This is a genomic window from Parasphingorhabdus sp. (assembly GCF_048269865.1).
GTDB lineage: Bacteria > Pseudomonadota > Alphaproteobacteria > Sphingomonadales > Sphingomonadaceae > Parasphingorhabdus.
Genome location: NZ_JBLWUA010000003.1, coordinates 1 through 55,631 on the forward strand (window position 1 = coordinate 1; position 55,631 = coordinate 55,631).

Annotated in this window: 57 protein-coding genes, 1 tRNA gene and 1 riboswitch (1 of these 59 running past the window's edge); of the genes, 34 read left to right on the forward strand and 24 right to left on the reverse strand. The window is 57.7% G+C overall.

From position 1 onward, the window contains the following. Positions 1-372: 372 nt before the first annotated feature. Positions 373-448 (reverse strand) — tRNA-Lys (locus tag ACN0WW_RS04335). A gap of 46 nt (positions 449-494) precedes the next feature. Continuing rightward, positions 495-1,025 carry a 2-amino-4-hydroxy-6-hydroxymethyldihydropteridine diphosphokinase gene (gene folK, locus ACN0WW_RS04340; protein WP_417609781.1) on the reverse strand — a complete coding sequence of 177 codons (531 nt, stop codon included), beginning with the start codon at positions 1,023-1,025 and terminating at the stop codon, positions 495-497. 117 nt (positions 1,026-1,142) lie between these two features. Here folK and ACN0WW_RS04345 point away from each other — a divergent pair, with 117 nt between their 5' ends. The 4 genes from ACN0WW_RS04345 to ACN0WW_RS04360 all read left to right on the forward strand — a co-directional run bounded on the left by ACN0WW_RS04345 (position 1,143) and on the right by ACN0WW_RS04360 (position 4,026). After that, positions 1,143-1,694, forward strand: a complete 552-nt coding sequence (locus ACN0WW_RS04345) for a superoxide dismutase family protein (protein WP_417609783.1) — start codon at positions 1,143-1,145, stop codon at positions 1,692-1,694. A gap of 40 nt (positions 1,695-1,734) precedes the next feature. Next, complete coding sequence (locus ACN0WW_RS04350; protein WP_417609785.1) at positions 1,735-2,199, forward strand: low molecular weight protein-tyrosine-phosphatase; 465 nt, start codon at positions 1,735-1,737, stop codon at positions 2,197-2,199. A 213-nt stretch (positions 2,200-2,412) separates the two neighbouring features. Then, positions 2,413-3,156, forward strand: a complete 744-nt coding sequence (locus ACN0WW_RS04355; RefSeq protein WP_417609787.1) for a Bax inhibitor-1/YccA family protein — start codon at positions 2,413-2,415, stop codon at positions 3,154-3,156. Between the two features lie 147 nt (positions 3,157-3,303). Continuing rightward, entirely contained in the window at positions 3,304-4,026 is a 723-nt protein-coding gene (locus ACN0WW_RS04360) for a hypothetical protein (RefSeq protein WP_417609789.1), read from the forward strand. Between the two features lie 71 nt (positions 4,027-4,097). Here the strand turns inward: ACN0WW_RS04360 and ACN0WW_RS04365 are convergent, their stop codons facing one another. The 3 genes from ACN0WW_RS04365 to ACN0WW_RS04375 are packed head-to-tail and all read right to left on the reverse strand — an operon-like array spanning position 4,098 to position 5,810. Beyond that, on the reverse strand, positions 4,098-4,715 hold the full coding sequence (locus tag ACN0WW_RS04365; protein WP_417609791.1) for a glutathione S-transferase family protein: 618 nt from the start codon (positions 4,713-4,715) through the stop codon (positions 4,098-4,100). Positions 4,716-4,728: 13 nt separating this feature from the next. Continuing rightward, positions 4,729-5,436: a helix-turn-helix transcriptional regulator gene (locus ACN0WW_RS04370; protein WP_417609793.1), complete on the reverse strand. Its 708-nt coding sequence runs from the start codon at positions 5,434-5,436 to the stop codon at positions 4,729-4,731. Beyond that, a complete protein-coding gene (locus ACN0WW_RS04375; RefSeq protein ID WP_417609795.1) occupies positions 5,436-5,810 on the reverse strand; it encodes a VOC family protein in 375 nt (124 codons plus the stop codon). The genes ACN0WW_RS04370 and ACN0WW_RS04375 overlap by 1 nt, the downstream gene beginning before the upstream one ends. 210 nt (positions 5,811-6,020) lie before the next feature. Between ACN0WW_RS04375 and ACN0WW_RS04380 the strand changes: the two genes are divergently transcribed. Continuing rightward, complete coding sequence (locus tag ACN0WW_RS04380) at positions 6,021-6,365, forward strand: EthD domain-containing protein (RefSeq protein WP_417609797.1); 345 nt, start codon at positions 6,021-6,023, stop codon at positions 6,363-6,365. A gap of 82 nt (positions 6,366-6,447) precedes the next feature. Here the strand turns inward: ACN0WW_RS04380 and clpA are convergent, their stop codons facing one another. Beyond that, positions 6,448-8,766, reverse strand: coding sequence for an ATP-dependent Clp protease ATP-binding subunit ClpA (gene clpA, locus ACN0WW_RS04385; RefSeq protein WP_417609799.1), 2,319 nt, complete (start codon positions 8,764-8,766; stop codon positions 6,448-6,450). Between the two features lie 267 nt (positions 8,767-9,033). Further along, entirely contained in the window at positions 9,034-9,231 is a 198-nt protein-coding gene (locus ACN0WW_RS04390) for a DUF1192 domain-containing protein (protein WP_417609801.1), read from the reverse strand. 100 nt (positions 9,232-9,331) lie between these two features. On the opposite strand from ACN0WW_RS04390, the gene ACN0WW_RS04395 reads away from it, so the two are divergent. The 6 genes from ACN0WW_RS04395 (at position 9,332) to ACN0WW_RS04420 (ending at position 15,053) form a co-directional block, all read left to right on the forward strand. Next, the gene (locus ACN0WW_RS04395) at positions 9,332-10,342 is read left to right on the forward strand and encodes an NAD(P)H-quinone oxidoreductase (protein ID WP_417609803.1); all 1,011 of its coding nucleotides are present in this window, start codon (positions 9,332-9,334) and stop codon (positions 10,340-10,342) included. 5 nt (positions 10,343-10,347) lie between these two features. Further along, complete coding sequence (locus tag ACN0WW_RS04400) at positions 10,348-10,785, forward strand: NUDIX hydrolase (protein WP_417609805.1); 438 nt, start codon at positions 10,348-10,350, stop codon at positions 10,783-10,785. A gap of 106 nt (positions 10,786-10,891) precedes the next feature. Continuing rightward, positions 10,892-11,806: a UDP-2,3-diacylglucosamine diphosphatase gene (locus ACN0WW_RS04405; RefSeq protein WP_417609807.1), complete on the forward strand. Its 915-nt coding sequence runs from the start codon at positions 10,892-10,894 to the stop codon at positions 11,804-11,806. Continuing rightward, complete coding sequence (locus ACN0WW_RS04410) at positions 11,803-12,867, forward strand: glycosyltransferase family 4 protein (RefSeq protein WP_417609809.1); 1,065 nt, start codon at positions 11,803-11,805, stop codon at positions 12,865-12,867. The genes ACN0WW_RS04405 and ACN0WW_RS04410 overlap by 4 nt, the downstream gene beginning before the upstream one ends. A 153-nt stretch (positions 12,868-13,020) precedes the next feature. Continuing rightward, positions 13,021-13,704: a cell cycle transcriptional regulator TrcR gene (locus ACN0WW_RS04415; protein WP_417610486.1), complete on the forward strand. Its 684-nt coding sequence runs from the start codon at positions 13,021-13,023 to the stop codon at positions 13,702-13,704. Between the two features lie 230 nt (positions 13,705-13,934). Continuing rightward, positions 13,935-15,053: an MBL fold metallo-hydrolase gene (locus tag ACN0WW_RS04420; RefSeq protein ID WP_417609811.1), complete on the forward strand. Its 1,119-nt coding sequence runs from the start codon at positions 13,935-13,937 to the stop codon at positions 15,051-15,053. A gap of 9 nt (positions 15,054-15,062) precedes the next feature. Here the strand turns inward: ACN0WW_RS04420 and ACN0WW_RS04425 are convergent, their stop codons facing one another. Further along, positions 15,063-16,385, reverse strand: a complete 1,323-nt coding sequence (locus ACN0WW_RS04425) for a TCR/Tet family MFS transporter (RefSeq protein ID WP_417609813.1) — start codon at positions 16,383-16,385, stop codon at positions 15,063-15,065. Between the two features lie 66 nt (positions 16,386-16,451). Here ACN0WW_RS04425 and ACN0WW_RS04430 point away from each other — a divergent pair, with 66 nt between their 5' ends. Beyond that, complete coding sequence (locus tag ACN0WW_RS04430) at positions 16,452-18,140, forward strand: long-chain-fatty-acid--CoA ligase (protein WP_417609815.1); 1,689 nt, start codon at positions 16,452-16,454, stop codon at positions 18,138-18,140. Between the two features lie 12 nt (positions 18,141-18,152). Here the strand turns inward: ACN0WW_RS04430 and ACN0WW_RS04435 are convergent, their stop codons facing one another. Beyond that, a complete protein-coding gene (locus tag ACN0WW_RS04435) occupies positions 18,153-19,235 on the reverse strand; it encodes a GGDEF domain-containing protein (protein ID WP_417609817.1) in 1,083 nt (360 codons plus the stop codon). Between the two features lie 243 nt (positions 19,236-19,478). Between ACN0WW_RS04435 and ACN0WW_RS04440 the strand changes: the two genes are divergently transcribed. Then, the gene (locus ACN0WW_RS04440; protein ID WP_417609819.1) at positions 19,479-21,458 is read left to right on the forward strand and encodes a lipoxygenase family protein; all 1,980 of its coding nucleotides are present in this window, start codon (positions 19,479-19,481) and stop codon (positions 21,456-21,458) included. Positions 21,459-21,464: 6 nt separating this feature from the next. Here ACN0WW_RS04440 and ACN0WW_RS04445 read toward each other — a convergent pair whose 3' ends face one another. After that, entirely contained in the window at positions 21,465-22,757 is a 1,293-nt protein-coding gene (locus tag ACN0WW_RS04445; protein ID WP_417609821.1) for an NADH:flavin oxidoreductase/NADH oxidase family protein, read from the reverse strand. A gap of 208 nt (positions 22,758-22,965) precedes the next feature. Here ACN0WW_RS04445 and ACN0WW_RS04450 point away from each other — a divergent pair, with 208 nt between their 5' ends. From ACN0WW_RS04450 to ACN0WW_RS04460, 3 genes are all read left to right on the forward strand, one after another. Continuing rightward, on the forward strand, positions 22,966-23,358 hold the full coding sequence (locus ACN0WW_RS04450; RefSeq protein ID WP_417609823.1) for a hypothetical protein: 393 nt from the start codon (positions 22,966-22,968) through the stop codon (positions 23,356-23,358). A gap of 87 nt (positions 23,359-23,445) precedes the next feature. After that, positions 23,446-24,792, forward strand: coding sequence for a TldD/PmbA family protein (locus tag ACN0WW_RS04455; protein ID WP_417609825.1), 1,347 nt, complete (start codon positions 23,446-23,448; stop codon positions 24,790-24,792). Positions 24,793-24,878: 86 nt separating this feature from the next. Next, a complete protein-coding gene (locus ACN0WW_RS04460; protein WP_417609827.1) occupies positions 24,879-25,667 on the forward strand; it encodes an inositol monophosphatase family protein in 789 nt (262 codons plus the stop codon). A gap of 4 nt (positions 25,668-25,671) precedes the next feature. On the opposite strand, the gene ACN0WW_RS04465 is transcribed toward ACN0WW_RS04460, so the two are convergent. From ACN0WW_RS04465 to crtY, 3 genes are read right to left on the reverse strand one after another with little or no spacing between them, the layout of a single operon-like run. Then, complete coding sequence (locus ACN0WW_RS04465) at positions 25,672-26,598, reverse strand: phytoene/squalene synthase family protein (RefSeq protein WP_417609829.1); 927 nt, start codon at positions 26,596-26,598, stop codon at positions 25,672-25,674. 6 nt (positions 26,599-26,604) lie between these two features. Further along, positions 26,605-28,116, reverse strand: a complete 1,512-nt coding sequence (locus ACN0WW_RS04470; protein ID WP_417609831.1) for a phytoene desaturase — start codon at positions 28,114-28,116, stop codon at positions 26,605-26,607. Between the two features lie 13 nt (positions 28,117-28,129). After that, entirely contained in the window at positions 28,130-29,302 is a 1,173-nt protein-coding gene (gene crtY, locus ACN0WW_RS04475) for a lycopene beta-cyclase CrtY (protein ID WP_417609833.1), read from the reverse strand. A 110-nt stretch (positions 29,303-29,412) separates the two neighbouring features. Between crtY and ACN0WW_RS04480 the strand changes: the two genes are divergently transcribed. From ACN0WW_RS04480 to ACN0WW_RS04490, 3 genes are all read left to right on the forward strand, one after another. Then, a complete protein-coding gene (locus ACN0WW_RS04480) occupies positions 29,413-30,171 on the forward strand; it encodes a sterol desaturase family protein (RefSeq protein WP_417610488.1) in 759 nt (252 codons plus the stop codon). Between the two features lie 61 nt (positions 30,172-30,232). Further along, positions 30,233-30,574 carry a DUF2141 domain-containing protein gene (locus tag ACN0WW_RS04485; RefSeq protein ID WP_417609835.1) on the forward strand — a complete coding sequence of 114 codons (342 nt, stop codon included), beginning with the start codon at positions 30,233-30,235 and terminating at the stop codon, positions 30,572-30,574. Between the two features lie 276 nt (positions 30,575-30,850). Beyond that, positions 30,851-31,717, forward strand: coding sequence for a MipA/OmpV family protein (locus tag ACN0WW_RS04490; RefSeq protein WP_417609837.1), 867 nt, complete (start codon positions 30,851-30,853; stop codon positions 31,715-31,717). On the opposite strand, the gene ACN0WW_RS04495 is transcribed toward ACN0WW_RS04490, so the two are convergent. After that, positions 31,705-32,082, reverse strand: a complete 378-nt coding sequence (locus tag ACN0WW_RS04495; protein WP_417609839.1) for a LysR family transcriptional regulator — start codon at positions 32,080-32,082, stop codon at positions 31,705-31,707. The two genes, ACN0WW_RS04490 and ACN0WW_RS04495, sit on opposite strands and share 13 nt — an antisense overlap. A gap of 172 nt (positions 32,083-32,254) precedes the next feature. Between ACN0WW_RS04495 and ACN0WW_RS04500 the strand changes: the two genes are divergently transcribed. Continuing rightward, on the forward strand, positions 32,255-32,896 hold the full coding sequence (locus tag ACN0WW_RS04500) for a pyridoxamine 5'-phosphate oxidase family protein (protein WP_417609841.1): 642 nt from the start codon (positions 32,255-32,257) through the stop codon (positions 32,894-32,896). Between the two features lie 290 nt (positions 32,897-33,186). Then, entirely contained in the window at positions 33,187-33,630 is a 444-nt protein-coding gene (locus tag ACN0WW_RS04505; RefSeq protein ID WP_417609843.1) for a hypothetical protein, read from the forward strand. 25 nt (positions 33,631-33,655) lie between these two features. On the opposite strand, the gene ACN0WW_RS04510 is transcribed toward ACN0WW_RS04505, so the two are convergent. Next, the gene (locus ACN0WW_RS04510; RefSeq protein ID WP_417609845.1) at positions 33,656-36,238 is read right to left on the reverse strand and encodes a flavin-containing monooxygenase; all 2,583 of its coding nucleotides are present in this window, start codon (positions 36,236-36,238) and stop codon (positions 33,656-33,658) included. A 151-nt stretch (positions 36,239-36,389) separates the two neighbouring features. Further along, a riboswitch (TPP riboswitch) is annotated at positions 36,390-36,508 on the forward strand. 39 nt (positions 36,509-36,547) lie between these two features. On the opposite strand from ACN0WW_RS04510, the gene thiC reads away from it, so the two are divergent. The 7 genes from thiC (at position 36,548) to ACN0WW_RS04545 (ending at position 43,558) form a co-directional block, all read left to right on the forward strand. Beyond that, on the forward strand, positions 36,548-38,446 hold the full coding sequence (gene thiC / locus ACN0WW_RS04515) for a phosphomethylpyrimidine synthase ThiC (protein WP_417609847.1): 1,899 nt from the start codon (positions 36,548-36,550) through the stop codon (positions 38,444-38,446). 70 nt (positions 38,447-38,516) lie between these two features. Further along, positions 38,517-39,002, forward strand: coding sequence for a Rid family hydrolase (locus tag ACN0WW_RS04520; protein ID WP_417609849.1), 486 nt, complete (start codon positions 38,517-38,519; stop codon positions 39,000-39,002). A 110-nt stretch (positions 39,003-39,112) separates the two neighbouring features. Further along, complete coding sequence (locus ACN0WW_RS04525) at positions 39,113-39,565, forward strand: hypothetical protein (protein WP_417609851.1); 453 nt, start codon at positions 39,113-39,115, stop codon at positions 39,563-39,565. Between the two features lie 210 nt (positions 39,566-39,775). Continuing rightward, on the forward strand, positions 39,776-41,059 hold the full coding sequence (locus ACN0WW_RS04530; RefSeq protein WP_417609853.1) for a glycosyl hydrolase family 8: 1,284 nt from the start codon (positions 39,776-39,778) through the stop codon (positions 41,057-41,059). Positions 41,060-41,370: 311 nt separating this feature from the next. Then, on the forward strand, positions 41,371-42,276 hold the full coding sequence (locus tag ACN0WW_RS04535; protein WP_417609855.1) for a hypothetical protein: 906 nt from the start codon (positions 41,371-41,373) through the stop codon (positions 42,274-42,276). A 152-nt stretch (positions 42,277-42,428) separates the two neighbouring features. Then, positions 42,429-42,839, forward strand: coding sequence for a nuclear transport factor 2 family protein (locus ACN0WW_RS04540; protein ID WP_417609857.1), 411 nt, complete (start codon positions 42,429-42,431; stop codon positions 42,837-42,839). A 101-nt stretch (positions 42,840-42,940) separates the two neighbouring features. After that, positions 42,941-43,558 (forward strand): hypothetical protein, encoded by a 618-nt coding sequence (locus tag ACN0WW_RS04545; RefSeq protein WP_417609859.1) that lies wholly within the window; start codon positions 42,941-42,943, stop codon positions 43,556-43,558. A gap of 296 nt (positions 43,559-43,854) precedes the next feature. Here the strand turns inward: ACN0WW_RS04545 and ACN0WW_RS04550 are convergent, their stop codons facing one another. Then, a complete protein-coding gene (locus ACN0WW_RS04550) occupies positions 43,855-44,025 on the reverse strand; it encodes a CsbD family protein (protein WP_417609861.1) in 171 nt (56 codons plus the stop codon). Positions 44,026-44,280: 255 nt separating this feature from the next. Here ACN0WW_RS04550 and ACN0WW_RS04555 point away from each other — a divergent pair, with 255 nt between their 5' ends. Next, positions 44,281-44,607, forward strand: a complete 327-nt coding sequence (locus ACN0WW_RS04555) for a DUF2834 domain-containing protein (RefSeq protein WP_417609863.1) — start codon at positions 44,281-44,283, stop codon at positions 44,605-44,607. Positions 44,608-44,622: 15 nt separating this feature from the next. On the opposite strand, the gene ACN0WW_RS04560 is transcribed toward ACN0WW_RS04555, so the two are convergent. The 3 genes from ACN0WW_RS04560 to ACN0WW_RS04570 form a co-directional block, all read right to left on the reverse strand. Further along, positions 44,623-45,072, reverse strand: a complete 450-nt coding sequence (locus ACN0WW_RS04560) for a GFA family protein (RefSeq protein WP_417609865.1) — start codon at positions 45,070-45,072, stop codon at positions 44,623-44,625. Positions 45,073-45,151: 79 nt separating this feature from the next. After that, positions 45,152-46,918, reverse strand: a complete 1,767-nt coding sequence (locus ACN0WW_RS04565) for an AIPR family protein (protein ID WP_417609867.1) — start codon at positions 46,916-46,918, stop codon at positions 45,152-45,154. 251 nt (positions 46,919-47,169) lie between these two features. Then, complete coding sequence (locus ACN0WW_RS04570) at positions 47,170-47,601, reverse strand: nuclear transport factor 2 family protein (RefSeq protein ID WP_417609869.1); 432 nt, start codon at positions 47,599-47,601, stop codon at positions 47,170-47,172. Positions 47,602-47,944: 343 nt separating this feature from the next. Here ACN0WW_RS04570 and ACN0WW_RS04575 point away from each other — a divergent pair, with 343 nt between their 5' ends. The 3 genes from ACN0WW_RS04575 to ACN0WW_RS04585 all read left to right on the forward strand — a co-directional run bounded on the left by ACN0WW_RS04575 (position 47,945) and on the right by ACN0WW_RS04585 (position 49,621). Beyond that, positions 47,945-48,430 carry a hypothetical protein gene (locus ACN0WW_RS04575; RefSeq protein WP_417609870.1) on the forward strand — a complete coding sequence of 162 codons (486 nt, stop codon included), beginning with the start codon at positions 47,945-47,947 and terminating at the stop codon, positions 48,428-48,430. A 175-nt stretch (positions 48,431-48,605) separates the two neighbouring features. Next, a complete protein-coding gene (locus tag ACN0WW_RS04580) occupies positions 48,606-49,088 on the forward strand; it encodes a DUF1772 domain-containing protein (RefSeq protein WP_417609871.1) in 483 nt (160 codons plus the stop codon). Positions 49,089-49,108: 20 nt separating this feature from the next. Continuing rightward, on the forward strand, positions 49,109-49,621 hold the full coding sequence (locus ACN0WW_RS04585; protein WP_417609873.1) for a GNAT family N-acetyltransferase: 513 nt from the start codon (positions 49,109-49,111) through the stop codon (positions 49,619-49,621). A gap of 23 nt (positions 49,622-49,644) precedes the next feature. Here the strand turns inward: ACN0WW_RS04585 and ACN0WW_RS04590 are convergent, their stop codons facing one another. The 5 genes from ACN0WW_RS04590 to ACN0WW_RS04610 form a co-directional block, all read right to left on the reverse strand. Further along, positions 49,645-50,073, reverse strand: coding sequence for a cupin domain-containing protein (locus tag ACN0WW_RS04590; protein ID WP_417609875.1), 429 nt, complete (start codon positions 50,071-50,073; stop codon positions 49,645-49,647). Then, positions 50,070-50,501, reverse strand: coding sequence for a hypothetical protein (locus ACN0WW_RS04595; RefSeq protein WP_417609877.1), 432 nt, complete (start codon positions 50,499-50,501; stop codon positions 50,070-50,072). The genes ACN0WW_RS04590 and ACN0WW_RS04595 overlap by 4 nt, the downstream gene beginning before the upstream one ends. Before the next feature lie 66 nt (positions 50,502-50,567). Next, positions 50,568-50,813, reverse strand: a complete 246-nt coding sequence (locus ACN0WW_RS04600) for a hypothetical protein (RefSeq protein WP_417609879.1) — start codon at positions 50,811-50,813, stop codon at positions 50,568-50,570. A 128-nt stretch (positions 50,814-50,941) separates the two neighbouring features. Next, on the reverse strand, positions 50,942-52,435 hold the full coding sequence (locus ACN0WW_RS04605) for a S41 family peptidase (protein ID WP_417609881.1): 1,494 nt from the start codon (positions 52,433-52,435) through the stop codon (positions 50,942-50,944). 197 nt (positions 52,436-52,632) lie between these two features. After that, complete coding sequence (locus ACN0WW_RS04610) at positions 52,633-54,225, reverse strand: isocitrate lyase (RefSeq protein ID WP_417609883.1); 1,593 nt, start codon at positions 54,223-54,225, stop codon at positions 52,633-52,635. A gap of 391 nt (positions 54,226-54,616) precedes the next feature. Between ACN0WW_RS04610 and ACN0WW_RS04615 the strand changes: the two genes are divergently transcribed. Both ACN0WW_RS04615 and ACN0WW_RS04620 read left to right on the forward strand, forming a co-directional pair. Continuing rightward, positions 54,617-54,952, forward strand: coding sequence for a hypothetical protein (locus tag ACN0WW_RS04615; protein WP_417609885.1), 336 nt, complete (start codon positions 54,617-54,619; stop codon positions 54,950-54,952). A 218-nt stretch (positions 54,953-55,170) separates the two neighbouring features. Continuing rightward, positions 55,171-55,631, forward strand: partial view of a potassium transporter Kup gene (locus ACN0WW_RS04620; protein WP_417609887.1) — the start only. The gene runs 1,420 nt beyond the window's last position; only the first 461 of its 1,881 coding nucleotides appear in the window; it begins with the start codon at positions 55,171-55,173; the stop codon falls past the right edge of the window.

Consider the following 55,631-nt stretch of genomic DNA (forward strand, 5'->3'; position numbering starts at 1 on the left):
TGGACCGCCTTTCCGGCGATCAGCGACTTGATGGTCTAGAGCGCCTTGGAGCATATCGTGAGTTCAATCAATTGGCGAAAGATCTTGACGCGACCGCAGTCGAGTTTACTCGCGACGAGAAATGGTAGCAGGCACCGCTACCAGAAATCGTTTTAACATTTATCACTGTTTTGTATCACTGTTTTGGGTTGGATGGTTCGTTGGTTTAGCAATCAACGCTGTTGTATTCCCTACCTTTGAAAGAACTGGTCCATCATCAGTTCTTTGAATATTGGAATTTCTTCCATTTGCTACCCAAAATGCTACCCAAGTTGCAAATATTGCAACTTCGAATATCATTCTGTCAGAAAATCGTTTATTTTCAACGTATTATGGTGAGCCCTGCTGGGTTCGAACCAGCGACCTACTGATTAAAAGTCAGTTGCTCTACCGACTGAGCTAAGGGCCCCCTGTGCGAGCTGGTGCAGTGCACTCAGCCTTCGGGAAGCGCTTCCCTAGGGGCGCTTTGGGGCAGGGTCAAGCGGCTTTGGCGCTTTTTCCGGTCGTTTTTTCGGTCGCCTGTTGCGGGCGTGCAATTGGGCGATTGTCCGGCCGGTGAGCGGATCGCGCCAATCACCGGCAATTTCTGCGGCGGGCCCCAGAACAAAGGCGCGCTCGCGCATCAGCGGATGAGGAATAGTGAGGGCAGGGTCGGTGCTGACAAAGGCACCGCCGCCCCACAGGATGATGTCGAGATCGAGTACGCGGCGGGACCATCGCTGGCCCCTGCGGCGACCGAAATCCGACTCGATCTGTTTGAGCAGGTTGAGCAGCGCCGCTGGCGACAGGGATGTTTCGATGATCGCGACGGCATTGGCATAGCGGCGCTGGGACGGTCCGACCGGCCGCGATGCGATGATTGCGGATGTTTTTGCCACCACCACCGCTGCCTGGCTCAATTGCTCCCAGCCCGCAGCAATGACCGCAGGGGGCAGGCCCAGACGCTGGTGGCGCTGGTTGGAACCAGCCGCGATCAGGTAACGCATAGGCGGCACTCGTGCTCCTCTGGGGGCCGAAGCGGAAAGCAATGGAACAATTGGTTCCAAGCGGGCGGATCGCCTGCTATCATGCAAGCAATGATTAGGAAATCAAGGAGAAGCTTCGTGCGTCATCATCATTTCACTCTAGCGGGCGTTGCCCTGTTGTCCCTGCTGTCCGCCGGTTGCGCCCCGGAAGGCGAATCCCCTGGCGAGGTTAGCGGCAATGTCGCCCGCGCCGCTCTGGAGGGCGCCGACAAGACGCAATATGGTGAAGTTATTGTCGCGCAGGGCGATGATGGCCTGATCGTCAACATTAAAGCAACGGGCATGTCTCCGGGGCCGCACGGCGTGCATATTCATGAGACCGGCAAATGCGAAGGCCCCGACTTCAAGTCGGCAGGCGGTCACTGGAATCCGCAATCAAAAGAACATGGCTTTGACAACCCGAACGGCGCGCATGCGGGCGACTTTTTCAACCTTGATGTTGGTGCCGATGGTACGGGTGCGCTGGAGGCGAAAATTGCCGGCGCGTCTTTGAGCGAAGGCGACAACGCTCTGCTTGATGCCGATGGAGCGGCTTTCGTCGTACATGAAGGTGCCGACGATCTGAAAACCGATCCATCCGGAGAAAGCGGCGGACGGCTGGCCTGCGGCGTGTTTGTGCAAGGTCGCTGATTGTAAAACACCTGTTGGATTGTTGGTATAGAGTAGCGTTATGGACCAGTCGGTGTTGTTTGTGTGTCTCGGCAATATCTGCCGTTCGCCGCTGGCAGAAGCGGCCTTGCGACGGGAATGCGTGAGCGCTGACCTCAATGTCGTGGTCGATTCTGCCGGCACTGGCGACTGGCATGTCGGCCAGCCGCCGGACGAGCGGGCACAGGCGGCGGCCAGCCGCAACGGCGTTGATATCGGGCACTTGCGTGCACGGCAGGTGAACGGGGCCGATTTTTATGATTTCGATCATATCATCGCGCTGGATAGCCAGAATTTGCGTGATCTGGAGGCGATGCGTCCTGCCAAGGGTCGCGCGCAATTGTCGCTGCTGCTCGACCATGTCGAGGGCAGGGCGGGGCAGGATGTGGCTGATCCCTATTATGGGGACGAGGATGACTTCGACCAGACCTGGGCGGAGGTAACCGCAGCCGCGAAGACCCTTCGCAGCCGGCTGGGGGCCGGCTAGGGCGATTGCGCCCCGTAATAATTCGCGATCCTGGAGCTGATCGCCAAAATACGCAAAAAATCCGCCTGGTTTTTCACAGGCGCAATAGATGCTATCTATTGAATCCATCAGTAATATTTAGGCAAACAACCTCGGTTTCCCTTGAAAAACCTACGCTGGTGCCCGATATTGTGAACCATAGGGCTGGTTTGTCGGCCCGTTAATTTGAGGAGTATGGATATTATGGCTTGGCAAGATCCAAGAACAACCTTCGGGCAGCCCCCAGTGGGTGCCGCATCGCAGACGCAGGTTGCGTTTGACGAAGGCCTGCGCACCTACATGCTCAAAGTGTATAATTATATGGCCAGCGGTGTGTTGCTGACCGGTATCGTTGCAATGCTGTTTGCCAGTTCCGGGCTCGCACAGGATATCATGTTCGGCGGCGGACCGCTGAAATGGCTGATCATGCTTTCGCCACTCGCGATCGTATTCGCCATGAGCTTTGGCCAGAACAAGTTCTCCACAACGACATTGCAGGCGATGTTCTGGGGCTTTGCGGCGCTGATGGGCATGTCGATGTCGACTATCTTCCTGGTCTATACGGGCACGTCGATTGCGCAGACGTTCTTTGCGACCGCAGCCGCGTTTCTGGGTCTCAGCCTTTATGGTTACACGACCAAGAAGGACCTGTCCGGCATGGGCAGCTTCCTGATCATGGGCGTGGTTGGCTTGCTGGTTGCGATGGTGATTAACATCTTCCTGCAATCCACGATGATGCAGCTGGTTATCAGTGCGATCGGTGTTCTGGTTTTTGCCGGACTGACCGCGTATGACACGCAGCGGATCAAGAGCATGTATGCTTATGTGGCTGGCACCGACATGGTTGGCAAGACGGTGGTTTTGAGCGCTCTCAGCCTCTATCTTGACTTTATCAACATGTTCCAGTTCCTGCTCTATTTCATGGGCAACCAAGAATAGGTCAGATTGTCTTGAATTGACGGAAAAGCCCGGCAGGAAACTGTCGGGCTTTTTTGTTTGGCGGCTCGTCGGGATTTGGTCGCAATTGCTGGACAAGTGTTTGAGTGAATCATAAAGCAGCGGCTGTTGTTTTAGGAGAGTGTTACGATGCCGCGTTTGAAGGATTTGCGTCTACTATTGCTAGCGGGTGGACTGGCCACTCTGGCGGCCTGTCAAACGGCACCGCCACCGCCACCACCGCCCGCTCCCGTCGTCCAGCCGCAATATACGCCGCGCGCGCCGACACCGCCATTTGGTGCGAGTAGTTATACAGTCGTGCCGATGTTACGGGCCGACGGTCTGCGCGACACGATCAACCGCGACCTCGGTCCGCTCGAGACCTTGTGGCATGTGCGCGCGGCTTTAAACGTGGCCGCGCTGAGCTGCTCCGGGCCGCTTTATGAGCGTCTTGTCGATGATTATAACGCCTTCATCAACAACAACAGCGCGTCACTGCGCAACGCAAATAATGCGATTATCCGCAAATTTCAGCGGGAAGTCGGCGCGGGATACAAAGCCGAGCACGATATTCACCAGACCCAGCTTTACAATTTTTGGTCCTTCTCGCCACTGCGGCGACCGTTTTGTGATCAGGCCGTGCAAATCAGCCAGCGTGCGATCGTCACCAAATCGGCCGATCTCAACGCCTTCGCCGCACAAGCCTTGCCTGAGCTGGAGAAGCCGTTCAACGAATTCTATATCGCTTATGAAGAATATCAGCGCGATCTGGAAGCGTGGCGAGTCCAATATGGCGAGCCTGAAGTGGAACAGCCGACTGCGGCCACTGAAACGCCGACTTTGGATTATGAGCAGCCAGCCCCCGGCGAATAAGTCACTATAAAATTAGCAGAAAACGGAGCCGGATGGGATAACCATCCGGCTTCCTGTCATTCGTGGCGACCTTACTGGCTTGCCTCTGCGATGAGCCCATCGTCGATCGCTTTTGCAGCCAGATAGGCGCTGCGGTCCGTCACCCGCTTGGCGTAAGCGAGAAAGGAATCCCGGTCGGGCAGGGTTCCGAATTGCGTTCCCCAGACTATCTGGGCTCCGACATAGACGTCGGCCATAGTAAAGCGCTCGCCGCAGGCATATTGATCCGCCTGAAACTTGGCATCCAGAACGTCGACCACCCGGTCATAATTGCCATAGCCGGCCATCCTTTCCTGATCTGCGGTTACCGCGAAGCCCAGCGACCGATTGATTATCGCCTGCTCGACCGGCCCGGAGGTAAAAAACAGCCAGCGAAAATAATCTGCCTGTTCGGACGCCGTGGGGGCGAGTTCGGCATCCGGGAAAACTTCCGCGAGATAGGCGCAGATCGCCGCACATTCGGTGATGATCTTGCCGTCATGGTCAATCGCCGGAACCTTACCCATTGGATTGATCTTCAGATAGTCATCCGCCTTCATCGTTGTGCCATATTCGAGCAGAACCTGATCATAGTCCGCCGCAACTTCGTGCAGCGCCCAGCGGACGATCTGGGCCCGTGACATCGGGTTGGTGTAGAATTTCAGAGTCATCTTATTTTCCTTCCTATTTCGAATGGTCTTTCTGGGACCGGTAATTTTCTCGCTGCAGCCGGGAAAATTCCTCCAGTGAGCGTGCGGGATCGGGCTGGAAGAAGGTGCCGGTGCCGACAAGCGCAGAGATGCGGTCGAGCCGGAATGTCCGGAAGTCGTCGCGAAACTGGCACCACGCGACCAACGTCCACACTTTTCCCCAGAACCAGAGGCCCAGGGGCTGCACCATCCGGTTGGTCGAACTGCCATCTTCGGCGACATAATCCAGAACCAGGATTTCCCTCGCATCGACAGCCTGTTCGCAGCGGTCAATCAACATGCTGGCCTCGCCGCCCAATCCGATACGGGGCGAGAATATCTTGATATCATTGATCCTGCTGCGCTCCGCTTCCGGCAACACAGCCTCGACCTTGATCAGCGCTTCTTCCGCCGCAGCCCTCATCGCGTCGCCGCCCCAGGCGCGGACCATCCGTGCGCCGGTGACCAGGGCAACAATTTCGTCGCGCGTAAACATCAGCGGCGGCAAGTCGAAGCCGCTGCGCATGATATAGCCGATACCCGCTTCGCCATCGATCGGGACGCCGGTGGATTGAAGGTCGGCTATATCCCGATAAATGGTGCGCTCCGAAACCTCCAGCCGGTCGGCCAGTTTTGCAGCTGTCACGAGCCGGCCGCCACGCAGATATTGAACGATCTGAAAAAGGCGGTCGGCTCTGCGCATCAGACCTTATACCGGAAAACGCCCAGGCTGTTGCCTTCTGTATCCCTGGCGTAGAAAAAGGCACCGGACGGTATGGATATCGTCTCCGAAACGACTTCGCCGCTACTGGCCGTGATCCGGTCCATCGCTTCCGCCAAAGTCCCTTGGACAGACAAATGCGCCGTTATGCCGTCGCCCTGCGTCGCCGGTTCGCCGACATAGAGATGGCCACACATGGCATCATTGGCACTTGGGATCATCAGCATTTTTTCCGGACCGTCATTGTTCTCAATCAGCTTTGTCTCGAACACGGCTTCGTAAAATTTTCTGGCGCGGTTGAGATCGGTTGCGGGAATTTCGACCCATACCGGCCGTTCGCGGGTTGTCTCGGTCATTTGCTTGCTCCTCTTTTTTGGTTGAACAAGCACCTGCTATCATAGCGCTCCTGACAGCATTCTGTCAGCAGTGTTTCAGACCCGCTGAAGAGCGCTGCGATTTTTACGCGTGGGTTGGCAACCCGTTCTTTTGTGGGTTCGGTTTTGACTATTAGCATGTAACATAAAATAGACAGGGCGCAGATCCAGGCGCCAGCGTGGAGGGGGGGCATGATCAAGCATTTCTTTCTGATTTCAAAAAAGCCGGACCTGTCGGCGGAAGAATTCCGCGCCTATTATGAGGCGCATCATGTGCCGTTGATCAAACGGTTATTGCCGATGTTCGCTCACTATCAGCGTCATTATATCGACCGGCCGGAAAGCCGGATCGGTGAGACTCAGGCCGATCCGGATTTTGATGTGATCACCGAAATCCACTTCGCTACCCGGGCCGACTATGACGCGTTCCTGCAAGCCACATCCAATCCCGATGTGCTCGCCGCAATCCGTGCCGATGAAGCGAATTTTCTGATTAGTGATGCGACGCGCTCGCTCCGGATCGACAGTGCCGCATGAATTGCTGACGGGACAGGCTATCACACATAAAAAACGGCGCGGGAAATCCCACGCCGTTTTTTTTTTGGCCTCTTGCCGCCGGCTATTTTGCCTTGCTGTCGGCTTTCTTCTTGGCCGCTGCTTTCTTTTTCTTCGCTTTCGGGGCGGCTGCGGTGACTTCGAAGGTCAGGACATTGTCCTTCAGATGGACCTTGACCTCGCCACCGTTTTTGAGCTTGCCGAACAGCAACTCCTCAGCGAGCGGCTGCTTGATCTTCTCCTGGATCAGGCGGCCCATCGGGCGGGCGCCATAGAGACGGTCATAGCCGCGCTCGGTGAGCCATGCCTGTGCATCCTCATCCAGCGTGATATGGACATTCTGGTCGGCCAGTTGCAGTTCCAGCTCGAGAATGAATTTCTCGACGACGCGGGACACGACTTCCGGCGGCAGATAGGCGAAGGGGACGATCGCATCCAGACGGTTGCGAAATTCCGGAGTGAACATTTTCTTCACCGCTTCGTCGCCCGCATCTTCTTTCGACATATTGCCGAAACCAATGCCTTCTTTCGCCATGTCGGACGCACCGGCATTGGTGGTCATGATCAGCACGACATTCCGGAAATCGACGGTCTTGCCGTGATGATCGGTCAGCTTGCCATTGTCCATCACCTGCAGCAGGATGTTGAACAGATCCGGATGCGCTTTCTCGATTTCGTCGAGCAGCAGCACGCAATGCGGGTTCTGATCAATCGCATCGGTCAGCAGACCGCCCTGGTCATAGCCGACATAGCCCGGAGGCGCGCCGATCAGCCGGGAAACGCTGTGCCGTTCCATATATTCCGACATATCGAAGCGCTTCAGCGGAATGCCCATGATTGACGACAGCTGCCTTGCGACTTCGGTCTTGCCGACGCCGGTCGGTCCGCTGAACAGGTAATTGCCAATCGGCTTTTCCGGTTCGCGCAGGCCGGCACGCGACAGCTTGATAGCGCTCGCCAGCTTGCTGATCGCTTCGTCCTGGCCGAAGACCACGCGCTTGAGGTCTTTTTCCAGATTCTCCAGCGTCTTCTTGTCGTCCTTGGACACCGATTTGGGCGGGATCCGCGCCATGGTGGCGATTACGGCCTCGATATCCCGGGCTGTGATCATCTTTTTGCGGCGGGACGGCGGCAACAGCATCTGCATCGCACCAACCTCGTCGATCACGTCAATCGCCTTGTCCGGCAGCTTGCGGTCGTTGATATAGCGGGTCGACAATTCCACCGCTGATTTCAGTGCATCCGGCGAGTAGCGTACCTTGTGATGCTCTTCGAAGGCACCGCGCAAGCCAGCCAGAATCTTGATCGTATCCTCAATCGACGGCTCGTTGATATCGATTTTCTGGAAGCGCCGCAGGAGCGCGCGATCCTTCTCGAAATGGTTGCGGAATTCCTTGTAAGTCGTTGACCCGATGCAACGAATCATCCCGCCAGACAAAGCTGGCTTGAGCAGATTGGAGGCATCCATCGCGCCGCCACTGGTCGCGCCAGCACCGATCACGGTATGGATTTCGTCGATGAACAGAATGGCGTCGGGCATTTTCTCGAGCTCCGAAACAACCTGTTTCAGTCGCTCTTCAAAATCGCCACGATAACGGGTGCCGGCCAGCAGCGAGCCCATGTCGAGCGAGTAGATCACCGCCGGCTTCAGTACATCAGGGACGTTTTCCTCGACGATGCGCAGCGCCAGGCCTTCGGCGATCGCCGTTTTACCAACGCCGGGTTCGCCGACATAAAGCGGGTTGTTCTTCGACCGCCGGCACAGGATCTGGACCGTCCGGTCCACCTCTGCCTGCCTGCCGATCAGCGGATCAATCCGGCCGTCCGCTGCCTTGGCATTGAGATTGACCGTAAACTGGTCGAGCGCGGTCTCTTTCTTGTTCTTCTCTTTCTTGTCCTGCTCGCTATCCATGCCGGACAATTCGGCCGGTTCCGCGGTCTGGCCACCCTTGCCGACGCCGTGGCTGATATAGCTGACGGCATCCAGACGGCTCATGTCCTGCTGCTGCAGGAAATAGACCGCATAGCTTTCGCGTTCGGAGAACAGGGCAACCAGCACGTTTGCACCGGTGACTTCATCTTTGCCGGATGACTGAACATGCAGAATGGCACGCTGTACGACGCGCTGAAATCCCGATGTGGGGGAGGGGTCTATGGCCTTTTCGACTTTCAGCGAGTCCAGTTCGCTGTCGAGATAGAGAATGACGGCATCTTCCAGCTCGGCCAGATCAACGCCGCACGCATTCATCACTTGAGACGCGTCGCCATCGTCAACGAGTGCGAGAAGGAGATGCTCGAGTGTCGCATATTCATGACTGCGATCAGAGGCATTTTTTAGCGCCTGATGCAGCGTTTTTTCGAGCGATTCCGCGAATGATGGCATATATTTTACTCCAATATTGGGCCAGTGTTACTGCCCCGGTTGCCGAAACTGATGCTGTGTATCGGGTTTCGGGCTTTACCCAAATACTTGCTATCTAGATCGTGACCCATGCGTGAAACGTCAAGGGCAGCTCGATCGGATCAGCAAGCAGCCAGAGAAAGCTGCCAGTTTTTCGTGTCCCTCCTGCAATATGGTCCAAAATTGAACCTCTGGACCTGAATATTGTTAAGCAAGGTTAACAAATGCTTGATGGAAAGCCAGCATTTATCACTTTTTGAACAGATTTTCTGCACTGGCCCGGTGGCTAACAGCGAATTGTTTCTTGGCTTCACAACGGTTTATTTCGGACTTTAATAGGGAAATACGCTGGTCGAGTTCGTCCACGGAAAATGGGTCGAGGTCCTGCTTCACGAGCAAAACCAGCGGATCATTGGCGTTGCGCGGTAAATTATCTTCATCATCCATGAATCGACATGCCTCCTGCAGGGTAATGTTGACCGCTTGCGCTTTGCTGTCAATAAGGGCGCGAAACTGAGGGATCGCAAATTTTTCGGGGGGCTATTCGATGATTGAATCTGAACTGTTGCAAAAAGAGATGACCGCGGTCGCGATCAGTGAACCGGGCGGGCCCGAAGTTTTGCAGCCAGTCACACTGGAGGTCCCGAAGCCCAAACAGGGTGAAGTGTTGATCCGGGTTGCCGCTGCCGGTGTGAATCGCCCCGACGTGGTTCAGCGCCAGGGGCTCTATCCCCCGCCGCCAGACGCGTCGCCGCTGCCTGGGCTGGAGGTTTCTGGAACGGTTGTCGCACTGGGCGACGGCGTTGAATCCGAATGGATGGGCCGCAAAGTCTGCGCGCTGACCAACGGCGGCGGCTATGCCCAATTTTGCGTGACTCCGGTCGGTCAATGTTTACCCGTTCCCGAAAGCCTGACGATGGCGGAGGCGGCTGCCCTGCCAGAAACGCTGTTCACCGTCTGGGGCAATTTGTTTGACCGCGGCTTTGCCCGCGAAGGCGAAACGGTGCTGGTTCACGGCGGCACAAGCGGTATCGGAACAACATCGATCATGCTCGGCAAGTTGTTTGGCCTCAACGTCATTGTGACATGCGGCAGTGATCAGAAATGTACGGCGGCCAAGCAGATCGGTGCGGATCACGCGATCAACTATAAAAGCCAGGACTTTGTTGAGGAGATCAAGAAGATCACCGATGGCGAGGGTGTTGAAATCGTCCTCGACATGGTTGCTGGCGATTATGTTGCGCGCAATCTGAAATGTTTGAAGCAAGATGGCCGGCATGTCACAATCGCCGTGCAGGGCGGCGTCAAGGCGACGCTCAACATGGCGCATATCATGGTGAACAGGCTGACTTTGTCCGGTTCCACGCTGCGGCCCCAGTCGGCAGAGCGAAAGGCGCTGATTGCCGATGAACTGCACCGCTATGTATGGCCGGAGGTTGAAGCGGGCAAATTGAAACCGGTGATGGACGAACGCTTTGCGCTGGCCGATGCCGCCAAAGCCCATGCCCACATGGAGGCCGGCGATCATATCGGCAAGATTGTACTGATCGTCGAATAGCAGCGATGGGGCAGTCCGGGATCGGCAGCGGCGACGTAGACTTTCATGGCGCAAAGGTCGCCGTCTTTGTCGACGATCATATCCTGGTCTATCGCCGCGATGACAGGCCGGACATTCCTTTCCCCGACATGCTGGATCTGCCGGGTGGCGGGCGCGAAGACGGGGAAAGCGGCGCGGAATGCGTTGCCCGGGAGACGTTTGAAGAATTTGGCATACGCATCGCGATTGAAACGTTTGAACATGTTCGGACCTATCCGAACTGGCGCGGTACCGGCGACGTAGCATTATTCTTCGTCTGCCGCCTCGCACCCGAAAGATTGAACGAGATTGTCTTCGGCGATGAGGGGCAGGATTGGCAGATGATGCCAGCGGCCGAGTTTATCACCAGTGACCGGGCGGTGCCGCATCTGCAAGATCAACTGCGCCAATATCTGAAAATTTGAGCCAAGAACCGGCATTTTTCGTCACCAAAGCTTCATAAAATGGGAATCGGGCTGTAACAATCGACGCGTATGGCTGTGTCCATGGATGGTTTCCATGGGAGTGAATATGGCCAAGCAATTTCCGCCTTTTACCAAAGCCGATGTTCCGCTGCTCGACGCCGATCGATACGAGGCGCGTCTCAAGCGCAAGCCTCGGGTGCGGGCGGGGGACCGGACCCGGTACCGGACGATCTGGATCTCCGACATTCATCTTGGCACCCGTGGCTGCAACGCCGACATGCTGATCGATTTTCTGGATCATGTGGACAGCGATACGCTTTATCTGGTTGGTGACATCATCGACGGATGGCGGATGAAGAAGCGGTTTTTCTGGCCGGACGGCCACAATGACATCATCTGGCGCATCCTGAAGCGGGCCAAGCGTGGTACGCGGATTGTCTATATTCCCGGCAATCATGATGAAATGTTTCGCCAGTTCACCGGGCTGAATTTTGGCGGTGTGGAAATCCGCCGGTCGGCGATCCACGAAACGGCTGATGGCCGGCGGTTGCTGGTATTGCATGGTGACGAGTTCGACACGGTGATGCTGGCGCACCGCTGGCTCGCCGTGATCGGCGATGCTGCCTATGTGGCGCTGATGCGCCTCAACTGGCTGGTCAACAAGGTTCGCAACCGTCTAGACCTGCCTTACTGGTCCCTGTCGAAAGTGGCCAAGCACAAGGTAAAAAATGCGGTCGAATTTATCGGGCGCTATGAGGAAACCGTCGCCAAGGCTGCCGAAAGCCGTGGCGTTGATGGTGTGGTATGCGGCCACATCCACACCGCCGAGCACCGGATGATCAAGGGCATCGAATATTATAACGACGGTGACTGGGTCGAAGGCTGCACTGCACTGGTCGAATGCGATGACGGCCAGATGCAGATTCTCCACTGGGCCGACGAAATCAACGCGCGCAAGCAGCGCGAGGAGCAGCCGGTCAAACTGACCGCGGTGGACAGCGCAATCGGGCAGGCAGCATGAAGATTGCTCTGGTGACCGACGCCTGGCATCCTCAGGTCAATGGGGTGGTGCGAACGTTGGAGACGGTGGTTGGACTGCTGCGCGACAGGGGACATGAGGTTCTGGTTATTTCGCCCGATCAATTCCGCTCGGTCCCGGCACCCAGCTATCCGGAGATCAGGCTGTCCTTTGCCAGAGCAAGAACCATTGGCAAGCGGATCGAGGCATTTGGCGCCGACGCCGTTCATCTGGCCACCGAAGGGCCGCTATGTATTCAGGCGCGTCGCTGGTGTCGCAGAAAAGGACGTCCGTTTACAACCGCTTATCACACACAGTTCCCGGAATATCTGGCCAAAAGGACGAGACTGTCTCCGCGCATATTCTGGCCCTATATCCGCTGGTTCCACCGAAAATCGGAAGCGATCATGGTGTCCACCGAGAGCGTCCGTGCTCAGCTGCGCAGCGAACGCCTGCGTCATGTTCATCACTGGAGCCGCGGCGTCGATCTGCAGAATTTCTGCACCGACGCGCCGCCGCCGAAAGTCTATGAACAGCTTGCCCGACCGATCCAGCTCTATGTCGGCCGGGTGGCGATCGAGAAGAATATTGAAGCCTTTCTGGACAGCAATCAGCCCGGTTCGAAGGTGGTTGTCGGTGATGGGCCTGCGCTCGAGGGATTGAAAGCGCGGCATCCAGAGGTATATTTTGCCGGGCGGCAATCGGGCCGCACGCTGGCCGGCTATTATGCCGGTGCCGATGTGTTTGTCTTCCCCAGCAAGACCGACACATTCGGACTGGTGATCATCGAGGCACTGGCCTGCGGCACACCGGTTGCCGCGTTTCCGGTGACCGGTCCGATTGACATTCTGAGCGAAGAAAGCGGTGCAATGGCTGCCAATCTGAATGATGCGATCCAGCGCGCTCTAACGCTTGATCCGCGCGCCTGCGTTGCGCATGGCCGAAAATATAGCTGGGACGCCAGCGCCAGTCAGTTCTTCAACGGTCTGGTGGCCCAGGATCTGCGGCCGCATGGCCATATGTCACGCCGTTTCCTCGCCAAGGCCCTATTTGCGCGGGTGTAGCCAAATATCTTGCCGATAGCTTCCAAATAACCTACATAAGCTTCCAACAGGCCGTCTCCGCAAGGGGGCGGCCCTTTATTTTTATCTTGCCGCTGGCCGTCAAAAGCCAGCTATTGGAAGGACGCCATCATGGCCGAACAAGCAACTCCTCTTATGCAGCATGCCACCGCAAGCTGGCTGGTTGACAATACGGCGCTCAGCTTTGAGCAGATCGCTGAATTTTGCGGTATCCATATTCTCGAAGTCAACGCGATGGCGGACGATCTGGCGAGCTCCAAATATACCGGACGCGATCCTGTGCAGGCGCACGAGCTGACGCATGAAGAAATTGAAAAAGCCGAGAAAGATCCGAATTACCGGATGAAGATCCAGAAGGGGCCAGATCAGGTGCGCCGGACCAAGGGACCCCGCTATACGCCGGTTTCAAAGCGTCAGGACAAGCCCGATGGTATCGCTTGGCTGCTTCGTAATCATCCCGAGATATCCGATGCGCAGGTTGGCAAGCTGATCGGCACCACCCGCACAACGATCAATGCGATCCGCGAGCGCGAGCACTGGAATATCGCCAATATTTCGCCGAAAGATCCGGTCACTCTGGGCCTCTGCTCACAGCGCGAGCTGGATGCTGTTGTTGCCAAGGCCGCGAAAAAGGCTGGTATCGAGCCGGAAATGGCTGATGATGCCAAGCTCGGTGGTGACAAGCAGGCGCTGATCGCCGAACTGCGCGAAGAACGCGCGCAGGCGGCCCGCGATGCCGAGGCTGCTCTGTCAGGCGAATCAGACGACGATGATGCGCCGGTAGAACATACCGCAGAAACATTGTTCAAAGATCGCTGATCATCTATCGAGTTTGAGGATCGTTTGATTTGGGGGCTAATATGAGTGAGGGAAATCCTGGCAGACTGCGCCTTATGAAGATCGCTGCGATAGCCATTTTCGGAGCTATGGCTCTGGTTTTCGTATTCATTGTCGGCGTCAAATAACACGGCTGGCCGACGGGCCTAGCAGTTTAATCAGTCAATTAAATCAGGTTGCGTTTGTCCTGACCAAAGGTCTATGGCTGATCTATGGACGCGCCCCGTAAACCGCCCGCCTATGATGCGATGCTCGCCGATCACGGCTTTGATCCGATTGAGTCGGATGGGCTGACCTATCCGCTGGGCGAATATGAACCAAAATTCGGCGAATATTTCGAACTGATGCCCGGCATCGGCTGGACCCGCACACCCGTGCCCGGCCCGCTGGGGCATATCAACAACTGGGTGCTTGCCGACCGTCATCCCGATGGCAGCGAGGGATTTGCGATTGCCGATACCGGCTTGTTCATGCCCGAGGTTATCGAGGCCTGGAAGCACCTGTTTGAAGACGGCGCATTAAGGGGGCAGAGCGCCACCAAGATCATCGTCACCCATTATCACCCCGATCATGTCGGCTGTGCCGGCTGGCTGGCAAAGCGGTTCAAGGTGCCCTTGCACATGAACCGGACCGAATGGCTGCTGACGCGGATGCTGCTCGCCGACAAGCGTGAGGGCGTGCCGGAAGAGGCGCTCGACGAATGGCGTTTCTGCGGTTGGGAGCAACATCTGATCGACGATTTTGCGAAAAAGGGCTGGGGGCGCTTTGCGCGCGCGGTTTCGGATCTGCCGATCGGGCACATCCGGATGGAAGAAAGCACCCGCCTGCAGACCGGGGATCACCAGTGGCGCGTGATGATCGGCAATGGCCATACTCCGGAACATGCCTGCCTGATCGACGACACCGCCAAGGTGATGATCTCCGGCGACCAGATCCTGCCGCGGATTACCTCCAATATCTCGACCATGCTCAGCGAACCGACCAGCGATCCGCTGGGCGAATGGCTGGCGAGCATCGCCCGGTTTCGCGCCGAACTGGACAATGATCTGCTCATTCTGCCCGCGCATGGCCGCCCCTTTCTGGGCGCGCATCAGCGGCTTGACGCACTCGCCGAGCGCCATAACGAAGCGCTGGATGATCTGGAGCAGGGGCTGCGGGAAAGCCCCAAGCGGGTGGTCGACAGCTTCCCCTATCTGTTCAAGCGGCCGATTACGCCCGATGTCATCGGCATGGCCAGCGGCGAGGCGATGGCAACGCTCCGCCACCTGCAATATACCGGACGCGCGCAGCTTGAAATGAAGGATGGTACAGCCTGGTATAGCGCTGCGTAATCGGTGCCCTCAGCTTACGACCGGTTTTGCATCCGGTGGCGCCGCAACGCTGCTGCTATGGCAGTGCAAAGCATAGCCCCGCAGAAAAATAGCCAGGGAGATCAGCGCGATGATGCCCGCGAGCCCAAAGGGGGCGCCGGGTAGATAATAAGACGTATGGGCAACCGTGAAGGCCGCGAATACAGCCGTAAACATCGGCGGGCCAATGACCGAGCTCAAGCTTTGCAGGCTGGCAATCGCGCCCTGCAATTCGCCTTGGGTTTCGTCAGAGACCGCCTTGCTCATCAGTCCATTGAGTGAAGGCTGGAACAGGCCCTGCAAAGCGCCGACCGGAATCGCGAGGAAGATCATCCAGCCTTGTTCCGGGCCAGCTATGACATAGGCAATGGTGCTGATGGACATGCTGGCGGCGCCCATGATGACAGCTTTGCGTTCTCCAAGACGCGGGATAAGATAACGGATCAGCAGGCCCTGAACCAGAGCAGCACCCGCGCCCACGAGCGCAAGCGCCATACCTACGGTAAAGGCGCTCCACCCGAACGCCTCAATCGCGTAGAAGGCAAAAACGATCGGATAAACCACATGACCGATCATCCAGACCAGCAGCGCCCCGGCATACCACAATACCACCCGGTTCTGACCGCTCAGGCCCTTCAGCGCGACGAACGCGTTGGCCCTTGCGATCTGAAACGGCCTCCGCTTTTCCCGGGGCAGGCTTTCCCGCAGCATGAAAAAGCCGAAGACCAGATTGGTCGCAGCGAGAGCCGATGCCGCAAAGAAGGGCAGGCGGATATGATATTCTCCGAGCAAACCGCCCATCGCGGGCCCTATGATAAATCCGAGGCCGAACGCCGCCCCGATCAGGCCGAAATTCTGCGATCGTTTCTCCGGCGGGGACATATCGGCGACATAGGCATAGGCGGTGCTGAAACTCGCGCCCATGATGCCGGCAACGATCCGCGCAACGAACAGCCACAGCAGAGACGGAGCAAAACCCATTAGGGCATAAGCAATCGAATAGCCGCCAAGCGCGCCAAGCAATACGGGCCTTCGCCCGAAACGGTCCGAAAGATTGCCGATGACCGGCCCGAAGAAAAATTGCATGACCGCATACGCAAAGGCTAGCCATCCGGCGTCGATAGCGGCGTCCGAGAGGCTGTCGCCGGTGATCTGGGTAATCAAATCCGGCAGGACCGGCATGATGATACCAAAACCGATCATATCGATCAGAACCACCAGAAATACAAAGGTGATCGACGCCTTCGCCGCCTTTGGCGATTGTGATTCTGCTGTTGTGGAAGTCATATTCTCCGTTAGCAACAGCGACGGCAAGTCAGCAACGACTTTTGCCCAGAATTTTCATTGTCAGTTCAGACCGGTTCACTTACATGAATGTCAATGACCGAAAAATCTCCCGAACAGTCGCCAATCTGGCAATCGCACTATAATCATCCAACCCAGTGGGACCAGACTTACCCGCCCTTATCAATGCCGGGCATGTTCTTCCGCTCTGCCGAGCAGCGGGGCGATGCCAATCTGCTGGATTTCATGGGGCGGAAATATAGTTATCGCGATGTCGCTGCGGCAGCGGTCCGCGTGGCCAAGGGGCTGCAGGACCTGGGGGTCGGCAAGGGCGACCGCGTTGGTCTGTATCTGCCCAATGTGCCGCATTATGTTTGCGGCTATTATGGCGCGATGGCGATCGGTGCGACCGTGGTTAATTTCTCGCCTCTCTATACTGTCGATGAGCTCAATCACCAGGTGGAAGACAGCGGCACCAAAATTCTGTTCACGCTTTCCGCCACTGCGCTTTTCCCGACCGCCTATGAAGTGCTCGAACAGTCGAGCCTTGAGCGACTGGTCGTCGGCAGCATCTCCGGTGCGCTGCCGCCGGCAAAGGCGTTGTTCTATTCCGTGTTCCGTCGCAAGGAGAGCAGCCCGCAGCCTGATGACGACCGGATCACGCCGTTTTCCGTCCTGATCGGCAATGACGGCGATTTTGACGCTCCTGATATCGACCCGGAAAAGGATATCGCACTGCTGCAATATACCGGCGGCACCACCGGTACGCCCAAGGGAGCGATGTGCAGCCACCAGAATCTGACCGCCAACGCGCGGCAGATCAACGACATTGATCCCTATCTCGACGAGGTCGACCGATTGATGGGCGTGCTGCCCTTCTTTCATGTTTTTGCCAACAGCGCTGTGCTCAACCGGACTATCCAGCGTGGCGGAGAAATCGTGATGTTGCCGCGCTTCGACGCCAAGCAGACCTTGAAGGCAATTTCCCGAACCAAAATTACCGCCATGCCGGGAGTGCCGACCATGTACCAGGCGCTGCTCGACCATGCCGATATCGACAAGACCGATTTTTCATCGCTCAAAGTATGCGTTTCGGGCGGCGCGCCCTTGTCCTCGGAATTGAAGAAGAAGTTCGAGGCGAAGACCGGCGCGAAACTGGTCGAAGGCTACGGTCTCACCGAAAGTTGCGGCGTGGTCAGTGCCAATCCGTACGAAGGGCTGAACAAGCCGGGGACGATCGGCCAGCCGGTGCCGGGGACCCGAGTGAAGCTGGTCGACAAAGGGGATCCGACAAAAGCGGCACCGGAGGGCGAACCCGGAGAGCTGATATTCTCAGGTCCGCAGGTGATGCAGGGGTACTGGAACCTGCCAAAGGAAGATGAGCAGGTGTTCGTCGATGGTTTTCTGCGTACCGGTGATGTCGCGACGATCGACGAGGATGGCTATATCAAGATTGTCGATCGTTTGAAGGACATGATTGCGGTAGGCGGGTTCAAGGTCTTCCCAAGCCAGGTCGAAGATGTTCTTTACAAGCATGAAGCGGTGAAGGAGGCTCTGGTGATTGGCGTGCCTGACTCCTATCGCGGCGAAAGTCCTAAGGCGTTTGTCGCTCTGGAACCCGACAGCACGGTGACCGGCGAGGAGCTCAAAGACTGGTTGAACCCGCAACTGGGGAAGCACGAACGGGTGGTGGACGTGGTGATCCGTGACAGCCTGCCCAAAACCATGATCGGCAAGCTGGATCGCAAGACTTTGCGTGAGGAAGAACTGGACCAGGCGACCTGACGAAACCGGTCGCTACGCGGCGGAAGAGCGGATCGCAGTTGGCTGTGCGGCTATCCGCACCGGTGCTTTCGATCCGGTGTTCTTCACGGCATAGAGCTGTTTGTCCGCCGCTTCGAGAAGGCTGTTTGCGGTCATCCCGTCCCGCGGCCAAGAGGCGATACCGACGCTGGCCCGCACCCGAATGACATGCCCCTCGATCACGCAGGGCGTGACCAGCGCTGCGAGCATATGGTCGGCGCAGGCAGAGATTGAAATCGCTGAATCCGGTGACAGCAATACGGCAAATTCATCGCCGCCGATTCGAGCGACAATGCCATTGTTGCCGCAGGCAATGCGCAGCCGGTGCGCGACTTCGATCAGCAATTGATCGCCCGCCGCGTGGCCGAACTGGTCATTGATCGGCTTGAAACCGTCGAGATCGATCAACGCTACGGTAAACGCGCGCTCGTGATCTTCCTCGGCAATTTGGTTCTCCAGATGCTCGGACAGCACCCGGCGATTGAACAGTCCGGTCAGTGGATCGGTATGCGCCAGCTCGCGCATTTCATGTTGCAGGAGCAGCAGACGGACGAACTGCTCATTTTGCTGCGTGATCAGCCGATACAGAAATGTTGTTGCCATGATCAGACTGGCTGCAGCAGACCAGGCGAGCGGATCCCCTGACAACAACAGCATGATGGTCATCGGCGCGATACCGATGATGATATTCAGGATCGCGGCGAGCCGGATCGTACCCAATGTATAGATGGTGGTCAGTGAGCCCATGGCGAGCGTGAAGGGATAAAACAAGCGAATATCAGACGGCGCATGCACCCAGCTGAGCACACACCAGATACTGACCAATACGCAAATCGTCGCCGAAAAGAAGGTCGCCTCGGCGATGAACTTGCGCGCACGGTCAGGGCTGCCCGAAGCATTGCGGTCCTTGATCAGCGACATATAGCCGAGCAGGCAGCAACCGCCCATCGCCAACGGAATGCCATAGCGGACCCAAGCTTCGGCACCGGTACTGGAGGCATATAATACGAAGGGAATTGTCAGGAACATCGCAAGAAACAGCGCGCGCGACTGGTGCTGCATGCGGGTTGCGCTCAAGATAGCAAATTCGTCCCGCACCGTTTCCGGAACTGGCGGGATGAGCTTGCGTAAAAACTGTCGGACCCCTGACTGCATGGAGTGTTGCTAACAGCGATTTGTAAATGTCTCGTTAAGCCTAGTTCTCGACCGCGTCTTAGAACCTGCCGCGATCCCAAGCGAACTGCGCGGTTCATTGGTTTACGCGAATTTAACCAAGAATATACTAGATGCTCTGATCCGCAGGAAAGATCAGGAGCCACTATGTCCTTTGAGAACGCACGGTCGATTGTTTCGCAACACGAGGTTGGAGGTCAGGGGGTAAAGCGCGGAGCGCGCGATCCGAGCCTGCCGCAGAATGACAGTCTGGAACAGCGTGCAAAGCGCCGCAAGCAGATAAACGAGACTTCAACGCACTATCAATGGACCACGGACATCGCGAGCTTGCCCGGCGTGCCGCTGGCGACACATGTCCCGTCCGATGACCAGCCCTCGATCGAATGGTGGTTCAAGGTGCTGGAAGTTACCATAGGGATAGTGAACAACATCAGGGCTGTCCTGCTGGCCCCGATTTTTTCCGGTCTTGGCGAGGCCGAGCAGAAGATTCTCGACGATGCGCTGGCAGATGCCGAAAATATCAGGATCGAGGTCGAAGACTTGCGCGAAAAGCATCGCGTCAGTGTCGCCGGTCCCAGTCTCGAAAGCAGCATCGAGCAGGCGACCGAGGGCGTCGATATCAACACCCTGGACGCGCACCACAGCGCGCTGCGGGACATTATCGCCGTGATCATTGATATCCTGCAGGCCGAAAAGGCAGTCCACAAGCGGTCGATTGAAGCCTATCGCAATCTGTTCCAGACCCTGCCGACACCGGGCATTGCCTATACCTTCCAAAGTGATGATCAGTTTGCGCGGCTTCGCGTGGCGGGTCCCAATCCGATGCTGATCGAGGGCATTGACCAGATCCCCGACAACTTTCCGGTGACCCCAGCACATTATTCCGCCGTGATGGGCGGTGATACGCTGTCAAAGGCTTTGGCGGACGGTCGCGTATATCTCTGCGATTACAAGGACCTGGAAGTGCTTGTTCCCGGTGTGTGGAATGGCCATGCCAAATATGTCTACCGGCCGATGGCACTGTTTGCCGTGCCACCCGGCGGGTCGTCGATTCAGCCGGTCGCGATCCAGTGCGGGCAGGATCCCGACCAATATCCGGTGATGACCCCGTCCCCCTCTTCGTCGGAACAATGGGGCTGGGAGATGGCGAAATTCGTCGTCCAGGTGGCGGACTGCAACTATCATGAACTGTTCGCCCATCTCGCCGGCACCCATTTGGTGAGCGAAGCGATTGCCGTTGCCACCCGGCGGAATCTTGCGAAGGTTCACCCGCTGTGGTCGCTGCTGGTGCCTCATTTTGAAGGCACTTTGTTTATCAATAATTTGGCGGTTGAGACCCTGATCAACAAAGGTGGTCCGATCGATGATTTTTTTGGCGGCACCATCGAGTCGAGCCAGCGGGCGGCGGTTCAGGCGCGGCTGGCTTTTGACTTTTACAAGAAAATGACGCCGGTCGATTTTTCCGAGCGCCATGTCGCCGACACGGAAAAGCTTCCGGACTACCCCTATCGTGACGACGCATTGCTGGTGTGGAGCGCGATCCATGACTGGGCCGAGCAATATGTCCATATCTATTATGCTGACGATGCTGCCGTAACCGGTGACACGGAACTGGCCCAATGGGCTGCGTCGATCGCATCGGAAGGCCATATCGTCGGTTTCAAGCCGATCACTTCGCGTGCGCAACTGGTCGACGTCTGTACGATGATCATCTTTACCGCCAGCGCCCAGCATGCAGCGGTAAACTTTCCGCAGCGGACGATTGTGACCTTTGCGCCTGCTGTGACCGGTGCTGGCTGGACTGCCGCGCCTACCGAACAACAGGGCCATAGCAAGAGCGAATGGCTCGATTATATGCCGCCAATGTCGCTGGCGCTGCTGCAATTGTCTTCACTGGAATTGCTCGGTTCTGTCTATTACCGGCCGCTCGGCGACTATCGGACCAATCGCTTTCCGTATAAAAGCTGGTTTCAGGACCCGGCGATTACCGGCGACGAGGGGCCACTGGCGCGCTTCCAGGCTGGATTGCGGGCGGTGGAATCGCGGATCATCGCGCGCAACCAGCGCCGCATGCATCCCTATGTCTTTCTGCAGCCGAGCCAGATCCCGACCAGTACCAATATCTGATTTTGGTCAGCGCGGGCTGCGCGCTGCCAAGATTCTTTTGTTGCGCGCTTCCACTGCGCGAAAGGCAGTAAAGACGCCGAGGTTCGGATCGGTCATGCCGCTCTGACCCAGATTTTCCAGCTGCTCGTAGAACCAGTAGATGACGGCAAAACTGGCCACCGCCTTGACCATCTGGAAGCGCATCAGAAAGTCCAGCCAACCGGGAAGAAGGCTGAGCTTATCCTCATAGCGGGGCAAGTTATCCAGTCCTTCCAGCAATTGTTTTGGTGCGTCGGTCATCACACACATCGGACGGCCCAGGCCGATGAGATCGGCAGATCCGCTGGCGAGCGCGGCTTCCATCGCGGCGCGGGTGCGAAACCCGCCCGTGACCATCAATGGAACTTTCACGGCATCCTGCATGGCTTTGGCAAAATCGACGAAATAAGCCTCGCGGGCCTTGGTCGAGGGCGCAACATTTTGCTCCTCCTTTTCTTCCATGCCGTCAGCGCCCATCAGCGCTGGCTGTTCGTAGGTGCCGCCAGATATTTCGACGAGATCAACGCTCGCCGTTTCCAGCCATTGCACGACCTGCAGGCTGTCTTCGAAATTGAAACCGCCTTTCTGGAAATCGGCACTGTTGAGCTTGACCGAAATCGGGAAATCGGGTCCGACGGCGGCCCGCGTCTTGGCAATCACGGAGAGCAGAAATCGCGCCCGGTTCTCCAGGCTGCCGCCATATTTATCTGTCCTCAGATTTGATCGCGGGCTCAGAAAGCTGCTCAGCAGATAGCCGTGCGCCGCATGGATCTGAGCTCCGGTAAATCCCGCGTCCTGACAGGTTTTCGCCGCCAGCGCAAAGCGGTCGACAAGCTCTTCAATCTCTTCGACGGTCAGCGCGACCGGCTCGCCAAACTGGCCGCCGGGCAGCCCCAATTTGACTGCAGAGGGCGCTTTTGGATGTTTGTTGACATTGCTCTGCGTCTGTCTGCCACCGTGACTGATCTGCGCCCAGAAATGATTGCCATTGCGGGTGGCTGCCTGTGCCAAGCGCGTCAGTGCCGCCATCATGGCTTCATCCGGCTCCCGGTCGATGACAACATTGCCCGGGCGTTCCAGATGATCCCGATCAATCTGGATATTGCCGCTCAGCAACATCCCGGCACCGCCGTCGGACCAAAGGCCGTAAAGCCGGTCCAGTTCTTCGGTCGGCACACCGTCCGGGGTCGCCATACCCTCGGTCATGGCCGCCTTGGCAATCCGGTTGGGCAGGGTGGCCCCGCAAGGAAGGGACAGCGGATCGGCAAGAGAAATGGTCATGGAATGGCCCTCAAATGTGGATTGCGATTGAAAACTGATTCTGTCCGATAATGCAATTTATGGCAAGCGGAAGCGCATATTCCCGACATAAACTGCTATAAAACGGTATATTTGGCTTTTGTGATAAATAAGTTATAGTATGAAGGGAAATTCGCACGGGGGCAAACTTCCGGCGATCGCAGGATAGGCAATTCTGAGGGGAATGGAAATGGTTGCTACAGCATCTGGGAAATCCGTAACGAAACATGACGCGCGTCAGGACGTGCAGAATATTGGTGTCCGCTGGGACAAGAAGATGAGCAACAATTGTGCGGCGGCGTTGCTGGTCTACACGATGTTGCAGATATTTTTTGTGCTGAGGTTCATCGAGGCCGAGGGCATATCGATCGCTCCCTATTTCGCACTGGTCTTGCTCGTTGCCGTGATCATTCCCTTTTGCCGCAACTTTGAACGGCGCTGGGCGACGAGGAATCACAATGGCCTTTCGGAGCAGAGTATTGCAGCGCGATTCCGGTCGGATCAGGTGTTTCTCTGGGTATTGGCCTTGGGCTTGCCGCTGCTGTTCGCCGGCTTGATCAAGGCTGCAGGGACGCTTTTCTAAGCATCTGTCCTTTCGATTGGGTAACCTTCCCGCTCCATTTCGTAGCCGATCGTTGACCTTCCCAGACGGCGTACCTATGTCGAGCGCATGCTAAAACCTTCCGCAGCGCAGGACCGCGCCGACGCCCTCATTTCCCAAGCCAAAAAAGCCGGCGCTGATGCCGCCGATGCTATCTATGTTTGCGACGCCTCAACCCAGGTACAGATGCGCCTCGGCAATCTCGAAGATGTCGAGCGCTCCGAAGGCGAGGAAATCGGATTGCGCGTGTTCGTTGGTAATCGGTCGGCCACCGTATCCTCGTCCGATATGGACCCGCAAATATTGTCGGCCCTGGTTGGCCGCGCGCTCGACATGGCGAAAGAGGCACCGGAAGACCAATATGCCGGTCTCGCGCCAGAAGAATTGCTGCTGAAAACCGAACCGGCTGGCATTGAAGGGGATGACGGCCAGGACCCTGACCCGGAACTGCTACGAGAACTTGCCTTGCGGGCTGAAGATGCAGCGCGGGCAGTTGACGGTGTCACCAACAGCGAAGGTGGTGGCGCAAGCGCCGGGCGCAGTATTGTTGCATTGGCGACCAGTCATGGCTTTTCGGGTGCCTATTCGACCAGCGGTTACAGCCTGTCTGCGAGCGTTGTGGCCGGAGAAGGTGACGGCATGGAACGCGACTATGCCTATCACAGCGTGCGCTTTCTGGAGGACCTGCAATCGCCCGAGAAAATCGGTAGCGAAGCCGGCGAAAGAGCGGTCTCGCGGCTCAACCCGGTCAGTTTTCAGTCGGGCGCGATGCCGGTTGTCTTTGATCCTCGGGTTGGCAACAGCCTGCTGGGCCATTTCATCGGAGCGATTTCCGGCAGCGCTATCGCCCGGAAAACAAGCTTTCTGCTGGACGCCCTCGATAGCGAGGTTTTTGACAGCGCGATCACCATCATCGATTGCCCGCATCGCAAGCGGGGCCTTCGGTCCAAGGCATTTGACGGAGAAGGCCTGCCAACCGCGAAGACTAAATTTGTTGACAATGGCCGCCTGACCCAGTGGATGCTGGAAAGCGCTGCGGCACGGCAACTTGGTCTGCAGCCGACCGGCCACGCCTCTCGCGGCGTTGGCGGCGCACCAGGTGTCAGCGTGACCAACCTTCACATGGGCAATGGCACGGTCAGCAAGGCCGATCTGATCAAGGACATCAAGCACGGGGTCTATATCACGGAACTGATCGGCATGGGGGTCAATCCGGTCACCGGTGACTACAGCCGCGGAGCAGGCGGTTTCCTGATCAGCAATGGCGAGATTGGGGCACCGGTTTCGGAGATCACCATTGCCGGGAATCTCAAGGATATGTTCAAAAGCCTCGTCGCTGCGGACGATCTGGAATATCATTATAGCATCAACGTGCCCACTTTGCGGACTGACAGCATGACTGTAGCGGGGGGTTGAGCAAATCCGTTAGTGGCGCGCTCATTGCCCCACGCTTATCGGATTGAAAGCGCGCGCTGAAAAGCGCGGGGCGAATGGAGGCATTTTTGGCTGAAATCGATTTTGATCGCGTTGTCGCTATTGCCCGAGCCGGCGGGACGCTTGCCATGCGTCACTGGGCTCTGGGTCGGAAAGAATCCAATATCTGGGAAAAATCGCCCGGACAAGTCGTCAGCGATGCTGATCTGGCGGTGGACCGGTTCCTGCGCACCGAACTGGAGAAACTGGTGCCCTCGGCTGGCTGGCTCTCGGAAGAAACCCATATCGACCACAGCGGAGCTGGCGACGAACTGACCTGGGTGGTCGACCCGATTGACGGCACCAAGGATTATGTTGCGGGCAAGACAGGCTGGTGCGTCTCAATCGCACTGGTACAGAATGATGCGCCGATATTCGGTGTGCTGGATGCGCCGGCGATGAAGGAAACCTGGGTCGCCAAGGCCGGTAGTCACACGGAGGTCAACGGCCGGTCCATTACCGCCACCCAGCGTTCGCAATATGAGGGCTGCCGCATCCCTGCAGAAGAACTGCCGCCGGAACTCAAGCTGACTGCTGTCCCGAAACCCAACAGCATTGCGCTGAGGATGGCGATGGTCGCCGATGACCGGGCCGACGTCGTTGCATCGACGCGCTGGGGCCATGAATGGGATATTGCCGCTGCCCACGTCATCGCCGCTGAAGCAGGCGCGAGTGTCACCAATGCGCTCGGCGAAACTCTGGTCTACAACGGCACGCACGGCAAAGCACTAGGCGTGCTGTGCTGTTCGCAAAATCTGTATGACGAAGCCGTCGCACGGATCAGCAAATATGTCTCCGACAACGGAGCGAGCCACTAGACGGTTAAACGGTCCGCGCTCTGGTCCACAAACCCTGTCGATCCCGCTTGGCCCTTTTGGTCAGCGCCTGTCCGAAAGCTTTCGTGATCCAGCCGAGCTTTTTCCTTTTGCTGGTATAGATCCGCCGATCAAGCGAAGCCCCATCGCTTTTCCGGACCGCGCGGGCAATATCGCCATAAATACCGGCAGCGGCCAGCACCGCCCAGCGGGACCGAAACGGGAGGCTTGCTGCACCGACGCGCGCAGAAGCTTCATATTCTTCTGCCAGATCGCACAATTGGCTGACCAGCAGGATCAGCGTCTGTCGATATTCTGGTGCCAGGATCCGCTCGGGATCGATACCGGCTTCGACCAGCCAGTCCTGCGGCAAATAACAGCGACCGGCTTGCGCGTCTTCGGCGACATCGCGCGCGATGTTGGTCAGCTGAAACGCCAGCCCGAGATCGCAGGCACGGTCCAGTACATCATGATCGCGCGCGGAAACGCCCATCACCACCGCCATCATGCAGCCGACGGCACCAGCGACATGATAGCAATATTGCAGCAAATCATCTTCACTCTGCGGCCGCCAACCCTGAGCGTCCAGGGCAAAGCCGTCGATCATATCATCCGCAAATTTCTTCGGGATATTGCATTCCTGCGCCACCACGCCAAAGGCATCGAACGGCGGATTGCCGGTCTGTTCTCCACCATGCGCCCGCGCGGTCATCATCCGCATAGCGGCGATGGTCTTTTCGGGATTGGCGATTGTGGACATGCCGTGCCCATGATCCTGACCGTCGGCCAGATCATCGCAGGCGCGGCACCAGTAATAGAGAAGCCACGACCGTTCGCGGGTCTGCCTGGCAAATAGTTTCGACGCCCGGGCGAAGGATTTTGATCCCCGTTCGATGCTGTCTTTGGCGTGAAGTATCAGATTGGTGCGATTCATCGCGCGTTACCCCAGGTCTTCCAGCATCAGTTCGGCAGTGGCCTTGGCGCTGCCGACCACGCCGGGAATGCCAGCGCCGGGATGGGTGCCCGCGCCGACAAAATAGAGATTGTCTATAATATCATCACGATTGTGCACCCGGAACCATGCGCTCTGGGTGAGCAGCGGCTCCAGGCTGAACGCGCTGCCGAGGTGCGCGTTGAGGTCGGTGCCGAAATCCTGTGGCGTATAGTGAAAGCTGGTGATGATACGGTCATGAATGTCGGGGATCAGCCGGTGACCGATCTCATCGAGAATACGCTTCTCGTAAATCGGGCCCATTTCTTCCCAGTCGATCGGCAGCTTGCCCTGATGCGGGACTGGTGCCAGAACATAGAAGCTGCTGTGGCCTTCAGGGGCCATTTCCGGGTCGGTGACCGTCGGATGGTGCAGATAGAGCGAGAAGTCGCTGGGCAGAACGCCATTGTCATAGATATCGTCGAGCAGGCCCCGGTAGCGTGGCCCGAACAGGATCATATGGTGCGGAATGCCCGGCCAGCTGCCTTTCAAGCCAAAATGGACGACAAACAGCGAGGGCGAAAATTTTTTCTTGAGCAGCTTTTCGCTGACCGTATCGCTGCGATGCTTGTGGCCAAGCAGGTCGCGATAGCTGTGCACGACATCGGCGTTTGAGGCGACGGCGTCAAATTTCTCGCTCCAGCCGGATTTGCAGGTGATACCCGAAGCCCGATCGCCGATCGTGTCAATTTTCGTGACCGGATCATTCAGCCGGATCACGCCGCCGATCCGTTCAAAATGTTTGACCATGGCGGCCACCAGCATGTTGGTGCCGCCCTTGGCAAACCACACGCCGCCGAGCCGTTCGAGCTTGTGGATCAGTCCGTAGATGGCACTGGTTTTCATCGGATTGCCGCCAACCAGCAACGACTGAAAAGACAGAAATTCGCGCAACTTTTCGTTCTTCACATAGCTCGACACCTTGGCGTAGACCGAGCGGTAGGCTTCATATTTCATCAGGGCAGGGGCCGCCTTGATCATCGACTTGAAATCGAGAAAAGCCTTGGTGCCCAGCTTGACATAGCCTTCCTCATAGAGTCCGCCGCTATATTCGAGAAACTTCTTGTAGCCTTCGACATCACCCGGTTCGATCGCCGCGATATTGGCGTACAGCTGCTCCGGATCATTGACATAATCAAAGTTGGTGCCATCCGGCCAGTTCAGCCGATAGAAGGGCGAGACCGGCATCAGCTCGATATCTTTGGCCATATCATGGCCACTCAGCTCCCACAGCTGCGACAGGCAATCGGGATCGGTGATCACCGTCGGCCCGCCGTCGAAAATAAAGCCTTCCTTTTCCCAATAATAGGCGCGCCCACCAGGCTTGTCGCGGCTTTCCAATATGGTCGTCTGAATGCCGGCGGACTGCAGCCGGATCGCAAGCGCCAGACCACCAAAGCCGGAACCGATTACGGCTGCTTTCTTGAACAGTTCATTCTGTGATTTTGCAACGTCACTCATAAGACAATCTTACTCATCGATATTTCAGCAATAGCGGAATAGCCTTTGAAATCGGAATAGGCGGCTTGCCGGTCAGCAAATTCGCCTGATCCATCCGGGTGGACTTACCGGCGTAAAAACGGGCCAGCAATTCCTCGTCCTTGGTATAGGTGTGTTCCAGCGTCTTGTAGCGCTTGTCGGGATCCGCACCAAGGAAAAGGAATGCGCACAACATGCGATAAAATTTCCCGTTCTTCCAATGTTTGGTCGCCAGATTTCTGAGCATCCTGTCGAGTTTCTTCTGGCTGATCTCGGGCATTTCGGCAATCAGGATCGCGGTTTTGACCGCCATCGGTAACGAATAGCTGGTGATCGGCTGGATCAGCGCGGCCCGGGCTCCGGCGCGCGCATCGACGCTCTTGTTAGCCTTCCAGAAGACCTCGAAATCGCCGCCATAGATGACCGGGAGCTGGCCCGCCTCTTCGCGCAGGATTTCGGCGATGTTCCAGCCCTGGGATGCCGCATATTCCGCGATCCGGTCGTGCGCGATCGTTTCGTCCAGCGCGTTTCCGTCTGCATAATAGGTGTCCTCGACAAACACCTCGGTCTCGCTGAACGGCAGGCAATAGAAAAAGCGATAGCCGTCAATCTGCTCGACCGTGGCGTCCATGATCACCGGCCGATCCAGTCCGTGCGGTTCCGTCAAACGCAGCATCTGGCCGCTGAATTTCTGCCAGCCGAATTCCAGCGCCGACAGATCGCCGCCGCCCCGCACATCCAGAACGGCCTTTGCAACCACCGGATCGCCGTCTTTGACAGTGACCATCCCGGCCTTGACCGTCTCTGCTTTCTGACCGCTTTTGAGGGCATTGGCTGGCAGCTTTTCGTGCAGTAACCGGTCGAGATTTTCGGACTCGATTGAGAAATAGCCGTTGCTCAGGCTCCGGCTATATTTCGGGAAATGCACATCATAGCTGTCCCACTGCCGTGAAATAAGCGGGTCCACCAGCCACCGGTGTTCCGGCTCGACGTCGCTTTCGAAAAAGGACCAGATATGGTTTCCGCCAAAATGCTCCTCGGCTTCGATGAGAGCGATATCCAGTTCGGGCCGCAATTTTGCCAGCGCCAGCGCCACCAGCCCACCGGCAAGACCGCCGCCAGCGATAGCCAGATCGTACTGGTTTGAGGAACGGGCTTGCTTCGGCATCACCTTGCCTTAGCCGATGCTTTGGGCAGGGGAAAGCCTGTCTGAAAGCATGTAGACGATTTATGCTTTATCCCTTGCCCCGCCGGGATCAGCGCCATATTCCGTCGGCCATGGATTACGCTCTTGCCATTCTGGTCTCGGCCATTGCAATGACTGTTATCGTCGGCGGTCGCTATCTGCTGACCAGCGGTTTTTTTGCCTGGCTGACGGTCAGGACGCGGCCTGGGCAATATGACAAGCTGAAGCCCCAGATCGGTCGCGAAATTCGCTGGTCGTTGTTATCCGCTGCAATATACGGGATCCCGGCCGGCATTGTCGCATGGGGCTGGCAAAATGAAGGCTGGACGAAAATTTACACCGATCTGTATGCTTACCCTCTTTGGTATTTACCTGTTTCGTTGTTCCTTTATTTGTTTTTGCACGATAGCTGGTTTTACTGGACCCATCGCCTGTTGCACCGGCCGCGGTGGTTCAAGGTGGCCCACGCGGTCCACCACGATAGTCGCCCGCCGACCGCCTGGGCTGCGATGAGTTTTCATCCGATTGAGGCGATCAGTGGTGCCGTGGTGATTCCGGCTCTGGTCGTCGCAATACCGATTCATGTCGGCGTTTTGGGGCTGGTATTGTTGGTGATGACGGTTATGGGCGTGTCCAATCACATGGGTTGGGAAATGTTCCCGCGCTCGCTTGTTCAGGGCAGGTTAGGCCGGTGGCTCATAACCGCGACCCATCATGAAAAACATCATGAGTTATACAGGGGTAATTATGGCTTATATTTCCGCTTCTGGGATCGGATCTGCGGTACGGATATCGGGCTTGCCGATCTTGGCGGCAGTTTCGGTGCTGCTGGGCGCAAGCGCGTACGCTAGCGAAACGTCCCTACCTCTTGCGCCGACAGCTTCCGCATCGATAGACTTGGCGATCACCAATTTGCGTTCCGACAAAGGCGATGTTCTGGTCTGCCTTAGCGCCAATCCGAAATATTTCCCGGATTGCGGCAAGGATGCCAAGGCGCGCAAACTGAAGATTTCGGCGGCTAAGGCCGGGACGATCGAGATCGACAGCGTGAAGCCTGGTACTTATGCTGTGGCCCTGATCCATGATGAAAATGCCAACGGCAAAATGGACATGCGGCTGTTTTTGCCGCGCGAAGGTTTTGGCTTTTCCCGCAATCCCAAAATCGGCATGGGCCCGCCGAAATTTGAATCAGCCAAGTTTACCGTCGGCGCGCAGGATGCTCATTATGCGGTCCGCATGAACTATATTCTCTAACCTCCCGGATCATCACGATTGCTGACATTTATGACGCGCTGGCGGCCGATAGACCCGATCGTCGAGCGATGCCATCGGACAAGGTTCTGGAAATTTTGCATGGAGAATCGGGCGTCGCCCAGACCCCGACTGTCATGCTGCATTGCGGGAGGTGCTTGAAGAACGGCTGGGGGGCTAGCATTTCTGCTGCAAAAAGATCATTTGAGATTATAACTGGGTTGGAACCGTTGGCCGAACTGCGCGTTTGAAGGGTAAGCAAACAACTGGGAACAAATCTTGAAAAATTCAAATATCTTGCGTCACACCGCTCTCCTTTCTCTCGGACTCAGTCTGTCCTCGCCGCTTCTGGCGCAGGAAGATCCGGCTCCGCCACAGCCCGAAAAATCTGTTTTTGACGGTGACTATTTGACGGCGGGTGTTGGCGTCGCTGTGGGCCCGAGCTACGAAGGATCGGACGACTACACGATTTCCCCGCTGCCAGTGGTGCTTGGCAGCTTCGGCGGCATCGATTTTCAGCCACGCGGTCCCGGTATCGCTTTTGATGTCATTCCCGATCAGGACGGCGCCAAGGTTGATTTTATCTTCGGCCCCGTTGTTCGCGCACGTTTCGACCGTGAGAATTCGATCAAGGACCCCGTCGTCCGTTCGCTGGGCAAGCTTGATTTTGCCGTTGAAGTCGGTCCTTTTGCCGGCATTCAGGTCAATCGGGTACTGAACCCCTATGACTCGCTGACGGCACAGGTTGACGTCCGTTGGGATGTCGCCGGGGCGCATGACGGTATGGTCGTGTACCCGAGCCTGACCTATTTCACGCCTCTGAGCCAGGGCGTCGTCACCAGCCTTTCGTTCAGTGGTGAATATGTGGATGATAATTATGCTGACTATTATTTCAGCATTTCGCCTGCCGGATCAGCAGCTAGCGGTCTGCCGACCTTTACCGCCGACAGCGGCTGGAAAAACGTCAGCGCATCGGTGCTCACCGGCGTCGATCTTGACGGCGACGTCACCAATGGCGGGTTCAGCCTGATTTTTCTGGGCAGCTATTCGCGCATGCTCGGTGACCCAAAACGGTCGCCCGTCACATCGATCCGCGGCAGTGCTGACCAGTTTTTCGGCGCAATAGGCGTGGGTTATACTTTCTGATAAGGCGGTGGATCGGCTAGGCCTTGGTCTGCTGCCCTGTTCTTCATTCCATCTATGAACAACCGGGTGGCCGGCAAGCTGCGCCGAGCGCTCTCAAACAACAGATTTATCGGCTGAGGGGTCGGCGTCTCGGTCCTCAGGACCTCGATCAATTGTCCCTGCCGTTCGGCATCCTGTATGTCGCTCAAGATCCTTCGCGTCGCGCCATCATCGGTCAGTGATGCGGCACGAGTGGAACGATGGAATAGCGAAACGTCCAGCCGGGTTTCCAAAGCATCGATCCCCCGTGTCACCGCTGGTGGCGATACCCGGAGGACCCGCGCTGCCGCCGAAAAACTGCCTTCATCGGCAACCGCGACGAACATCTCTAGAGTCTGAATTCGACCAATTATTATTACTGAATTTGTAATAGTGATGTTCAAAAATATGGTGTTATCTCTATTCAGGCAACGGATTATCTCTGGTTGTGCGCGGTCGACAGGATCGTTGCTTGTCGTATTCTTATGCCACTTAGACCGTGCAAACTGGAGAATGGAAATGGCGCAAAATTATATCAGAACCCTGTTCACCGATACTGCGCGTGCCATGCAGGAACAGGCCGGATCGCGCGATGCCTATGCAAGAATGGAGCAGGGTGCTGACGGGCCCGATATTCTGGGCAAGAAAGAAGCGATGTTTCTGGCTGCCCGTGACAGCTTCTATATGGCCAGTGTAACCGCAGATGGATGGCCCTATGTACAGCATCGCGGTGGGCCGGCCGGGTTTCTCAAGCTGCTCGGTGGCAACCGTCTGGCCTTTGCCGATTATAGCGGCAACAAGCAATATATCAGCACAAGCAATTTACAGACCCGGCCTGGCGTCTCGCTATTCCTGATGGACTATCCCAACAAACGCCGTCTGAAGATTCTGGGCAAGGCCAGGATTGTCGAGCTGGAAGACGATCCGGACCTGCTTCATTCGCTAATGGCTGAAGATTACAAGGCGGTCCCCGAGAGGATATATGTCATCGACGTGATCGGCTTCGACTGGAATTGTCCGCAGCACATTATGCGGCGCTTTTCTGAAGCCGAAATCGCTTCCGCAATTGCGCCGCTGACCGCCGAGGTGGAGCAGCTCCGCGCTGAAGTCGCGCGGTTGCGCGCCAGCCAACCCAACTCAACACCCAATCAAGGACAATGATATATGACCGCGCCTCTGACGACTGGAGTCCACCATGTTGGCCTAGTCCTTGTCGGTGGCGCACGGGTCGAATTCGCGACACCTTTTGCCTGAGCATTCAGCGCATGACAGAATAACCTCCACCATTGCCACCCTTTGAGAGGGAGCCAGCGTTCCCCGCAGAAGACGGATGGCCCGATTGCGCGGCAAATATCCTCTGCGGCTCCGTGTCACCTGGCTCCGTTCTGACAAGACCTTTAATCATCACTGGACCTGCTCTCCCACTAGCCTTAGACTTCTGCACATCGAACATGCGCTTTTGGCATGGAGGCAAGAGGAGCCAAACGCTGGGCAACACGGGCAATATCACCGGCTGGATTACCCTTTTTATCGGCCTCTACGCGGTCGCCGCGGGGACCGGTGAATTTCGACGTCCCGGTTTTTGGGCGAAAATGGTGCAGGAGATTCGCGAAAGCAGCGCGCTGCAATTTCTGACGGCAATGGTCACGCTGGCGCTGGGAGCAACCATCTATCTGGTCAATCCCTGGAATCCCGCAGACCTTCTCTCGATCCTGATCACTGTACTCGGCGGCTGGATATTTCTTGAAGGCGCTCTGATCCTGGCATTTGGCGACTGGTTTTTGAAGTTCGCCAGCAGGTTGACGGGCGGCAGCAATCGTATTCTGGCTGGGTTCTCCATCGTCGTTGGCTGCGGTGCGATATTTGCGGGCCTGGTGCGGCTGCAGGTCAGCTAAGAGGCGCTTCGTCGAAGCCCGATACCTAAGCCGCTTCCATCACCTTGAAATATTGTTTCAGCGCCGCCGCAATTTCCTGCCGCGCTCCGTCGGCCGTCGGAATCGCGCCCACTGCCGTGAACGACGTATGGATCTGTCCGGGATAGGTTGTCTGCCGAACCTCTGTGCCGGCCTTGGATAGCGCCTCTGCATAAGCCTTGCCCTGATCGCGCAGGGGATCAAATTCGCCGGTGATAATCAGCGCTGGCGGCAATCCGGACAGATCATCAGCGAGCAGCGGTGAGGCCTTGGGATCGGTGCGATGGGCAGGATCGGCATAATGGTCCCAGAACCACTCCATCAGCGCCTTCGTCAGCACGAATCCTTCCGCATTGTCGGTCATCGACGGGCTGTCATCACTGGCATCCACAACCGGCGTGATCAGGACCTGGCCCCTGACAGCCGGTCCGCCTGCGTCGCGCGCCAGCTGACAGACAACCGCCGCAATATTCGCACCAGCGCTCCACCCGCAAACCGCCAGTTCGCGCTCGATGCCGCCAAGCGTCTCGATATTGCCGGCAACCCATTGCAGGGCGGCGAAACCGTCATCGGCAGCGGCGGGGAAGGGCGCTTCCGGCGCATGGCGGTAATTGGCGGAAATGACGATGCTGCCCGTATTATTGCAAAGGTCGCGGCAGAAGGCGTCATCGGAAGTATGATCACCGAGCACCCAGCCGCCGCCATGGAAATAGAGCGTGACGGGATGCGGGCCGGCGCTCTCCGGCCGGTACAGGCGATAGTCCAGCGAGCCATCGGCGCCCGGATAGGTGCCATCTACCACTTCGCCGACCTCCGGCCCCGGCGGATTGCCCGCGTTCATGGCAACCGACGTGGCGCGCGCTTCTTCCGGCGACATGCTCTCAAATGGCGGCAATTCCATCTCGTCGAGTATTTCGAGCAGCGCCACCACATCGGGCTGCTGCCGTCTGACCAGTCCGTCATTGCAGCGCGCCCCGCCGGGGCCGTCAAAGCGGAAGCCGAGATAGTTCTGCGCCGCGACATCGTTGCAGACCCGGCGATAGGCCGCAACGCCGCCGACATAGGGTAGGCACACGCGCGGCTTTCCGGGCACATTCGCACCCATGTACCAGGACTTTGCCTGGGGAAAGAGCGTCATGTCGCTGGTCGCCGTGCCATATTCGACCCAGCCAGTTTCCGCCGTTTCGGTTGGGTCAAAAACGGTCAGCTCCTCTTTGCCCATATAGGCGAGACAGTCGGCAATCCATTCCACATGCTGTTCGATCGACAGCACCATATTCGACAGGACCGACGGGCTGCCGGGGCCGGTGATCATGAAGAAATTGGGAAAGCCCGAAACCGTCAGACCCAGATAGTTCAGCGGCCCGTCCGCCCATTTGTCTTTCAGGCTTTGTCCCGCCCGACCCCGGATATCAATCGCCAGCAGCGCGCCGGTCATCGCATCAAAGCCGGTGGCAAAGACAATCGCGTCAAAGGTGAAATCCTGATCCTGCGTGGCGATCCCGCTGGCGGTGATCGATGTGATCGGATTGGCCTTGATATCGACAATATCGACATTGTCCTTGTTGAAAGTCTGGTAATAATTGGTGTCGAGACAGGCGCGCTTCGTGCAGATCGGAAATTCGGTCGGGGTCAGGATATCGGCGACATTGCTGTCCTCGATCACCGACCGGATCTTGTTGCGGACAAATTCGGCCAGCGTTTCGTTTGCCTCCTCGCTGATCAATATGTCGGCAAATTCGGAACCGAGATGCGGGATCGCGCCCTTGTCCCAAAGCTCTTCATAGCGCTGCTGCCGTTCCTCGTCCGACACCGTCAGCGCGAAGTCCATCGCCTCCTTGCCCGGCACGCCGACCTTGGTCCAGCGCGCCTCTTCGCGGTAATCCTGATAGCGTTTCTTCACCGCTTCCTTCTCCGGGGCGATCGGGCCATTGCCGGCGGGTATTGAATAATTGGCGGTGCGCTGGAAGACAGTGGTGTGGTCGGCCTGCTCGGCAATCAGCGGGATCGACTGGATGCCCGACGATCCGGTGCCGATGACGCCGACTGTCTTGCCGGTAAAATCGACGCCCTCATGCGGCCAGCTGTGGGTGCGGTAGATCTCCCCGGTGAAATCCTCGATACCCGCGATATCGATATCCTTGGGCTGCGACAGGCATCCTGTCGCCATGATGAAAAACCGGCCAGTGACCGTATCGCCCTTGTCGGTAGTGACATGCCAGCACGATTGCTCCTCGTCCCAGACGGCCTGTTCCACGCGGGTCTCGAAGCGGATATCGCGGCGCAGATCGAAGCGGTCGGCGACATGCTGGGCGTAGCGGAGGATTTCGGGCTGGGTCGCATATTTCTCGCTCCACTCCCATTCCTGCTCCAGTTCGGGATCAAAGCTGAAAGAATAGTCGATGCTCTCGATATCGCAGCGCGCGCCGGGATAGCGGTTCCAGTACCAGGTGCCGCCAACATCGTCGGCGGTCTCAAAGGCGCGGGCCGAGAGTCCCATTCCGCGAAATTTGTGCAGCAGGTAGAGGCCAGCAAAGCCCGCCCCGACAATGATTACATCCAGCTGTGCCTTGTTCGATTCCGTCATCATCCACTCCATTTGGCGCCTCTGCGGGCTTTGCAGGAAAGATAACAGATCACCGCGCGGGATACCAACATTTTTAATCGACCGATTAAACTAAAGCCTGGTTGCGGCTGTCGCCAGAATTGGCATGACATCCGGTCAGCAAGTCTCTACGTTCCTGTCATCCCCGGGGAGTCGTTTGACTGAGAGGCAGGTGTAACGCCCTGCGACCCGCTGAACCTGATCCGGCACCGTGGAAACGGGCTTACCGGCGGAGGGAGGGAGCGGTTTTCACCAAAACCCGCCCTCGTTCCGCGAATGACAAAGGAACGACACATGGCCGACCTCCCCGCAAAAACCGAAATTGGCGTCACCACCGGAGCGATCCGCGGTTCCAAAAAGGTCCATGTCGCAGCGCACAGCGGCTCCGGCATCCGCGTTGCGATGCGCGAGATCGAGCTGGAAGGCGGCGAGGATCCGATCCGCGTCTATGACACCAGCGGACCCTATACCGATCCCGAAGCGCTGATCGATATCAAGACCGGCCTCAACGAATTGCGCAGCCCGTGGATCCGCGCCCGCGGCGATGTCGAGGAAGTCACCCAGCGCGAGGTCAAGCCGGAAGACAATGGCCAGCTCGGCCCCGACCGCTCCGGCGGCGTCGCGCCATTCCCCAATGTCCGCCGCAAGGTGCTGCGCGCCAAGCCAGGTGCCAATGTCTCCCAGATGCATTATGCGCGTCAGGGCATCATCACCCCGGAAATGGAATATGTCGCCGAGCGCGAAAATCTCGGGCGCGAACGGCTCAAGGAATATAAGCGCGACGGCGAAAGCTTCGGCGCTTCGATCCCCGACTATGTCACTCCTGAGTTTGTGCGGGATGAAATTGCACGAGGACGCGCGATCATCCCCAACAATATCAACCACCCGGAATCCGAGCCGATGGCGATCGGCCGCAATTTCCTGGTCAAGGTCAACGCCAATATCGGTAACAGCGCCGTTGCCTCGGACGTTGCCAATGAAGTCGACAAGATGGTCTGGTCGATCCGCTGGGGTGCCGACACGGTCATGGACCTGTCGACCGGCCGCAATATTCATGACACCCGCGAATGGATCATCCGCAACAGCCCTGTGCCGATCGGCACCGTGCCGATCTACCAGGCGCTCGAAAAGGTCGGCGGCGTCGCCGAGGACCTGACCTGGGAAATCTTCCGCGATACCCTGATCGAGCAGGCCGAGCAGGGCGTGGACTATTTCACGATCCACGCCGGCGTCCGTCTGCCCTATGTGCCGATGGCGGCCAAGCGCGTCACCGGCATCGTCTCCCGCGGCGGCTCAATCATGGCGAAATGGTGCCTCGCCCATCACAAGGAAAGCTTCCTCTACGAGCATTTCGACGACATCACCGAGATCATGAAGGCCTATGACATCGCCTACAGCCTCGGCGACGGCCTGCGCCCCGGCTCGATTGCCGATGCCAATGACGAGGCCCAGTTCAGCGAGCTCTACACGCTCGGCGAACTGACCCACCGCGCCTGGAAATCCGATGTCCAGGTGATGATCGAGGGCCCCGGCCATGTGCCGATGCACAAGATCAAGGAGAATATGGAAAAGCAGCTCGAAGTCTGCGGCGAGGCGCCCTTCTACACGCTCGGCCCCCTAACCACCGACATCGCGCCCGGCTATGACCATATCACCAGCGGCATCGGCGCCGCCCAGATCGGCTGGTACGGCACCGCGATGCTCTGCTATGTCACGCCCAAGGAACATCTGGGCCTGCCCGACCGCGACGACGTCAAGGTCGGCGTGATCACCTACAAGCTCGCCGCCCACGCCGCCGACCTCGCCAAGGGCCACCCCGCCGCGCAAGTCCGCGACGACGCGCTCTCCAAAGCCCGCTTCGAATTCCGCTGGCGCGACCAGTTCAACCTGTCGCTCGATCCGGATACGGCAGAGGAATTCCATGACCAGACCCTGCCCGCAGAAGGCGCCAAGACCGCGCATTTCTGTTCCATGTGCGGGCCTAAGTTCTGCTCGATGAAGATCAGCCAGGAAGTGCGCGACTTCGCCTCGAAGCAGAACTCTGATCCCGACAGCTTCCTCGAAGCCACGAAGTCTGGCGCCGACACCGCCGAGGCGAGCCGTCAGGCCGCGCTGAAGGGGATGGAGGAGATGAGCGAGCTTTACAAGGAGAAGGGCGAGCGTCTCTATCTGCCGGAAGTGGAAACGGAATAGCGCGCGAAGCCTGTTGCAAGCTGGTGTGTTCTGGCGCAGTCTCCCCCCTTATCTAATGGGGGAAGCTAGCATGAAACGTATGATCGCATTTTCGCTGGGCTCGGTTCTGGCCTGCCTTGTTGCCGCTTGCAGCCCGGCAGCCGAAGAGGTTCCGGTGGAGGAGCAGGCCGCGCTCGAAACGCTCATGCCTGAAGACCCCGAGGCGCTGGCCTTTCAGGAAGCCGTCGGATATTCCGATGCCGTGATCGTGGGCGATCTGGTGATCCTGTCAGGCGTGATGGCAGGGCCAATGGAAGGCGACGAGGGCATGCAACCCGCCTTCACCCGCGCTTTCGACCAGATCGGCAGTACGCTTGAACGCGCTGGTGTCGGCTGGGATGACGTGGTGGAACTCGAAACCTTCCACGCCGGCCCGATGGGCCCGCAGCTTGACGAATTCGTGCAGGTCAAGAACCGCTTCATCACCGCTCCCTTCCCGGCCTGGACGGCGGTGGGCGTGACCGAGCTTTACGAGCCGACGGCGCTGGTAGAGATCAAGATTACGGCGAAGAGGTGACGGGATGGGGCTTTTTGCTCGATGAAGATCAGTCGGGACGCGCGCGAAATTGCCGTGGAAGGCATGGAGGAACTGTCGCGGCGTTACCGTAAAGGTTGTGGGCTAGGCGCATGCGGACTGATCTAGTCTTGCTGCTCGCTGCCGTAGCTGCGCTTCCGGGGGAGCGTGCTATGGCGGCAGGTGCGGTGCCTTTCGATATCGAAACGGCCATTGCAGCCTTTCGTGCTGGCGAGGCCAAGGCACCGACCACATACGATATTGGCTACCTCTCGCGCTGCAATGGGCGCTGGGTGGTCCACGCCGATGCAGTGGACGATGGGGCCTTCCCTGCAGATGCCGAGGCGCGTTTTCCCGACGAGTTCCGGCTGCCCTATGCCATCACCGCGATGGACTATTTCAACGCCGATCCCCCCGAGATCGAGAGCATGTTCGATGCCCAAAACAAGGCGGAGCGATTGCTGCGTCTGGCACTGGCGGGTGAGAAAGAGGCCACCCGTCACTATTTCGAAGCTCTGGGCCGCTGCTCACTCCTGGCTCAAACGGTGGGCGCTTCAGCCGACTAAATCGCGTGAGAATGCGGAAGAGGGCGGGAAACTGTATGTAAAGGCCGGTGATTGGCCCAACAAACGACAGTGGCATGGATCGCTCCGCCAGTGTATAGTAACCATGTTCGGCAGGGGATCGGCGGCGTTCACATCGCTCGGTTCTGCAGGCCCTATCGTGCCACCAGTTGGGAAACGGATCGTGTTTAACGAAGCGGAGGGAGCGAACACGTGAGAGCGAGCCATCTGAGCGGTTTGTTTGCCATCGCCCTGTGCGGTTGCGCCGGAGATGACGGGGCCAGCGCCCCTTCGCCCGCACCGCCAGCTGCGACGGGCCAGTCTACTCCCACTCCCGCTCCGACCTCGTCTCCGGCAGCGCAGCATGTCTATCCCTCGGCGTCTGAATCCACGCGCCTGGCTGCGCTCGACCAGTTCTGGACCAGCTGGAAGAGTATCTATCTCAAGGAAGGCTGTGGCGGCGCCTATGTCGACGTCTCAGGTGATGGCAAACCCGCCTATGGCGGCAGCGCCCCCGATACGCTGACGGTGTCCGAAGCCCACGGCTACGGCATGCTGGCGCTGGTGCTGATGGCGGACCGGGACCCGGAGGCCAAGCTGCTGTTCGACAAGATGGTGACCTACTTCCTGGCCCATCAGACCGCCGCCGGCGAAGGGCTGATGAGCTGGAACCAGACGCGCGACTGCAAGGATGCCCCGGACGGCGGAGATACCTCGGCCACCGACGGGGATCTGGATATTGCGCTGGCGCTGCAACTCGCCGATGCGCGGTGGGGCGGCTACGGGGATGCCGCCGCCAAAGTGCGCAGCGCCATATTGGCCCGGGAAACCACCGCTGATGGCATGATGCGGCTGGGCGACTGGGCGGTTGAGGCGCCTTACGACGATGCTTCGCGGTCATCGGATTTCATGCCCGGCAGCTTCTACCTGTTCGCTTCGGCTGACAGCGGTGAGGCTGCGGCATGGACCAAAATTCGCGACAGAGGCGATGCCGTGTGGGGAGATCTGTCCGCCGCCTATGCGCCGGATACCGGCCTCGTGCCCGATTTTCTGGTGGGTCTTCCGGACGATCCCAAGCCTGCCAGTCCCAATTTTCTGGAAGGAGAAAACGACGGCAATTTCTCCTGGAACGCGTTCCGTTACCCCTGGCGGCTCAGCCTTGATCTGCTTGCCAGCGACGATGCCCGCGCCGCCAGCCGCCTTATACCCATCAATGCATGGATCATGGCGAAGACGGACGGCGTGCCCGCGCAGATTGCCACGAGCTACCGTCTTGATGGCACGGTCCTCCCGGATCAATCGGGGCAAAGCGCAGCCTTTATCGCGATGTTCGCGGCCAGTGCGGTGGCTGGCAGCGGCGATGCGGCGGCGGATCAGAAGTGGATGGATGCCCTGTGGGCTGACCTCAATGCGATCCCCGCCGCCGACGAGGACTATTTCGGCAACACGTTGAAGCTGCTCTCGATGATGGAACTGGCCGGGCTCTGGCCGAAGTAGGCAAGGTCCGCGAAGACACCAGCCGCCAGATCTGGATTACCGTGACAGTTTACTAAATGCCCAAAACTGAAACTATGATCATAGTGTACTCAACCCATCCCCATGTTAAAATAATTCTATTTCCCGACATATTGACTTGATCGCCAGTTCACAGGCAGAGACCCGTTCCAGTTTTACAACGCGGGAATGAAAAACCTCGCACCAAGTCACAAAGGCGCTAGAAGGCGCACAGGACCATGCACTGGCGTATAACCGCTGTGCCATCCGCCAACCATTATCGGCGGGGATTGGATTGAGGGAGAATTGAAGCGATGCTGACCGGAACCGGATTGTTGATTGCGGCCCTGGTCGCGCTTTCGGGTGAGGACGCGTCGGCGGAGGAAAGCGCGGCGTTCGATCCGCAAATCGCCGCAGCAGCCTTCGTTAAAGGAGAGGCGGAGGCGCCGATGGTCTATAATGACCGCGACGTATCGCGCTGCAGCGGCCGCTGGATATTCCACGCCGATGCCGTGGACGAGGGCCGTTTCCCCAGCGCGGCAGCGGCTGCCTTCCCCGAGGAGCTGCGCTTGCCCTATGCCGTCTTTGCGGTGGAATTTTTCCGAACCACGGACATGGACCAACCGGCCTATCGTGATCCCGTCGACACTGTCGAGCGAGAGCTGCAGCGCGCGCTCGCCGGGGATGAGGAGGCCAGCCGCCGCTATTTCGAAGCGCTTGGCCGATGTTCCCTGCAGGTGGAGGAAGTGCGCGACGATTCTGTCGGCCCGGTCGAGGGCCCCGCAACGCCCAATCCCGAAACGAGCTTTGAACGGCTCAAGACGCTGGCGGGTGTCTGGCAACCGCTCGGCAAGCCGGAGAGCGCCTTGCGAATCCGCTTCTATCCGACCGCGGGCGGATCGGTGCTGGTCGAGGAATGGACCGGCAATGGCCAGCCCCATTCGCTGACCGTCTATCACCGCGATGGCGACGCGTTGCTGGCGACTCATTATTGCCCGCAAGGCAACCAGCCGCGTCTGGAGCTGGTGCCGGACACGGCCGGGGGAATCCGCTTCGCGTATCGCGACGCCACCGATCTCGACCCAACGCAAGAACAATATCAGTCCGCACTGCGGTTCGCGTTCGCCGGCCCTGACCGCATGACGCGCAGCGAAAGCTACCGTGACGTCCACGGCGAGGACCATCCGTCGGAGCTGGTGCTGGAGCGCATAGCGGACTGACCATCGGTGGTCGGGTGGTGCAGCGCGAAGGCGGTGCGCCTGCTATTGACCGTGCCACAGGCGTCGCCGTCAGGTCGCATTGAGAGTTGAACCACGACGCCATGTCGGCATAATCTGGGAAGCTCCATCGTACCGAAAAGACGAGGCCAACCATGACCCAGACCACCGAAGATAATCGCGCGCTGATCACCAGGGCCTTTGCCGGATTGAAGCACGGTGATCCTTCGCATTTCCTGCCGCTGTTTGCCGAGGATATCGAGTGGCGGGTGATGGGCTCGAGCGCCTGGTCGAAACAGGCGAGCGGGCTGGCGGCGGTCGAGCGCGATCTGGTCGGTCCGCTGTTCGCGCGCTTTGCCGGACCCTATTGCAATATCCCGGAGCTGATCATCGCTGACGGCGATCACGTGGTGGTGCTGGCGAAGGGCGATGCCGAGACCGTCGAGGGCAATCGTTATGACAATGATTATTGTTTCGTGTTCCGGATGCGCGACGGGAAGATCGTCGAGGTGCGCGAATATATGGATACGATCCTCGCAGACAAGGCGCTGGGCACGGGCGGCTGACGACGCACCCAGCGTCCAGTTGCGGCTGCCCTCGGAAAAGCGGAAATTTATCATCGGACGCGAAGCCGGAACCTTTTGCCGCCAGCGGAGTCGAATAGAGCATGAAACATTTTATCACCATCGCGCCATTGGCGCTGCTCGCCGCCTGTTCCTTCAACGCCGAGCCGGACCCCGCACCGGCGGACGAAACGGAGACCGCAGCCCCGGCACAGCCTGCGGAAGACCAGGCAACAGCCCCGGACAAGACCGCCCCCGCAAAGCCCGCTCCCGCCGACAAGACCGCGGCTTCGCCCAATATTCTGACCCTGGCCGGGCTCGGCGATCTGCGGATCGGCCAGCCGGTTCCCGAAGGCAGCAGCTGGAGCGCAGAAGGCGCTCAGGCATCCGACAGCTGCGTTGTTCTCGGGTCGCCTGACTATCCCGGCGCCTATGCGATCACCGAAGGCGGCAAGGTCCGGCGCATTTCGATCGGCAAGCGCTCGAAGGTCAAGCTGATCGAGGGCATTGGCCCCGGTGCCACCGAGGCCGAAGTAAAGGACTATTTTGCCTTCCCGGCAACGCCGCACCATTATGTCGAAGCCCCCGGCAAATATCTGACCGCGCCGAATGCCAAGAGCGGCGAGTCCGCGCTGCGCTTCGAGATCGACAGCGATGGCAAGGTCAGCCAGATCCACGTCGGCACCATGCCCACGCTCGCTTATGTTGAGGCCTGTTCCTAGAAACGCGGCGATAGCCTGGTTGGCGCAGGCCTACACTTCCGTTCGCCCTGAGCCTTTCGAGTAGCAGACGACCGCAGATCAACGGCAGGCGTTTCAACGCGCTGCCCCTATCCCAATCTACTTCGACAAGCTCAGCACGAACGGACTGAGCGACGCCAGCACGCTCCAACCCACTTAAGCACGCTTCAACCCATATCCTCCCAACCAAAAAAGCCGCCCCGATAAAGGGACGGCTTCTTGGTCGGCGCTGCGATGGAGGGTGGGGATGGGCAGCGCCTGTAGTTCAGGGAGTGTATTTAGATGTCGTCGCCGAGAGCGCCCTTGACTTCGCCCTTGACCTGCTGGGCCTTGCCCTTGGTTTCCTGGCCCTTGCCTTCGGCGCGGGTTTCGGGATCATCACTTTTCTGTTTGGCCTTGCCAACGGCTTCGTTCACATTGCCTTTTACTTTGTCTACGAGTTCGCCCATTTTCACGGTCCTTCTGTTTGGCCGGCTGTCCGGCCGGTGGGGGATGCCGGCGTCAGTGCCTGCACATAGTATCAAGGCACGAGCGCCCCGTTTGTTCCCCCGCGAAATGCATTCTGGCGCTGAATAAAAACAGTCTGGCGCTTGCCGAAGCGGAGCAGGCTGTAAAGCGATCTCCCGCCGCCGCCCGCATGGCTACCGATTAACGGATGCAAAGCGCTGCCGACCATGGCATTCCGGGCGGGAGGGGGAAATATCATGACCGAAACCATGTTCAAAACCGTCATCATCGCCACCGCCGCCGCGTTCCTGCTGGTCTTTGGCGCAGTGGTGCTGCCGCCACTGATCGCTGATCCGGATGTGCCCGCCGCCTTTGCCGCCGGTTTCGTCAATCCCTATGCTAGTGGCTATTCCGCCGATGTGCTGGCCTGCTGGCTGATCCTCGCCGCCTGGATCCTGCACGAGCGCCACAGCCGGGGCATCCGCCATGGCTGGCTGTGCATCCTGCTCGGCGTGATCCCCGGCGTTGCCGCGGGCTTTGCGCTCTATCTTCTGATCCGGATGCGGCAGCTGCAACGGGACTGAGCCCCGGCGCCGCCGTCAGTCCTGCTGCGCCGCCTCGATCATCGCGAACAGCTCGGCCCCGGTCAGCGTCTCGCTGTCCCCGGCAAAGCTGTAATAGCCGGGCTTCTCGTCAATAAACACCTGCCGTTTCAGGCTCAGGCCCTCATCCTTGTCCGTCGCATCATCAAACAGCCCGGCGCAGACCATATGCTCGCCGCTGTCTTTCAGCCGGTAAAACAGATGCGAACCGCAAGCCGAACAAAAGGCCCGCTCCGCCCATTCGGACGAGCTGTAGACGGTCATCTTCTCTGCGCCGTCGATCACCACATCACTCCCGCAATCAATCTCGACAAACGGCCCACCGCCCCAGCGCCGGCAGGTCCGGCAATGACAGGCATCAACATGGCTGGCGGCCTGAGAGGCGGTGATAGTGATGGCGCCGCAGAGGCAGTGGGCTTGGCGGTGGGTTAATTGGGTGGTGGTCACAGTGGTGCCTACTGTTGTCTTGGGTGGAGAGAGTATCAAAAATTTGTTACATTCTGGGGTGGTGGCATCGAGGCGCTCGTTAGTCCAATTGGATCTTGGATGCGAACTGTGAAAATGCTGTTTCCTGAAGGTTTGCAACTGCAGCGAATACGGCTGTGAATTTTGTCAGTGATTTAGCTACCCCTTCATTTGTGATGCGGCCCTTTGCAAAAGCATCATCTAATTGGTTGGCTAGAGGCAATAGAATGTCGAGTATTTTTTCCCACTCATTCGCTAATTCGAATGGGGAGGCATTCTTTTTAAATTTTATATCAAATTTATTCGGAATCGAACGGCCCAAAATAGTTTCCAAACACTGAGCCACCACGTAGATCAGGAGATAATGGGAGCCCTTTTTGTCCAAATATTTTAGTGTGGACTTCTCTTGTTCCGTTAAGGATTCATCTTCACTTTTGCTCTTTTCCAAAAGATTTAGTCGCTTATTATTTATAGCTTCCAATATAGAATAACAAAATGAAATATGTCGGGCTGTAGTTCTTTCAGTAAATACTTTTGAGTATAATTTGTCATTGATCCAAATATCAGATTTACTGTTATAAGCAATAACCGGCTCGCCATGGAAAGCTGTTAACGACTGCCCGACCGTGTAGGAAGGCAAAGTATATTTGCTACGTTTAATGGCGTCGGATGCGCCGCCTCTTCGGCCGCCTTCGTATTCCGCATCCGGGATTCGGGTGAACTCAATTCTTAATCGATCTTGGATCGCATCGTTGCTTCGAAAATCTGCTGCCTCGAGTTTATTTTGAGAATTATTGAACTTCACAATTTTCTCAATTAGATCATCACTCTCTGCTTTGACAAACCGTATTCCAACCATCAATTTCTCATCGATTTCCTCATTTGAGTTGGCAATTGATCCAGTGGTTTGCGCGCCATTTACAATCGAAACTCCGGTGATCGACAGCTTTCTTCCTTTTTTAGTTTTTCGGCCATATTCGTAGTTCAACACGAGCGAAGTCACTCCGTTGTTATAAACCAAGAAATTCTCTGGTTCATCTATAGCTGTTTGCTTTATTCCATTGTTGATGTTTTTTTCGCTTGAGCGTGAACCCAAGTAACTTCGTAAATTTGCCGAAAATAAATCTGTGCCATGGTCGCTGTAAAGTTTTTGTAGCCACCGACCGGGCACAAACGTGCTAATCGAAGACCATCGATCTTCTTTGTGTTCAATGACGTCAGGCACTGTGACTTCAAACGTGTCGACGACTATAATTGTCCGTTCTGCTTTTGTGTAAAGTGATTCGAGTTCATTTGTGTCAATTTCCTTGGCAAACACGTTGATATCTGATCCGCTACCATAATTCGCTAGCGCGTTGATCGCTGTTTCTTCTACGGTTTTAAGTTCTTTTTCCACATTTTTTGAAGCGGGGAGATTATGAACATACCAAATATGGAGTTGGTTGATCTTGTCCGATTGTAGAGCATCGCGTAAATCTTCCGCTCTTCCTCGTAACGATTGATCGAGAGTATCGATAGGGGCGCTTAACAGCCAGCTAATCGCTGTATTTAAATCAGCGGCTTTGTCCGATTTCGCTGCGGGCTTTTTGGTTTGAGCCACATAGCACTGTGCGACAACGGCTACCCCCGTTTCTCTATCTATGTAAAGTACATCACATTTACGATCGTTGCCGCCACCCGTAATAGATTCTGCGGCCAAATTTTTGATGTCGTCAAGATTGAAACGCAATTGAACTGCGAAAACACCAATGGCATCATTGGCCAATCCAAAAGAATCTCTGGTCGATTGGTAGGCTGCTTGCCAAGTTTGATTAGGGGTAACAAACATATTTTTGTCCTGTCAAATTATTTGCATGCTGGGTATTGTTTTGGCATTTTTATAGGAACCATCAGTATATTTGAATAACTTAATTTGGTTAGGTATTGTTTTTACTAAAAAGCCATGAAATGTATAATCATATTTTGTTCGCCCAAGAATTATTTGTATTTCTTTATGTTTGGACATCCGAGCTGTTGGCCTCAAGCATTTGCTTGCTATTTAGGCCTCCTCGAGCAGCTCGAAAGAGATGAAGCATAAACTCACAACCCCAATTCCTTAGCAATCAACCCCTCGCTAAAATAAGCCCGCTCGCACACGATCCGGTCCGTCCCCGGCGCAAATTCAAAGCTCGCCGCCATCCGCACCCGAAAGCTTTTGCCGGTCGGCTCGACCACCGTTCCGCCGACGGTCAGCGGGCCCAGATGGGTGCCGGTCAGCCAGAATTCGACCAGCACCACATGCTCGCCCGCCGGGCCGATCGCGATCACTTCATTGGCCTGGTCGGGAAAGGGCGTGCGCGACAGCGCGAAATAGGCGCGCACCGCTTCCTCGCCGTCGAACACGGTGCCATCGCCATAGAGCTCGTAGCGCGGATGTTCGAACGTATCGATCACCGCATCCCATTCATGGGTAATTTCCAGCGCCATATGATCGCGCACGATTTTCAGGCGCCGCTCTTCCAGATCGGTCATTGTATCTCTCTCCCTTTATGGGGTGAGTGTTGCGCAGATGGAGGCCGAATGCAATCGGCTTTGGTGGGTGAGGGGGGCCACATACTCGTCATCCTGAACTCGTTTCAGGATCCCTCTCGATTGCGCGCCTGCCGCACGAGATCCTGAAACGAGTTCAGGATGACGAGCTGGAGGGCACTCAATACGATTCCCGTTCGCACTGAGCTTGTCGAAGTGCCCCTATCGGCGTAACCTGTCCTTCGACAAGCTCAGCACGAACGGCAGCCCGCTCAAGGGAGGTGCTCCCCGCGCCCCACCAAAAACCGCTGTCCTACATCCCCCCAAATATGCCTTAATCCCGGCCATGACCAATCGCCCCGACCCCCGCAGCCGTGCGGTGCAGAAGCGCCGTATCTCCCGCATCCCGGCCTTCACCCCGGTCCCGCTGCGCGCGCGCGTGGATGGCTGGACACCGGTCCGGCAGGCCGAGTTTGTCGGTTATCTCGCCGAAACCCGTTGCATCAAAATCGCGGCGGGGCGTGTCGGGATGAGCCGGGAGAGCGCCTACCGGCTGCGCCGCAAGCCGGAGGCGGAGGAATTTGCGGCGGCCTGGGACGCGGTTCTTGGGTTGCCGGGGACGTCGCGCACGCCTTTGCCAAAGGTCACACTCGAAGGTCTGTTCCACCGCATCCGGCATGGTCGCTACCACCCGATCCTCAGGGACGGGCGCTATGTCGGCACGCTCCAGAAAGCTGACAATCGCGCGCTTTTGGCGGCGTTGACACGGCTGGACCGGCTTGCCCCGCCCGGCCATGAGATGCCCCCGGATCCGGAAAGTCACAGAAAATAAAAACATGCGGGTTTGTAAAGTTATCGCCGATGATTTTGGCCCGCGCACAGCGGATTTGCACAAGCAATCCCCGCCAGTTGATGGCAAAGCCGCTCGCTTGTAGCTTGTCACCGGAAACAGGGCTGGCGCTGTCCCCTTGGGTGACCAGCCCTGAAAACAGTTCAGGAGATATCCGATGCAGGAATTACTCACGATTACGCTCTGGTTCGCCGCGATATCGGTCGGCGTGATGGCGGGCATCTATTTTGCCTTCTCGTTTTTCGTAATGCAGGCGCTGGACGCCGCCGGTCAGGCCGTCGGCATGGCGGCGATGCAGTCGATCAACCGGGTGATTGTGAAATCGCCGTTCCTGCCGCTGTTTTTCGCCAGCAGTCTGGCCTGTTTGCTGTTGGTGATAGGCGGCGTGATGCAATGGGGAATAGCTGGTGCATGGCAGATGGGCTGCGGCGCAGCGCTCTATCTGGTCGGGATGCTGTTCGTGACGATCATCGGCAATGTGCCGCTCAACAATGCGCTGGACGCCGTCGATGCCCATGGCCCGGCAGGAGAGGCGATGTGGCGGCGCTATATGCAACGCTGGCTGCCCTGGAACCATGTCCGGACGCTAAGCTGCACCGGCGCACTGATCCTGCTGATCGCCGCGATTGCTGAACGATGAGGGGGCAGGGAGCTGATGCGATGAACGTGCTGATCCGCCCGGAACAACCCGAGGACGTGCCTGCTATCCATGATATCACCAAGCGCGCTTTTGCACCCATGGCCTATGCGGAGGGGAATGAGCAGGATTTGATCGACCGGTTCCGCGATGCCGGGGCCCTGGCCCTCTCTCTGGTGGCGGAGCGTGAGGGCGCTGTGGTCGGGCAGGCGACCTTTACCGAGGCGCTTGCGGCGGACGGGTCTTCTGGATGGTATGCGCTCGGACCGGTGGCAGTGGAGCCGGACCTGCAGAAACAGCATATCGGCAGCAAGCTGATCGAAGCCGGTATTGCAGAACTAAGCGCCCGCGACGCGGCAGGCTGCGTGCTGACCGGAGATCCGGCCTATTATAGCCGCTTTGGTTTCCGGCCCTATCCGGATTTAAGCCCGGATGAGCAAGTCGCGGCCTATTATCAGATATTGCCTTTGCGGGTGTCCGCGCCGGACAGTGTTATATCCTTTCATCCCTTGTTCTATGGCCCCCCGGGACAATGAAACGCCGGAGTTTTCTGGTCTTGTCAGCCGCCGGGTGCCCATCCGGGATCGGCCAGCTCAAATCCGGAAAATTCGAACCCCGGCGACACGATACAGCTGACCAGCGCCCAGCCTTCTTCCGCTGCGGTGGCCTGCCAGTGACCGGGCGGGATCAGATATTGCGGGGCTTCGCCAGCCAGAATGTCGGGCCCCAGCCGCATCGCGGCAACCGGTCCCGCGTCATCGGGCGCGGTGCTGATCGCCAGCGGGCTGCCGGCATGCCACAGCCACAGCTCCGCCGTATCGACCCGGTGCCAGTGCGATCGCTGTCCGGCCTCGAGCAGGAAATAGATCGCCGTCGCGCTGGCCCGCTCGCCATCCGCGGCATCGGCGCGCCAGGTCTCGCGATACCAGCCGCCCTCGGGATGGGGCAGCAGGCCGAGCCGGTCGATGATCGCCTGTGCTTCGGTCATGCCCGCACCGGCACTTCCTGGTTGCGCGCTATGTCTCCGACCCTGGCGACCAGCGCGTCGGCCTGCCGCTGCCACGCGGCGCTGGCGCCGTCTGGCCAGTCGGTCCCGGCGCGCTTCGCCATGGTCTCGATCACCAGCGTGAACCAGGCGGCATAGTCGTGCGCGGTGAAATCGGCATAATTGTGATGCAGGTCGATGAAATTGGTCACGGCATCTTCCACCCACCATTCGCCCGCTGCCAGCCCGAGCATCGCTTCCAGCGTCTCCCGCGTCATCCGCTCGCGCGCTGCTTCGGGGTTGAGGAAAGCGGGCGCATAGTGCGGATGGTCAGCGATAAACCGGTCGAACAGTGCGGCGGCCATGCCGTTATAGCGGTCGCCCAGCGCTTCCAGGCTGGCTTCCATCAACGGGGCGTCGCTTTGGTCCATGGCCTTATCATAGCCATGGTCGGGGTGCGATTGTCAAATGGCTTTGCGCTGATATTGCGCGCCGGTCTATTCCATCGGCGTGGTAAAGCGGAAGAATTTGCGCAGTTCCGCTTCCAGAACATCACTGGCGCTGGGCGGCGGCGAAGAACGGCGCGCCGCTTCTCGCGCCGACTGGACGGCGGGCAGAAGCAAGCCGACTTCGCTCTGGTTGTTACCGGCCGACAGATCGGTCCGGCCCTGAGCCTGCGCGCCGGTGGCGGCAAGGCTGAGGGTGAGAGCGAGGGCGGTGGTTATCATGGTCTTGGTCATCATTTATCTCCTTGTCGTTTGATGGAGATAAAATGATGGTCGCTGTTGCCCGATGCGGTGATGCGCAGCACATCCCGCGAAGAAAAGTGATCAAGCTACTGAGATGGGATACGAAAAAATCGCTGTTTTTGTCAGAAAGAGCCCGGGACCTCGCGCTGCGCCGGGGTTGGCTGCTCGGGCATCAGCAAGGCACGGTCCCGGCTGAGCGGCTTGGCGAAGGGCGACACCGGCTCCCGCTGCCCGGCATTGGCACCGCTGCTGGAGCTGCTGCTGATCGGGGTGCAGGATGCGCCGGACAGAAAGCCGAGCGCCCGCGCTGTCGAGGCTTCTCCGGGATTGCCCAGCGGCAGGCTGATATCATCCGCCGCCTGACAGCTGTTGGCGACCGAAGCGGCGAGGCCATTGTAATAATTGGCGTTACCGTCGGCATTCTCGGTGGCAAAGGCGACGATTCGGATGCGGTCGTCACAGGCGCTGCGGTCAAGGCCGATCTGCCCGACCGGCTTGCCGTAGCTGTTGCTGCCAACCAGCGCCATATCGCTGCCGAGATAGGGAATCATCGCATTGATCACCAGCTCGCTGGCCGAAGCCGAAGCGCCAGTGGTGATGAAGGCGATCCGGGTCGGCGCGACCGACTGCGCTTGCGGCCGAAAATTGCGGGTTTCGTTATTGGCGGACTTGCTGGGGCGAAAACGGGTGACCGACTGCACTTCGTTGCTGAACCGGTTGCGACCGAGCAGGTCAGCGAAGAGCTCCGCCGTGCGCACCAGCCCGCCGCCATTGTAGCGCAGGTCGATGACCAGATCGGTGACGCCGGCGTTGCGGAACTGCAAGAACGCATCGCGCAGCTGCGCTTCGGCGCTGTCAATGAAGGTCCGCAGGTTGATATAGCCGGTCTTCGTGCCGCCATTGTCGAGGATCTGCACGCCGTAGCGCGGCGAAATTGGCTGGATATCGTAATCGGTCTTGCTCACCGTGGTCGTGATCTCATTGCCCGCGGCATTGCGAAACCGGAGAACGCGGCTGGTGCCTGCCGTCGCCGGGCCGAGCGCGCTGCTCACGGCCGCCGCACCGCCCTGGGCGAACAACGACGATACCGTCTGCAGATTGGCGTTGCTGGTGCCGATCGCCAGCAGTTCCGTGCCACGGTCGATCCCCGCGGCGAGAGCTGGTGCGCCTTCATAGGCGTCGAGCACGAACACGCGGGACGCGCTGCTGTCATAGCTCAGGCGGATACCAAAGCCGGCCGTCGCGCCGGACTCGAGGAAGGCATTTTCCTCGGCGATCGAGGTGATATAGGTGAAAAACCGGTCCCGGCCCTGATTCCGCGCGGTGGCGGTCAGCGCATCGACGTAGTCCTGTACCGTGGCATAAGGTGTGGGGCTCAGGCTGGCCGGCAGGGTCTCCGGGAACAGATACCATTCATTGATCTGGTCAAACGCCCAGCTCTGCCGGTTCTGCAGCGAGCAGGTGGTGTTGACCGGGGTCGGCGTGGGTGCGGGCGCTGCGCCACCGCCGCCGGGCGGCAGGCTGACGACATTGTTGCTGCCGCCGCCGCCACCGCCGCCGCAAGAGGAGAGCAAGGCCGCCAGGGCCAGAATCGAACCGGATCTGCGCAACCTCATGAAGTCCCCCTTGCTGAACCGGTCCGACGCTAGGCGGGGCTAGCTGAACCCGTCATGATCAACCCTGATAAGGTCTGGTCCAATTGTCCACACAGAAAAAATCCGCCGGCATTTCTGCCGACGGATAGTTTTTCCTCCCCAGGAAAACTGGTTGGATCAGGTGCCCCAAAGGGGTGGAGCACCCGAACTCTTGTGGTTTATCCAAACTGGTTCATCGTGTTGTGCGCACCACCGGCCTTCAGCGCGGCTTCACCAGCGAAATATTCCTTGTGGTCATCGCCAATGTCGCTGCCCGACATGTTCTGGTGCTTGACGCAGGCGATCCCTTCACGGATCTCCTTGCGCTGGACGCCGAGGACGTAGCCCAGCATGCCGGCGTCACCGAAATATTCCTTGGCCAGATTGTCGGTAGACAGGGCCGCAGTGTGATAGGTCGGCAGCGTGATCAGGTGGTGGAAAATACCGGCGCGCTTCGAGCCGTCCGCCTGGAAGGTACGGATGCGCTTGTCAGCTGCTTCACCCAGTTCGGTGTCATCATATTTCGCATCCATCAGCGCATCGCGGTCATATTCCGAAACGTCCAGCCCTTCGGCCTTCATCGCATCATAGACCTGCTGACGGAAGTTCAGCGTCCAGTTGAACGACGGCGAATTGTTGTAAACCAGCTTGGCATTGGGAACGACTTCGCGGATCCGGTCCATCATACCGGCAATCTGTTCAACGTGAGGCTTTTCGGTCTCGATCCAGAGCAGGTCAGCACCGTTCTGCAGCGAGGTGATGCTGTCGAGAACGCAGCGATCTTCGCCGGTGCCCGGTTTGAACTGGAACAGGTTGGATGGCAGCCGCTTGGGCCGCAGCAGTTTGCCGTCGCGGTTGAGGATGACATCGCCATTCTTCGCCGTGGCGGGGTCAATCTCTTCGCAATCAAGAAAGCTGTTATACTGGTCGCCGAGATCGCCGGGTTCGTTGGAAACCGCAATCTGCTTGGTCAAGCCGGCTCCGAGCGAGTCGGTGCGGGTGACGATGATGCCGTCTTCGACGCCCAGCTCGAGGAAAGCATAGCGGCAGGCGCGGATTTTCGCGAGAAAATCCTCGTGCGGCACGGTAACCTTGCCGTCCTGGTGGCCGCATTGCTTTTCATCCGAAACCTGGTTTTCGATCTGCAGCGCGCAGGCGCCTGCTTCGATCATCTTCTTGGCGAGCAGATAGGTCGCTTCCGCGTTACCAAATCCGGCGTCGATATCGGCAATAATCGGCACGACATGGGTCTGGAAATTCTCGACCTTGTCCATCGCTGCATTCTCTGCCGCCGTATCACCGGCTTCGCGGGCCGCATCGATGTCGCGGAACAGCAGGTTCAGTTCGCGAGAGTCCGCCTGACGAAGGAAGGTGTAAAGCTCTTCGATCAGTGCTGGCACCGAGGTTTTTTCATGCATCGACTGGTCGGGCAGGGGGCCAAATTCGCTGCGCAAGGCGGCGACCATCCAGCCCGACAGATACAGATAGCGGCGCTTGGTATCGCCGAAATGTTTCTTGATCGAGATCATCTTCTGCTGCGCGATAAAACCGTGCCAGCAACCCAGCGACTGGGTATATTTGGAACTGTCGGCATCGTAAGCGGCCATATCTTCACGCATGATCGCTGCGGTATATTTGGCAATGTCGAGTCCGGTCTTGAAGCGATTCTGCAGCTGCATCCGGGCAACAGATTCAGCGTCGATACCAGCCCAAGTGCCATTCTGGTCATTGATCAGCTTCTGCGCTGAATTTTTAAATTCTTGATAGGACATGATATTCTTCCTTAAACTGGGGAGGCGGTTACACTTTCCGCTGTCAAATTGTTTGCAGCGTCTGTCAGAGCCTCTGCACCCGCTTACGCGATTGGGCTAGAAAATTTTGTCAATATTTTAGTCGTTATGTCGGACAAGCCGCAGCATTTTCTGTTAAATTGTAAATTTATTTACAAAAGGCGATGTTGGCGTGGTTCCAATCCCAACGCCGTCCTGCGTCGATCCACTGGCGGGCATCTTGGCTGCCGTATCGCCGATACAGCCGACCTCTATGTTTTCAGTAGATATCCCTATCGCAGAGGGTTTTCTGCTATTCTACCACCATTCAAGATTGAGCATTGCCTGAGCCGACTATTATATATAGCGACGCTCGTTGTTGTAGATGGCGCGGATGCGTTCACCATTGGCCTGTTTCACTCAGGTCACAGATGAGCGCCTTTCTGCCGCAAGTGCTGTTGTAAAGGAGAAGTTGAATATGGCTGAACATGAGAAGGCAAAGCTGGAGCGAATCCATGAGAAGATCGTGGAAGCGCAAGAGCGCCTGAAGCTGAAGAAAAGCTTCCATGATGGCCACCAAGCCAGCGCCAGAGAATTGTTGGCGCGATATGAATATCTTCAGTCACAACTCAACGATGATGTGGCGGATCTTGAAAGCCAGGGCCGCCATATTTCCAGTTTGGAAAAGTCGGTGTTGGACTGGGTAAATGGTATAAGATTTGATAGCTGACCCTGAATAATATGCGGCCCAGCCTATTCTCTGTCGGCTTTCAGGATGCCAATAGCGTGTAAAATTTGGTTGCTCTCTCTGGGCGGTTGTTCAAGCAACCCTTGAGTACGGGTAAGCTTCCTAATCCTTCGCTATATTAATCGCTTTGAAAAGTTGCTTATTCCGATAATGATAGGCCATCAAACGACTGATCTTTCACGCGATTGAGAAATTCTGAAATGCAAACTGATACAAAACCGCCTGGAAAGCTTCTGCCGACAACTCTGGCGGCGCTCGGTATTGTATTTGGGGATATCGGCACCAGCCCGCTTTATGCGTTCCGGGAGAGCTTTCTGGGATTAGCTCATCTGGATGTTACCGAGGCCCATATTTTCGGTGTATTGTCGATGATTACCTGGTCGTTAATCATCGTCATATCGATAAAATATTTGCTGGTCGTCATGCGCGCAGACAATGACGGTGAGGGCGGTATCATCGCTTTGGTTTCGCTGTTGCAAACCAAAGTGTCAGGAAGATCGCACGTCCGCCATGTCTTGGTCGTGGCGGGCTTGTTCGGCGCCGCACTGCTTTATGGTGATGGCGCTATTACGCCCGCTATTTCCGTGCTCAGCGCCCTGGAAGGCCTTGAGTTGGTCACGGTGGCCTTTACACCGTTCGTCATCCCGCTGACGATCGGAAT

Bases quoted from the DNA above. Each gene is read 5' to 3' on its own strand.
- ACN0WW_RS04465 (WP_417609829.1), bottom strand. From the start codon at position 26,598: ATGAATCGCACCAATCTGATACTTCACGCCAAAGACAGCATCGAACGG.
- ACN0WW_RS04430 (WP_417609815.1), top strand. From the start codon at position 16,452: ATGACCGAAAAATCTCCCGAACAGTCGCCAATCTGGCAATCGCACTAT.
- ACN0WW_RS04610 (WP_417609883.1), bottom strand. From the start codon at position 54,225: ATGTCCTATCAAGAATTTAAAAATTCAGCGCAGAAGCTGATCAATGAC.
- ACN0WW_RS04510 (WP_417609845.1), bottom strand. From the start codon at position 36,238: ATGATGACGGAATCGAACAAGGCACAGCTGGATGTAATCATTGTCGGG.
- ACN0WW_RS04500 (WP_417609841.1), top strand. From the start codon at position 32,255: ATGGCGCAAAATTATATCAGAACCCTGTTCACCGATACTGCGCGTGCC.
- ACN0WW_RS04440 (WP_417609819.1), top strand. From the start codon at position 19,479: ATGTCCTTTGAGAACGCACGGTCGATTGTTTCGCAACACGAGGTTGGA.
- ACN0WW_RS04380 (WP_417609797.1), top strand. From the start codon at position 6,021: ATGATCAAGCATTTCTTTCTGATTTCAAAAAAGCCGGACCTGTCGGCG.
- ACN0WW_RS04570 (WP_417609869.1), bottom strand. From the start codon at position 47,601: ATGACCGATCTGGAAGAGCGGCGCCTGAAAATCGTGCGCGATCATATG.
- ACN0WW_RS04375 (WP_417609795.1), bottom strand. From the start codon at position 5,810: ATGACCGAGACAACCCGCGAACGGCCGGTATGGGTCGAAATTCCCGCA.
- ACN0WW_RS04520 (WP_417609849.1), top strand. From the start codon at position 38,517: ATGAAACGTATGATCGCATTTTCGCTGGGCTCGGTTCTGGCCTGCCTT.
- ACN0WW_RS04550 (WP_417609861.1), bottom strand. From the start codon at position 44,025: ATGGGCGAACTCGTAGACAAAGTAAAAGGCAATGTGAACGAAGCCGTT.
- clpA (WP_417609799.1), bottom strand. From the start codon at position 8,766: ATGCCATCATTCGCGGAATCGCTCGAAAAAACGCTGCATCAGGCGCTA.
- ACN0WW_RS04370 (WP_417609793.1), bottom strand. From the start codon at position 5,436: ATGCGCAGAGCCGACCGCCTTTTTCAGATCGTTCAATATCTGCGTGGC.
- ACN0WW_RS04445 (WP_417609821.1), bottom strand. From the start codon at position 22,757: ATGACCATTTCTCTTGCCGATCCGCTGTCCCTTCCTTGCGGGGCCACC.
- ACN0WW_RS04365 (WP_417609791.1), bottom strand. From the start codon at position 4,715: ATGACTCTGAAATTCTACACCAACCCGATGTCACGGGCCCAGATCGTC.
- ACN0WW_RS04395 (WP_417609803.1), top strand. From the start codon at position 9,332: ATGATTGAATCTGAACTGTTGCAAAAAGAGATGACCGCGGTCGCGATC.
- ACN0WW_RS04355 (WP_417609787.1), top strand. From the start codon at position 2,413: ATGGATATTATGGCTTGGCAAGATCCAAGAACAACCTTCGGGCAGCCC.
- ACN0WW_RS04605 (WP_417609881.1), bottom strand. From the start codon at position 52,435: ATGAGGTTGCGCAGATCCGGTTCGATTCTGGCCCTGGCGGCCTTGCTC.
- ACN0WW_RS04495 (WP_417609839.1), bottom strand. From the start codon at position 32,082: ATGTTCGTCGCGGTTGCCGATGAAGGCAGTTTTTCGGCGGCAGCGCGG.
- ACN0WW_RS04580 (WP_417609871.1), top strand. From the start codon at position 48,606: ATGCAGGAATTACTCACGATTACGCTCTGGTTCGCCGCGATATCGGTC.
- ACN0WW_RS04585 (WP_417609873.1), top strand. From the start codon at position 49,109: ATGAACGTGCTGATCCGCCCGGAACAACCCGAGGACGTGCCTGCTATC.
- ACN0WW_RS04455 (WP_417609825.1), top strand. From the start codon at position 23,446: ATGCTAAAACCTTCCGCAGCGCAGGACCGCGCCGACGCCCTCATTTCC.
- ACN0WW_RS04360 (WP_417609789.1), top strand. From the start codon at position 3,304: ATGCCGCGTTTGAAGGATTTGCGTCTACTATTGCTAGCGGGTGGACTG.
- ACN0WW_RS04545 (WP_417609859.1), top strand. From the start codon at position 42,941: ATGAAACATTTTATCACCATCGCGCCATTGGCGCTGCTCGCCGCCTGT.
- ACN0WW_RS04565 (WP_417609867.1), bottom strand. From the start codon at position 46,918: ATGTTTGTTACCCCTAATCAAACTTGGCAAGCAGCCTACCAATCGACC.
- ACN0WW_RS04410 (WP_417609809.1), top strand. From the start codon at position 11,803: ATGAAGATTGCTCTGGTGACCGACGCCTGGCATCCTCAGGTCAATGGG.
- ACN0WW_RS04470 (WP_417609831.1), bottom strand. From the start codon at position 28,116: ATGAGTGACGTTGCAAAATCACAGAATGAACTGTTCAAGAAAGCAGCC.
- folK (WP_417609781.1), bottom strand. From the start codon at position 1,025: ATGCGTTACCTGATCGCGGCTGGTTCCAACCAGCGCCACCAGCGTCTG.
- crtY (WP_417609833.1), bottom strand. From the start codon at position 29,302: ATGCCGAAGCAAGCCCGTTCCTCAAACCAGTACGATCTGGCTATCGCT.
- ACN0WW_RS04590 (WP_417609875.1), bottom strand. From the start codon at position 50,073: ATGACCGAAGCACAGGCGATCATCGACCGGCTCGGCCTGCTGCCCCAT.
- ACN0WW_RS04350 (WP_417609785.1), top strand. From the start codon at position 1,735: ATGGACCAGTCGGTGTTGTTTGTGTGTCTCGGCAATATCTGCCGTTCG.
- ACN0WW_RS04600 (WP_417609879.1), bottom strand. From the start codon at position 50,813: ATGATGACCAAGACCATGATAACCACCGCCCTCGCTCTCACCCTCAGC.
- ACN0WW_RS04525 (WP_417609851.1), top strand. From the start codon at position 39,113: ATGCGGACTGATCTAGTCTTGCTGCTCGCTGCCGTAGCTGCGCTTCCG.
- thiC (WP_417609847.1), top strand. From the start codon at position 36,548: ATGGCCGACCTCCCCGCAAAAACCGAAATTGGCGTCACCACCGGAGCG.
- ACN0WW_RS04480 (WP_417610488.1), top strand. From the start codon at position 29,413: ATGGATTACGCTCTTGCCATTCTGGTCTCGGCCATTGCAATGACTGTT.
- ACN0WW_RS04535 (WP_417609855.1), top strand. From the start codon at position 41,371: ATGCTGACCGGAACCGGATTGTTGATTGCGGCCCTGGTCGCGCTTTCG.
- ACN0WW_RS04400 (WP_417609805.1), top strand. From the start codon at position 10,348: ATGGGGCAGTCCGGGATCGGCAGCGGCGACGTAGACTTTCATGGCGCA.
- ACN0WW_RS04450 (WP_417609823.1), top strand. From the start codon at position 22,966: ATGGTTGCTACAGCATCTGGGAAATCCGTAACGAAACATGACGCGCGT.
- ACN0WW_RS04420 (WP_417609811.1), top strand. From the start codon at position 13,935: ATGGACGCGCCCCGTAAACCGCCCGCCTATGATGCGATGCTCGCCGAT.
- ACN0WW_RS04595 (WP_417609877.1), bottom strand. From the start codon at position 50,501: ATGGACCAAAGCGACGCCCCGTTGATGGAAGCCAGCCTGGAAGCGCTG.
- ACN0WW_RS04390 (WP_417609801.1), bottom strand. From the start codon at position 9,231: ATGGATGATGAAGATAATTTACCGCGCAACGCCAATGATCCGCTGGTT.
- ACN0WW_RS04415 (WP_417610486.1), top strand. From the start codon at position 13,021: ATGCAGCATGCCACCGCAAGCTGGCTGGTTGACAATACGGCGCTCAGC.
- ACN0WW_RS04405 (WP_417609807.1), top strand. From the start codon at position 10,892: ATGGCCAAGCAATTTCCGCCTTTTACCAAAGCCGATGTTCCGCTGCTC.
- ACN0WW_RS04615 (WP_417609885.1), top strand. From the start codon at position 54,617: ATGCGTTCACCATTGGCCTGTTTCACTCAGGTCACAGATGAGCGCCTT.
- ACN0WW_RS04540 (WP_417609857.1), top strand. From the start codon at position 42,429: ATGACCCAGACCACCGAAGATAATCGCGCGCTGATCACCAGGGCCTTT.
- ACN0WW_RS04505 (WP_417609843.1), top strand. From the start codon at position 33,187: ATGCGCTTTTGGCATGGAGGCAAGAGGAGCCAAACGCTGGGCAACACG.
- ACN0WW_RS04555 (WP_417609863.1), top strand. From the start codon at position 44,281: ATGACCGAAACCATGTTCAAAACCGTCATCATCGCCACCGCCGCCGCG.
- ACN0WW_RS04575 (WP_417609870.1), top strand. From the start codon at position 47,945: ATGACCAATCGCCCCGACCCCCGCAGCCGTGCGGTGCAGAAGCGCCGT.